This window comes from Paraburkholderia sp. (assembly GCF_028283785.1).
Classification (GTDB): domain Bacteria; phylum Pseudomonadota; class Gammaproteobacteria; order Burkholderiales; family Burkholderiaceae; genus Paraburkholderia.
Window position 1 is genome coordinate 57672 of sequence record NZ_JAPWKB010000002.1, and the last position, 57671, is coordinate 115342.

General features: G+C 62.1%; 51 protein-coding genes and 1 pseudogene (1 of these 52 only partly in view). 25 read left to right on the forward strand and 27 right to left on the reverse strand.

Annotated elements, in window-relative coordinates; translation table 11 throughout:
* Positions 1-41: 41 nt before the first annotated feature.
* The 7 genes from PW947_RS00750 to PW947_RS00780 are packed head-to-tail and all read right to left on the reverse strand — an operon-like array spanning position 42 to position 5682.
* Complete coding sequence (locus PW947_RS00750; RefSeq protein ID WP_299628756.1) at positions 42-326, reverse strand: MSMEG_0570 family nitrogen starvation response protein; 285 nt, start codon at positions 324-326, stop codon at positions 42-44.
* A complete protein-coding gene (locus tag PW947_RS00755) occupies positions 327-1541 on the reverse strand; it encodes an MSMEG_0565 family glycosyltransferase (RefSeq protein WP_299628758.1) in 1215 nt (404 codons plus the stop codon).
* The gene (locus tag PW947_RS00760) at positions 1538-2533 is read right to left on the reverse strand and encodes a sll0787 family AIR synthase-like protein (protein ID WP_299628760.1); all 996 of its coding nucleotides are present in this window, start codon (positions 2531-2533) and stop codon (positions 1538-1540) included. The genes PW947_RS00755 and PW947_RS00760 overlap by 4 nt, the downstream gene beginning before the upstream one ends.
* Positions 2530-3090 (reverse strand): MSMEG_0567/Sll0786 family nitrogen starvation N-acetyltransferase, encoded by a 561-nt coding sequence (locus PW947_RS00765; RefSeq protein WP_299628762.1) that lies wholly within the window; start codon positions 3088-3090, stop codon positions 2530-2532. The genes PW947_RS00760 and PW947_RS00765 overlap by 4 nt, the downstream gene beginning before the upstream one ends.
* A 3-nt stretch (positions 3091-3093) precedes the next feature.
* Positions 3094-4206, reverse strand: coding sequence for an MSMEG_0568 family radical SAM protein (locus PW947_RS00770; RefSeq protein WP_299628764.1), 1113 nt, complete (start codon positions 4204-4206; stop codon positions 3094-3096).
* Entirely contained in the window at positions 4157-5179 is a 1023-nt protein-coding gene (locus PW947_RS00775; RefSeq protein WP_299628766.1) for a Nit6803 family nitrilase, read from the reverse strand. Before PW947_RS00775 ends, PW947_RS00770 begins: the two co-directional genes overlap by 50 nt.
* A gap of 20 nt (positions 5180-5199) precedes the next feature.
* A complete protein-coding gene (locus tag PW947_RS00780) occupies positions 5200-5682 on the reverse strand; it encodes an MSMEG_0572/Sll0783 family nitrogen starvation response protein (RefSeq protein WP_299628768.1) in 483 nt (160 codons plus the stop codon).
* A 384-nt stretch (positions 5683-6066) separates the two neighbouring features.
* Between PW947_RS00780 and PW947_RS00785 the strand changes: the two genes are divergently transcribed.
* Together PW947_RS00785 and PW947_RS00790 are read left to right on the forward strand one after the other, a co-directional pair.
* Positions 6067-7458, forward strand: a complete 1392-nt coding sequence (locus PW947_RS00785) for a PLP-dependent aminotransferase family protein (protein WP_299628770.1) — start codon at positions 6067-6069, stop codon at positions 7456-7458.
* A 139-nt stretch (positions 7459-7597) separates the two neighbouring features.
* Positions 7598-8842 (forward strand): Zn-dependent hydrolase, encoded by a 1245-nt coding sequence (locus PW947_RS00790; RefSeq protein ID WP_299629282.1) that lies wholly within the window; start codon positions 7598-7600, stop codon positions 8840-8842.
* Positions 8843-8902: 60 nt separating this feature from the next.
* Here PW947_RS00790 and PW947_RS00795 read toward each other — a convergent pair whose 3' ends face one another.
* Together PW947_RS00795 and PW947_RS00800 are read right to left on the reverse strand one after the other, a co-directional pair.
* A complete protein-coding gene (locus tag PW947_RS00795) occupies positions 8903-9361 on the reverse strand; it encodes a type II 3-dehydroquinate dehydratase (protein WP_299628772.1) in 459 nt (152 codons plus the stop codon).
* A 26-nt stretch (positions 9362-9387) separates the two neighbouring features.
* Positions 9388-10761, reverse strand: a complete 1374-nt coding sequence (locus tag PW947_RS00800) for an MFS transporter (protein ID WP_299628774.1) — start codon at positions 10759-10761, stop codon at positions 9388-9390.
* A 265-nt stretch (positions 10762-11026) separates the two neighbouring features.
* Between PW947_RS00800 and PW947_RS00805 the strand changes: the two genes are divergently transcribed.
* Positions 11027-11809 carry an IclR family transcriptional regulator gene (locus PW947_RS00805; protein ID WP_299628776.1) on the forward strand — a complete coding sequence of 261 codons (783 nt, stop codon included), beginning with the start codon at positions 11027-11029 and terminating at the stop codon, positions 11807-11809.
* Between the two features lie 3 nt (positions 11810-11812).
* Here the strand turns inward: PW947_RS00805 and PW947_RS00810 are convergent, their stop codons facing one another.
* From PW947_RS00810 to PW947_RS00835, 6 genes and pseudogenes are all read right to left on the reverse strand, one after another.
* The gene (locus tag PW947_RS00810; RefSeq protein WP_299628777.1) at positions 11813-13159 is read right to left on the reverse strand and encodes a sorbosone dehydrogenase family protein; all 1347 of its coding nucleotides are present in this window, start codon (positions 13157-13159) and stop codon (positions 11813-11815) included.
* 146 nt (positions 13160-13305) lie between these two features.
* A pseudogene (locus tag PW947_RS00815) lies at positions 13306-14101 on the reverse strand (transporter substrate-binding domain-containing protein).
* A gap of 58 nt (positions 14102-14159) precedes the next feature.
* Positions 14160-14888, reverse strand: coding sequence for an amino acid ABC transporter ATP-binding protein (locus PW947_RS00820; RefSeq protein WP_299628779.1), 729 nt, complete (start codon positions 14886-14888; stop codon positions 14160-14162).
* Positions 14872-15525 carry an amino acid ABC transporter permease gene (locus tag PW947_RS00825; protein ID WP_299628781.1) on the reverse strand — a complete coding sequence of 218 codons (654 nt, stop codon included), beginning with the start codon at positions 15523-15525 and terminating at the stop codon, positions 14872-14874. The genes PW947_RS00820 and PW947_RS00825 overlap by 17 nt, the downstream gene beginning before the upstream one ends.
* Positions 15522-16271 carry an amino acid ABC transporter permease gene (locus PW947_RS00830; RefSeq protein ID WP_299628783.1) on the reverse strand — a complete coding sequence of 250 codons (750 nt, stop codon included), beginning with the start codon at positions 16269-16271 and terminating at the stop codon, positions 15522-15524. The genes PW947_RS00825 and PW947_RS00830 overlap by 4 nt, the downstream gene beginning before the upstream one ends.
* A 141-nt stretch (positions 16272-16412) precedes the next feature.
* The gene (locus tag PW947_RS00835; protein WP_299628785.1) at positions 16413-17240 is read right to left on the reverse strand and encodes an NAD(P)-dependent oxidoreductase; all 828 of its coding nucleotides are present in this window, start codon (positions 17238-17240) and stop codon (positions 16413-16415) included.
* A gap of 280 nt (positions 17241-17520) precedes the next feature.
* Here PW947_RS00835 and PW947_RS00840 point away from each other — a divergent pair, with 280 nt between their 5' ends.
* Positions 17521-18249 carry a FadR/GntR family transcriptional regulator gene (locus PW947_RS00840; protein ID WP_299628787.1) on the forward strand — a complete coding sequence of 243 codons (729 nt, stop codon included), beginning with the start codon at positions 17521-17523 and terminating at the stop codon, positions 18247-18249.
* A gap of 21 nt (positions 18250-18270) precedes the next feature.
* On the opposite strand, the gene PW947_RS00845 is transcribed toward PW947_RS00840, so the two are convergent.
* Positions 18271-19185 carry a LysR family transcriptional regulator gene (locus PW947_RS00845; RefSeq protein WP_299628789.1) on the reverse strand — a complete coding sequence of 305 codons (915 nt, stop codon included), beginning with the start codon at positions 19183-19185 and terminating at the stop codon, positions 18271-18273.
* A gap of 180 nt (positions 19186-19365) precedes the next feature.
* Here PW947_RS00845 and PW947_RS00850 point away from each other — a divergent pair, with 180 nt between their 5' ends.
* The 5 genes from PW947_RS00850 to PW947_RS00870 all read left to right on the forward strand — a co-directional run bounded on the left by PW947_RS00850 (position 19366) and on the right by PW947_RS00870 (position 24013).
* Positions 19366-20718 carry an MFS transporter gene (locus PW947_RS00850; RefSeq protein ID WP_299628791.1) on the forward strand — a complete coding sequence of 451 codons (1353 nt, stop codon included), beginning with the start codon at positions 19366-19368 and terminating at the stop codon, positions 20716-20718.
* A gap of 38 nt (positions 20719-20756) precedes the next feature.
* A complete protein-coding gene (locus PW947_RS00855; RefSeq protein WP_299628793.1) occupies positions 20757-21497 on the forward strand; it encodes an SDR family NAD(P)-dependent oxidoreductase in 741 nt (246 codons plus the stop codon).
* On the forward strand, positions 21494-22297 hold the full coding sequence (locus PW947_RS00860) for a TIM barrel protein (RefSeq protein WP_299628795.1): 804 nt from the start codon (positions 21494-21496) through the stop codon (positions 22295-22297). Before PW947_RS00855 ends, PW947_RS00860 begins: the two co-directional genes overlap by 4 nt.
* A 392-nt stretch (positions 22298-22689) precedes the next feature.
* Positions 22690-23379, forward strand: coding sequence for a glycine zipper 2TM domain-containing protein (locus PW947_RS00865; protein ID WP_299628797.1), 690 nt, complete (start codon positions 22690-22692; stop codon positions 23377-23379).
* A 118-nt stretch (positions 23380-23497) separates the two neighbouring features.
* On the forward strand, positions 23498-24013 hold the full coding sequence (locus PW947_RS00870) for a response regulator (RefSeq protein WP_299628799.1): 516 nt from the start codon (positions 23498-23500) through the stop codon (positions 24011-24013).
* An 8-nt stretch (positions 24014-24021) separates the two neighbouring features.
* On the opposite strand, the gene PW947_RS00875 is transcribed toward PW947_RS00870, so the two are convergent.
* Both PW947_RS00875 and treF read right to left on the reverse strand, forming a co-directional pair.
* On the reverse strand, positions 24022-26079 hold the full coding sequence (locus tag PW947_RS00875) for an NAD(+) synthase (RefSeq protein WP_299628801.1): 2058 nt from the start codon (positions 26077-26079) through the stop codon (positions 24022-24024).
* 347 nt (positions 26080-26426) lie between these two features.
* Entirely contained in the window at positions 26427-28220 is a 1794-nt protein-coding gene (treF, locus tag PW947_RS00880; RefSeq protein WP_299628803.1) for an alpha,alpha-trehalase TreF, read from the reverse strand.
* Positions 28221-28489: 269 nt separating this feature from the next.
* Here treF and PW947_RS00885 point away from each other — a divergent pair, with 269 nt between their 5' ends.
* Positions 28490-28837 (forward strand): hypothetical protein, encoded by a 348-nt coding sequence (locus PW947_RS00885; RefSeq protein WP_299628805.1) that lies wholly within the window; start codon positions 28490-28492, stop codon positions 28835-28837.
* Between the two features lie 5 nt (positions 28838-28842).
* Here PW947_RS00885 and PW947_RS00890 read toward each other — a convergent pair whose 3' ends face one another.
* Positions 28843-29712: a glycosyltransferase family 9 protein gene (locus PW947_RS00890; RefSeq protein WP_299628807.1), complete on the reverse strand. Its 870-nt coding sequence runs from the start codon at positions 29710-29712 to the stop codon at positions 28843-28845.
* A 366-nt stretch (positions 29713-30078) separates the two neighbouring features.
* Between PW947_RS00890 and PW947_RS00895 the strand changes: the two genes are divergently transcribed.
* The gene (locus PW947_RS00895; protein ID WP_299628809.1) at positions 30079-31356 is read left to right on the forward strand and encodes a hypothetical protein; all 1278 of its coding nucleotides are present in this window, start codon (positions 30079-30081) and stop codon (positions 31354-31356) included.
* A 103-nt stretch (positions 31357-31459) separates the two neighbouring features.
* Here the strand turns inward: PW947_RS00895 and PW947_RS00900 are convergent, their stop codons facing one another.
* From PW947_RS00900 to PW947_RS00915, 4 genes are all read right to left on the reverse strand, one after another.
* On the reverse strand, positions 31460-32590 hold the full coding sequence (locus PW947_RS00900; protein WP_299628810.1) for a glycosyltransferase family 4 protein: 1131 nt from the start codon (positions 32588-32590) through the stop codon (positions 31460-31462).
* Positions 32591-32659: 69 nt separating this feature from the next.
* Positions 32660-33556: a glycosyltransferase family 9 protein gene (locus tag PW947_RS00905; RefSeq protein WP_299628812.1), complete on the reverse strand. Its 897-nt coding sequence runs from the start codon at positions 33554-33556 to the stop codon at positions 32660-32662.
* A 426-nt stretch (positions 33557-33982) separates the two neighbouring features.
* Positions 33983-34738 carry a DUF2182 domain-containing protein gene (locus PW947_RS00910; RefSeq protein ID WP_299628814.1) on the reverse strand — a complete coding sequence of 252 codons (756 nt, stop codon included), beginning with the start codon at positions 34736-34738 and terminating at the stop codon, positions 33983-33985.
* A 38-nt stretch (positions 34739-34776) separates the two neighbouring features.
* Positions 34777-35544, reverse strand: coding sequence for a DUF899 domain-containing protein (locus PW947_RS00915; protein ID WP_299628816.1), 768 nt, complete (start codon positions 35542-35544; stop codon positions 34777-34779).
* A 122-nt stretch (positions 35545-35666) separates the two neighbouring features.
* Between PW947_RS00915 and PW947_RS00920 the strand changes: the two genes are divergently transcribed.
* Both PW947_RS00920 and PW947_RS00925 read left to right on the forward strand, forming a co-directional pair.
* The gene (locus tag PW947_RS00920; protein WP_299628818.1) at positions 35667-36887 is read left to right on the forward strand and encodes a helix-turn-helix domain-containing protein; all 1221 of its coding nucleotides are present in this window, start codon (positions 35667-35669) and stop codon (positions 36885-36887) included.
* 9 nt (positions 36888-36896) lie between these two features.
* Positions 36897-37583, forward strand: a complete 687-nt coding sequence (locus tag PW947_RS00925) for a DUF5074 domain-containing protein (protein ID WP_299628820.1) — start codon at positions 36897-36899, stop codon at positions 37581-37583.
* A gap of 42 nt (positions 37584-37625) precedes the next feature.
* Here PW947_RS00925 and PW947_RS00930 read toward each other — a convergent pair whose 3' ends face one another.
* From PW947_RS00930 to PW947_RS00940, 3 genes are all read right to left on the reverse strand, one after another.
* Positions 37626-38390, reverse strand: coding sequence for a hypothetical protein (locus PW947_RS00930; protein ID WP_299628822.1), 765 nt, complete (start codon positions 38388-38390; stop codon positions 37626-37628).
* A 69-nt stretch (positions 38391-38459) separates the two neighbouring features.
* Positions 38460-40670, reverse strand: coding sequence for a TonB-dependent siderophore receptor (locus PW947_RS00935; RefSeq protein ID WP_299628823.1), 2211 nt, complete (start codon positions 40668-40670; stop codon positions 38460-38462).
* Between the two features lie 321 nt (positions 40671-40991).
* Complete coding sequence (locus PW947_RS00940; RefSeq protein WP_299628827.1) at positions 40992-41999, reverse strand: LysR substrate-binding domain-containing protein; 1008 nt, start codon at positions 41997-41999, stop codon at positions 40992-40994.
* Positions 42000-42115: 116 nt separating this feature from the next.
* On the opposite strand from PW947_RS00940, the gene PW947_RS00945 reads away from it, so the two are divergent.
* The 6 genes from PW947_RS00945 (at position 42116) to PW947_RS00970 (ending at position 48690) form a co-directional block, all read left to right on the forward strand.
* Entirely contained in the window at positions 42116-43546 is a 1431-nt protein-coding gene (locus PW947_RS00945) for a sulfatase-like hydrolase/transferase (RefSeq protein WP_299628828.1), read from the forward strand.
* A gap of 104 nt (positions 43547-43650) precedes the next feature.
* Positions 43651-44958 carry an MFS transporter gene (locus tag PW947_RS00950; RefSeq protein WP_299628830.1) on the forward strand — a complete coding sequence of 436 codons (1308 nt, stop codon included), beginning with the start codon at positions 43651-43653 and terminating at the stop codon, positions 44956-44958.
* Between the two features lie 106 nt (positions 44959-45064).
* Complete coding sequence (locus PW947_RS00955; RefSeq protein ID WP_299628832.1) at positions 45065-46387, forward strand: FAD-binding oxidoreductase; 1323 nt, start codon at positions 45065-45067, stop codon at positions 46385-46387.
* A 280-nt stretch (positions 46388-46667) separates the two neighbouring features.
* Positions 46668-47312: a nitroreductase gene (locus tag PW947_RS00960; protein WP_299628833.1), complete on the forward strand. Its 645-nt coding sequence runs from the start codon at positions 46668-46670 to the stop codon at positions 47310-47312.
* An 83-nt stretch (positions 47313-47395) separates the two neighbouring features.
* Positions 47396-47875 carry a hypothetical protein gene (locus PW947_RS00965; protein WP_299628835.1) on the forward strand — a complete coding sequence of 160 codons (480 nt, stop codon included), beginning with the start codon at positions 47396-47398 and terminating at the stop codon, positions 47873-47875.
* Positions 47876-47895: 20 nt separating this feature from the next.
* Entirely contained in the window at positions 47896-48690 is a 795-nt protein-coding gene (locus PW947_RS00970; RefSeq protein ID WP_299628837.1) for a hypothetical protein, read from the forward strand.
* Between the two features lie 55 nt (positions 48691-48745).
* Here PW947_RS00970 and PW947_RS00975 read toward each other — a convergent pair whose 3' ends face one another.
* On the reverse strand, positions 48746-49549 hold the full coding sequence (locus PW947_RS00975; RefSeq protein ID WP_299628839.1) for a helix-turn-helix transcriptional regulator: 804 nt from the start codon (positions 49547-49549) through the stop codon (positions 48746-48748).
* 257 nt (positions 49550-49806) lie between these two features.
* Here PW947_RS00975 and PW947_RS00980 point away from each other — a divergent pair, with 257 nt between their 5' ends.
* The 6 genes from PW947_RS00980 to PW947_RS01005 all read left to right on the forward strand — a co-directional run.
* A complete protein-coding gene (locus PW947_RS00980) occupies positions 49807-52002 on the forward strand; it encodes a TonB-dependent siderophore receptor (RefSeq protein WP_299628841.1) in 2196 nt (731 codons plus the stop codon).
* Positions 52003-52036: 34 nt separating this feature from the next.
* Complete coding sequence (locus PW947_RS00985; protein ID WP_299628843.1) at positions 52037-52987, forward strand: ABC transporter substrate-binding protein; 951 nt, start codon at positions 52037-52039, stop codon at positions 52985-52987.
* Complete coding sequence (gene fhuB, locus PW947_RS00990; RefSeq protein ID WP_299628845.1) at positions 52984-55005, forward strand: Fe(3+)-hydroxamate ABC transporter permease FhuB; 2022 nt, start codon at positions 52984-52986, stop codon at positions 55003-55005. Before PW947_RS00985 ends, fhuB begins: the two co-directional genes overlap by 4 nt.
* A 616-nt stretch (positions 55006-55621) precedes the next feature.
* The gene (locus PW947_RS00995; protein ID WP_299628847.1) at positions 55622-56767 is read left to right on the forward strand and encodes a polyamine ABC transporter substrate-binding protein; all 1146 of its coding nucleotides are present in this window, start codon (positions 55622-55624) and stop codon (positions 56765-56767) included.
* Between the two features lie 126 nt (positions 56768-56893).
* Positions 56894-57268: a cupin domain-containing protein gene (locus tag PW947_RS01000; protein ID WP_299628848.1), complete on the forward strand. Its 375-nt coding sequence runs from the start codon at positions 56894-56896 to the stop codon at positions 57266-57268.
* A 328-nt stretch (positions 57269-57596) separates the two neighbouring features.
* Positions 57597-57671, forward strand: the beginning of a protein-coding gene (locus PW947_RS01005) for a TAXI family TRAP transporter solute-binding subunit (protein WP_299628850.1). Its footprint extends 1293 nt past the window's final position; the window shows 75 of its 1368 coding nt (coding positions 1-75); its start codon is at positions 57597-57599; its stop codon lies beyond the right edge, outside the window.

The window sequence follows — 57671 nt, forward strand, 5'->3', positions numbered from 1 at the left end:
GGGCGTGAATCCGTGACGCTGTGAACCTTTGAATTTGTAAATCAACCGAGTTCGATAACCGTCACCATTGCGTCCGGTTGTTCGCTATAGCGCTTCGCGTCGAGTTCGATCTGTGCCAGTTGATCCATCGCGGCGGAGCACGCAAAGCCAAATTTTTCGCGCACGCGTTCGGAGCCGATATGCAACGCTTCGCGAGAGCGTTCGAGAAAGTCATCGACGGGATAGCGCGTACCGGGCGTAAAGAAATCGCTGACCACCGTGGACGGCGAATAGCAGTTCGCCTCGGTGCCGTCGGGCCATTGGATCCGGAAGTGCATGACAGGCATTTAAAGTTCCTCGATAACATTGCTATGGCAGCCGACGTTGCTTGTCAGCCATTCCCGATAAAGATCGACATGCCGCGTTGCGCTTGCGGACCAGCTAAAGCGGCCCAGCAAAGCCGGAACCGCATGATCGAAGTCGATTCGGCCGTCGGACAACGCCGACGTCAGCGCATCGGTAATCGATCCCGCGTCGTGCGGATCGGCCCAATAGCACAGATCGTCGTCCAGATACTCTGTGAAAGGCTCGATACGCGACGCCACCACGGGCTTTCCTGCCGCAAGCGCTTCCAGCACGACGAGTCCGAAGCCTTCGCGTAACGACACCATTGCAACCACGTCCGCGCACTGGAAAAGCGACGGCATTACTGCGTCGTCGAGCGAGCCGGTAACGAGCACCGGTTGATTCGCGCCGATGGATAAGCCCAACGTGGCGGCTCGCGCGACGAACTGTCGTGCGTATTCGTTGTGATCGAGCAGGCTCGCTCCGCCCGCAATCACCAGTTGCGCATCGCCATACTCGCGACGGAGTTCCGCGAAAGCGTCGAGCAGCACGATCGTATTCTTACGCGCTTCGACACCGCCTACTGCAAGCACCAAAGGCTTACCGTTCAGGCCGAGGGTGTCGAGCGTGTCGATGCCATCGCCCGACGCGATCGCACCGTAGCGTGCCGCATCGACGCCATTCGATACCGTCTGCGCAGAAACGCCATGTACGTCATGCATTTTTCGCGTCCACGTTTCGCTGACGCATAACACCCGATCCGCATCGCGCCACGCACGTCGTTGCCAATGCGCGAGTTGCGGATTATCGAAGTGATCGAGATGGTGAACCGTTCGTATGAAGCCACGGATCGCACCGTCGTGTTTTAGCTCGGCTAACGCATTGCCGCTAATGCTGTCCTGCGCGTGAACGATATCGAACGCATCGCCGTTAGCTTCGCCGATCGCATCGAACATTGCCCGCTTCAGCGCTTCGATTCGCGCGCTGACCATCTCGACGGTATTGCGTTCGGGCGCCGTGACTCGCGCCAGCACGACGTGACAAGGCGATTCCCGAAACATCACATCGTCGGTCGAGGCGGGGGCGAAAATCGTCACGCGATGACCCTGCTCGTGCAACGCTTTGCCGAGTTCCAAGGTGTGCACGACGCCGCCACGCGGATTGATCGAATGCGTGAATAGCGCGATACGAAGCGGCGTTTCGCTCGACGCACTCATGTCGCCCGCCCCACCGGCGCCCCGATAAAAGGCGCGTCACGAAAGTCCCACAGCAATGCGGCTTCATTGCGTTGCCGAACCACGACTTCCCGCGATGCGTCGACGGTGCCGATCTCCGCACATGACAACGACCGCGCGGCGAATCGCGCGATTACCTCATCGACATGCTTCTCACGTACCGACAATAGAAAGCCGAAACTCGGAAACGCACTCAACCAGCGCTGGAAATCAACGCCGTCAGGACGCGGAATCGCGTCGAGGTCAATGCGTGCGCCCACGTTCGAACATTCGAGCAGCATCAGTGCAGTGCCGAGCGTGCCGGCCATGCTAATGTCTTTTGCCGCATCGCATAACCCGCTTTCCGCGAGTAACGGCAACATCTCCAGATCGTCGCGCAAGCGTTCCGCAGGCGCGCCCACCGACGCATTCCAGAACGGATGCGGATCTTCGAAACGCCCGCGCACATCCACCGCCATCAGCAGCCGGTCACCGGGTTTTGCGGCGAAACTCGACAACAGCGCGTTCGCCCGTCCGACGATCGCCACCGCGAGTTGCGAGCTCGTGCTGCGCGTGTTGCTGTGTCCGCCGACCACCGGCACACGATACGCAACCGACGCCGCCGCCATGCCCGCTAGCACCTGATCCGCCGCGGCGATGCCGTCGCTCCACAGTGCATCGACGACAGCGATCGGACGGCCGCCCATTGCATAGATATCGCTGACATTGACCATCACGCTGCTGTAGCCCGCGAACCACGGCATCGCCGACACAAAATCCGCAACCATGCCTTCGATAGCGAACAGCAGATATCCGTCACCGTCCGGTATCGCCGCACAATCGTCGCCCACACCGACAGCCTGCGCGAGATCGTCGGCGCCGCGCGGCATGCGACTCGCGAGCGACGCCACGACACCGGCAATATCGTTCTTGTGCTGGAACCCGCGGCTTTCGCGGAGCGTCTGCACCAGCGCGTCGAGTTCGGACCCACTCATGCGGGCCTCCGCGCGGGCGTCACGAAACCGCTTAGCGGAGTCGTGCAAGGTGGATACGCATCCAGTTGCGCGCGCATCAGATGATGCGGACGCCCGAACAGCACTTCCTGTTCGAGCGTATCCCAGCGAAGACGCTTGAAAAGCGGCACATTCTGACTTTGCACATGCGCGAGAAAGGTCTCGCAACCAAGCGCGTGCGCGCTGCTGACAGCGAGACGAATCAAGGTCGAACCGATCTTTCCGTAAGAGCGGAACGCCGCATGCACCGCGAGTCGCGAGCCGACCCATACGCGCGGCGCCGTTTCGTGAATTCGCACGGTGCCGACCACCTGCTCCGGCATACCCGCGACACAACTCAGTGCGACGAGCAGATGCGCATGCGGATCGATATCGTCGTAATCGTCGCCGACGAAAATGCCCTGCTCGACGCAAAACACCGCACGGCGCAGCTTGTACGCTTCATTCGCTTCCCACGGCAGCGTCGTCCATTTGACGCGGAATTCGCTGGGACTGTAGACGGCATCCAGCGTCAACGTATCGATTGCGTCGCAAAACATGGCTTATTCCTCGTAAGACGACAGCGACGAACACGCACCGCATTTGCCGCAACCGGCCTTGATATCCGCCGAGCGCATTGCGGCGACGCCGAGCATCGAACCGATCGGCGCGAGTACCGAGCGCATGAATTCAGGCGACGGTGCCGGATGATCTTCGAGCGGCGTGCCGCTGATCGGCACGAACGGCACGACGAACGGATAGACGCCGATATCGATCAGCTCGCGCGCCATATCGACAATCGCCTCTGCGGAGTCGCCTAAACCCGCGAGAATGTAGGTGCTGACCTGCCCCCTGCCGAACACCGCCACGGCCGCCTTGAAGGCCTCCATATAGCGGCTGAGCGGCACGCTTGCCTTGCCCGGCATCACCCGTTCCCGGACTTCCGGCGTTACCACTTCGAGATGCATGCCGAGCGTGTCGATACCGCTTGCTTTCATCCGCTCGAACCAGCGGTCGTCGTCGGGCGGTTCGCATTGTGCCTGGATCGGCAGATCGACCGCCGCCTTGATCGCGAACGCGCTATCACACAGAATCTGCGCGCCGCGATCGGGCGTGGCGGGCGTACCGGTGGTCAGGACCATATGCTTGACACCGTCGAGCAACACGGCGGCACGCGCCACTTCCGCGAGCTGTTCGGGCGTCTTGCGCGCAATCGTGCGCCCCGCTGCGAGCGACTGCCCGATCGCGCAAAACTTGCATGACTTGCGACGGCTTTCGTAACGGATGCAGGTTTGCAGCACGGTCGTCGCCAGTACGTCCTTGCTATGCAAGGTGGCGATATGCGAGTAAGGCACGCCGTCGAATGTTTGCAATGCATAGAAGCGTGGTGGCTTCGGAAAGCTGATGTTCGCGATCGGAATCGTGCCGCGCATCAGTGCGCTCGTGCCGGTGTTGTCCGGTTGCGCGGCGACGAACGGCGAGCTCCATGCAGTGCTCGTATGCACGGGTACCATGATCGTCACACCGTCCACAGTGACGGCTTTATGATCCGATGGCCCCGCGCCGCCGCGACGGCTCGCGGCACCCGCGTGCGGATCGACGAGACGCAGTCCCGTCGATTGCAACTCAGTCATCAATTGCCGGCTCGACGCCGACAGGTTCTCGAGTGCGTTCATGGAAAGCTCCTGAATTGGCGTGGAAAGCATCGTCGGCGGGAACCATCGACGTAACGGGCAACGCGGGTGCGTCGTTGATGGCGAGGCGCAGCAATTCGGGCCGCGCGTAGTGACCGACCGAGTCCATCATGCGTTTGCGTTTGGTGATCAACGACATGTCGAGGTCGGCGATCACCATGCCCTCGCCTTCGCGCAACGGCTCGGCGAGATGCTGACCTTCCGGCGACACGATTGCAGTAAAACACCCTCCACGAAGGGCTTTTTGCAATTTCGGGTCTGGCGTCACCGATTCGATCTGCGCGTCCGTCAACCAGCCCGTCGAGTTCACCACGAAGCAACCCGACTCCAGCGCGTGATGCCGGATCGTCACTTCCATCTGCTCCGCGAAGATCGGCCCGACCATCGATCCCGGGAATTGCGCACAATGAATTTCCTCGTGCTGCGTCATCAATGCGTAGCGCGCGAGCGGGTTGTAGTGTTCCCAGCACGCCAGCGCGCCAACCCGTCCGACGCCCGTTTGCGCGACCTTCAGTCCGGCGGCATCGCCTTGCCCCCAGATCATCCGCTCATGGAAAGTGGGCGTGATCTTGCGGCGCTTCAGCACCATGCGACCATCGACGTCAAAGATCAACTGCGTGTTGTACAGGCTGCCGTGGTCGCGCTCGTTGATGCCGAGCACGACCACCATCGCGTGCATTCGCGCGCGCTCTGCCACCGCATGCGTGACCGGGCCCGGTACGACGACGGCTTCGTCGTAGAGCCGCATATGGTCCGCACCGGACGCAACCGGCGGCCGCACGAACGAAAAGTACGGGTAATACGGCACGAAGGTCTCGGGAAAGACGATCAGCTGCACACCCTTGCCGGCCGCTTCGTCGATCGCGGCACAGACTTTGTCGAGCGTGCCGCCCGAACGTTCGAGGTCGGGCGCGATCTGAACCGCTGCGGCGCGAATGACGCGTTTATCGGACATGATGGCTTTCCGTACTCGGTTTAAACAGTCCAGGTGTGAATCACCAGCGCGTTGTCCTTGCGATGGAGAAGCTGGATATCCAGTACGTCGAGCGGACTGATCGGACGAATGCCTTCGATCAGCGACGCCTCGCCGTGACCGTACAACGCCTGCAATGCAAAGCGGCATGCATACACCTTGCCGCCTTCTTCCATAAACTTGATCAGTTGCTTGTTGAAGTTCAGGTGACCCGGAAATGCTTCGTCGCCGAGCGTCGGAAAGCCGCGCTGCAAACCGAGCGTGACGCCCGGGCCGTAAAGCAGTACCGATGTGTCGAAGCCTTTGCGCTTCAGACGCGTTGCCTGAAGCAGGTTGACGAAGCCGATCGAGCCTTCGAACGCGACCGTGTGGAACGTGACCAGTGCTTTCTCGCCCGGTTCGGCCTTCACGTCTTCGAAGACTTTCTCTTCGTAGTCAACCAGATAATCGCCGCTCTTATGAAGGGGTTGATTCACTGCAGGCATGGCACTCTCCGGTTTATCGCATCAGTTGATTGAGTTGCCGATCAATCAGGTGATCGGTGATGGCATTAACGCAACGGCTATGCCATTCACCGGTCCGGAAAATGCAATCAAGTTGCAATCAAGCAAAGCGAATTTGTCCGCGACGCCCGAAAATTTTTCGTAAAGCCGTACCAGGTGGCCGTTTTGACGAAATTCGATTGATCGCTAACGCGTGGATTGCGCACGCAATTTGGGCACGACGCGCGTCCGTGCGGTGCGCGCACACAGAAAGAGTGCATTGATTCGATCAATGCAATCAAGTCACACATTTGAATGCGATCGTGATTACTTTTGGCGTATCGCGCGTGGTACTGTCAAATGAAGTTCTGCAACGGATCCGTCATCATGGACATGCTCACGCACCACTGGCTCAAGCGGCTCGAAGAGAGCCGCAAGCCGGCGTACCTCGTTATCCCCGATCTGATCGAAGAAGATGTCGCAAGCGGCCGCTTGCGTCCGCGCGATCGCTTGCCGGGCTTACGCGATCTCGCCGGCGCATTGCAACTGAACTACACGACCGTGGCGCGTGCCTATGCGGAAGCGCGCAAACGCGGACTGCTCGATGCGCGTGCGGGCAGCGGCACCTTCGTGCGCGGCCGCACGCCGACCTTGCCGCTAACGGCGGGCAGCAGCGTCGAAATGTCGATGAACATGCCGCCCGAACCACCGGAACTTGCCGCGCGTTTGCGCGAGTCGTCGGCCACCATGCTGCTCAACGCCGACCCGTATCGCCTGCTGCGCTATCAGGATTTCGGCGGTGGGCCAGCGGATCGCGCAGCGGGTCGCAACTGGTTGCGTCAGCGTGTGCCCGACTGCGAAGACGATCGCACGCTCGTGTGTCCCGGCATTCATAGCGTACTGGTGGCACTCGTGTCGCAACTCGCGCGTCCTGGCGAAACGATCTGCCTCGATGGTCTGGCATATCCCGGCATCAAGGCAATTGCATCGCAACTTGGCGTGCGACTTCAGGCGCTCCCACGCGACGATGAAGGCCCATTGCCACATGCACTCGAAGCACTCTGCAAAGCCGAACCGCCGCGTGCGTTCTATTGCAATCCGACGCTGCAGAATCCAAGCACACTGACACTCTCCGTGCAGCGACGTGAAGCACTCGCCGATATCGCGTTGCGTTATAGCGTGCCGATCATCGAAGACGATGCGTATGCGATGTTGCCGCAAGATGCACCCATGTCTTTAGCGGCACTCGCCCCCGAATTGACTTACTACGTAACGGGCCTGTCGAAGAGTTTCGGTGCGGGCTTGCGCGTCGCCTATCTTTGCGCGCCAACCGTGCGGCAAACGCAGCGCATCGCGGGTGCGTTACGGGCCACGACCGTAATGCCGAATCCGTACACGATGCTGCTCGCCACGCAATGGATCAACGACGGCACCGCTACCGACATGCTGCGTGCCATTCGCGCGGAAGCGAATGCGCGTCAGGATATCGCCACGCAAGTGCTGTCCGGCTGGCAGTACGACGCGCATCGCGACGGCTTTCATTTGTGGCTGCCGATCCCGCAACAATGCGACTGGAGCGCGTCGGAACTCGCGCTGCAATTGCGCAATCAGGGCATCGCCGCTGTCGCAGGCGCAGCGTTTTCCACCGACGGTAATCCGCCGAACGCGATCCGCGTGTGCCTTGGTGGGCCACAAAGCCGGGACGATTGCCGCGATGCGCTGCAACGTGTCGCCGACACGCTCGACGATCCGCATCATCTGCATATGCCGATGATGTAAGCGCGGTCGCATCGCTCACTATCCACCAGATTTATACTCGGGATAAGGATTAGAAATTGGACTAATCGTTTTGAATCTCGGATAAAGGCATCACGACGAACCATCGTGGCGATAACGAAAGCCGGCCACGAACACTGGAATCTGCGCGATGCTGAAAATTGATGGACAACGGTTGTGGGCAAGTTTGATGGAGATGGCGAAAGTGGGCGGCACGCCGGCGGGCGGTTGCCGTCGGCTTGCGCTCACCAAAGAAGACGCGGCGGGTCGCGCGCTTTTCTCGCAGTGGTGCGTGGCGGCGGGGATGACCGTGTCGGTCGATCGGATCGGCAATCTGTTCGCCCGGCGCGCGGGTCTGGATGACGACGCGCCGGCTGTCGCAAGCGGCAGTCACCTCGATACCCAACCCGAAGGCGGACGCTTCGATGGCGTATATGGTGTACTGGCCGCGCTCGAAGTGGTCCGCACGCTAAACGATGCGAACATCCGCACGCGCAAGCCGATCGAGATCGTGGTGTGGACCAACGAGGAAGGTGCGCGCTTTACGCCCGCCATGCTCGGCTCGGCCACTTTCACCGGCGCGATACCGCTTGAAACAGCACTGCAAACCCGCGACGCCGCGAACGTCACCGTTGCCGACGCGCTCTCCGCGACCGGATACGACGGCGCACGCGCGGTGCCGGGCATCGCTTTCGACGCTTATTTCGAGGCACATATCGAACAAGGTCCGGTACTCGAAGAAAGCGGCATTCCAATCGGTGTGGTGACCGGCGGCCAGGCGATCCGCTGGCTCGACGTACGGGTGCGTGGTCAGGCTGCGCATGCGGGCACGACCCCGATGAAGTATCGGCGTGACGCGCTCTTTGCGAGTGCCGATATGGCATCGGCACTCGAACACCTCGCTAAAGATTTTGCGCCGCGCGGACTCGTCACGATTGGCGAGTGGCACATCAGGAACGCATCGCGCAATACGATTGCAGCAGACTTGACGTTCACGGTTGATCTGCGTCATCCCGACGACGCGCAGATCGCGTCGATGCACGCATTGCTGTGCGAGCGTTTTGAAGCGATTGCCGCGAAACGCGGCTTGAGTGTCGAGATTTCGCCGCACTGGATCAGCCCGTCCACGCCGTTCGATCCTGCGTGCATTACCGCAGTCGCCGAGGCGGTTCAGGCGTTGGGCTATCCCAATCAACGCATCGTCAGCGGTGCCGGACACGACGCGATCAACCTCGCGAAGTACTGCCCTACGGCGATGATCTTCATTCCATGCGTCGACGGCTTGAGCCATAACGAAGCCGAAGACGCACTCCCGGAAGACGTGTCGCGTGGCGCGGACGTGTTACTGCACGCGATGCTGTCCCGCGCAGGTCAGGTCAAACACTAAGCCGGATTGAATGGAGAGCCGCATGCGTCGCGCGGCACACGCTACGCATGCGGTCGTTCGTCAAGCGCCGAACGGTGAATTGCCGCGCAATGCCATCGCCATCGCCTGCATCGCGACCAGATAGCCGTTCACACCGAGTCCGCAGATCACACCCATCGCGGCACGCGACACCAGTGAATGCCGGTACGTTTCATCGCGTTTGTGGATGTTGGTGATATGCAATTCGATCAGCGGACGCTGGATCAGCTTGACCGCATCGAACACCGGCACCGACGCGAACGAAAAACCCGCCGGGTTGATGATCACGGCCGCGTCGCGTTCGAATGCTTCCTGCAACCAGTCCACCATCGTCGCTTCGCTGTTGGTCTGCCGGAATTCACAGCCGAGCTCCAGCTTCACCGCCAACGCCTCGACATGCTCGCGCACCTGCGCGAGCGTCGTCGTGCCATACAGGTGCGGTTCACGCTTGCCTAACATGTTCAGATTCGAACCGTTCAATACATACACAAGATCAGTCATTGTCATTCGCCTGGTTACAGAGTCCGTCACATGCGATGGCCGTTATTCATGGCCGGTGTAAAGCCGTCGTCGCCGGCGAGTGCAGCCGCCGAATCCGTACGATTCATATCGATACCGCGCGTTTCGCGCGCCGTCAGGATCATGATCAGCGAGATCAGGTTGAATCCGACGCACACTGCCACGACACCCCACGGCGAACCGTTGCACACCGCGAACAGCCACACTGCGAGCACCGGCATCGGACCGCCTGCGATCAGATTGGCGCCGGTATAAGCGAGTGCGGAGCCGGAGTATCGAACGTTGGTGGGAAATGCTTCGGCGAATGCGACCGGCTGAATTCCACTCTGGAATTGCGTAAAGCCGAGGAACAGCCCCATTGCTGCCAGCATCGGAATAAAGGCTTTAGTGTCGAGAATCTGGAAGTAGACGAACAACATCAGCAACGTGGCGATCGAACCGATGGCAAGGGCTTTCTTGCGCCCGATCTTGTCGCTCAACATGCCGCCCGCCAATGCCCCGACGATTGCACAGACATTCGCGCCCATCAGCAGCAGGTATCCGGTCTGTTTTGGAACCGCCAGCGTCTTGGTGATGTAGCTCAGCGAAAACACCACGATCAGATAGAAAATCGCCGCCGGGCCGCAGAAAAACAGCATCCAGCGCAATACCGTGCGCCAGTGCAGGCGCAGTGCATCGCGCAGCGGACTGCCGACATGCACCACTTCCGTCTTGCGCATCTCCACGAACGACGGCGTCTCGCTAACCTTGAGCCGGATATACACGCCGACAATCACCAGCACGAAACTCAACACGAACGGAATACGCCAGCCGTATTCGTCGAACGCACTCGCCGACATCGTCGATGACAGCAATAGCAGTACACCGTTCGCCATGATCTGGCTCAGCGGCGAGCACAGACCCAACAGACCCGAGTACTTGCCGCGCCGGTCGGCACTCGCGTGTTCGATGGCCATCAGTTGCGCGCCCGTCGATTCTCCGCCAAGCGCGAAGCCTTGCAGAATGCGCAGCATTACCAGCAACATCGGCGCCCATACGCCGATGCTCGCGTAAGTAGGCAGCAAACCCATCAGCATCGACGACATTCCCATCACCGTCACCGTGCCGAGCATCAGATTACGGCGACCGAGTTTGTCTCCGAGATGGCCGCAAATAACAGCGCCGAGCGGACGCGCGGCGAGGCCCACGCCGAAGGTCGCAAGCGAAGCCAGCAACGCGGACGTCGGGTCCATCTTTGGAAAAAAGAGCTTCGGCAAAACCGTCGCGGCCAATGCGCCGTATAGCGTGAAATCGAACCATTCGAGCGCCGTGCCGATTGCCGCGGCGGTCACGGCGCGCATGCGCATCGCCGCGCCGCTCCCCTGCAATGCATCCTGAGTCATGTCGTCTCCTTAACCTTTCAAAGCTGTTTGCAATGTCAGGGAAGTCCCTAAGAGCCTTAGCAACTCATTGATTTCCACCTGGCTTGCTTTTTTAGTCGTCTCATCGATTTTTCGGGCTTCGCGGCAGTGCCACTCACCGTGGAAAGGAATTTATCACCGGTGCATGGGACACCGTTCCAGGGTGGAATTTCATCCCGCAATGTGCAATGATCGGCGCTCGTGACGCGCGAAACCGGCGTCACGCAACGATAAAACGGAGACCCCAATGCCTGGCGTGACCGAACGCACCTTAGCCGTTCTCGAGTTTCTCGCAACGCAAATGGAAGGCACGCCGCTCGCGCAGATCGCCGACGAACTCGATATACCGCGTAGCGCGTGTCATCGTCTGCTGGTCGATCTCAAGCAATGCGGCTATGTTCGGCAGTTGCGCGAGCACGGCGATTACGTGCTCACCACCAAACTCGTCGGACTCGGTCTGGGCTTTCTCGCGACGTCCGGTATCGTCGATATCGCGCAGACTGTTCTCGACCGGCTCGCGGAAACATCGGGAGAACTGGTGCGTCTGGCCATCGTCGATGGCGACCGGCTAACGTGGGTCGCTAAAGCGCAAGGCGCGCTTAAAGGGCTGCGTTACGACCCGGACATGGGGATGGATACGATCCTGTCATGCAGCGCTACCGGCCACGCGTGGATGATGACGATGACCGACGAACGCGCATTGGAACTGGTGTCGCGCCAGGGTTTCGGACAACCGAAGCAATACGGACCGAACGCGCCCACTACCATCGGTGGCCTGCTTGCATTCGTGCATGCGGCGCGCACGCGCGGTTATGCCACCATCAACGAAGTCTTCGCGCCGGGCATGACGGCAATGGCCGCGCCGGTGCAACGTCGCGGCTATCCGGCAATGGGCGTGATCAGCATTGCCGGACCCGCTGTTCGACTCGACGAGAAGCGCATCGCGAACCTTGGTTCGACATTGCTTGCGGCAGCACTCGAACTCGCCGCTGCGAGTCACGCATCGCCGCTGTTTAATCGCGGTCGTTGAGGCTCACGGTCCGGCACCGTTGTAGACCACTTTCCAGACCGTATTGCCGACATCGTCGGCCACATACAGCGCGCCTGCGTTGTCCATCACGACACCGACGGGTCTACCGACCGCGTGACCGTCGGATGTCAGAAAGCCGGTCAGAAAATCTTCGGGTGGACCGGACGGTTTTCCATCCGCAAACGGCACGAAAATCACCTTGTAGCCGCTGTGCGGCTTGCGATTCCATGAACCATGCTGTCCGACGAAAGCACCGCCGTGGTAGTGCTTGGGAAACGTCTGCGCCGAATAGAACGCGAGTCCGAGCGACGCAGTGTGATTGCCAAGTGCGTAATCCGGCGCAATGGCTTTTGCGACCCTATCCGGACGTTGCTCCTTGACGCGAGTGTCCACGTGTTGTCCGTAATAGCTATACGGAAAGCCGTAGAACGCGCCGTCTTTAACGGCCGTCATGTAATCGGGCACGAGATTGTTGCCCAGCTCGTCGCGCTCGTTCACTGCCGTCCACAGCGCGCCAGTATCGGGTTGCCACGCCATGCCGTTCGGATTTCGCAGACCGGATGCGAACACGCGTTTTTCGCCGGTCGCCAGCGTGATTTCAATGATTTGCGCGCGGCCCGTTTCCGCGTCCAGGCCGTTCTCTCCGACATTGCTATTCGATCCGACCGTCACGTAAAGCCGCTTGCCGTCACGGCTCGCAATGACGTTCTTTGTCCAGTGGTGATTGATCAGACCAGCGGGCAAATCGGTCACTTTCTCGCCTTGCGCGGTAATCTGCGTATCGCCGGTTTTGTACGGAAAGCGCAGCAAAGCGTCGGTGTCGGCAACATACAACTGGTCGCCCACCAAGGCCATGCCGAACGGCGAATGCAATCCCGACAGCAACACCGTTTTCGTTTGCGCAAAGCCGCTACGCTCCGGACTCGCATTCGTGCCGTCGCTACGCAGAAGGACAATGCGGTCGGCACTCGGCACGCCCGCACCCGCGCGCTTCATCACCTGACCGGTGATCCATCCGGCAATGCCTTTATTCTCGTCGTGCTGTGCCGGTGCATTGCTCTCCGCGACCAGCAGGCTGCCATCGGGCAACGGATACAGCCAGCGAGGATGCGACAGTCCCGTCGCGAATGCGGTGACGGTGAAACCGGGCGGTGCGTTCGGCACGCTTTGCGCGGTGCGCGACTCGACCGGCGCGATGTTGACGTTGGGCATCATCGACGTGCGCGGCGCGGGCAACTCCGGATTCGGACCGTAGCCGTTGTCGCCCGTCGCGGTTGGTCCGAAAGAGCAAGCGGCGACACACGCTGTCAGCGCCGGCAACGAGACCAGCAGGATGCGATTGATAGGCACGGCCGCTCCTTGTCGGGCAGTTATGGCCCACTGGCGAGCAAGGGTCATTCCTGCACCGGCCGTTCATGACGACCACGGAGAAACGACGCGTGGCGCACAGCACGTGCATCGCCGCGCGCCATGCCACGCCACGTCGTGCGCAGACCTCAGCCTTTAGTGACGGTCGCAGGCAGATCGCGTCCGTGATACTTCTTGTAGATCGTGTTCAGATTGCCATTCTTCTGATTCGTGCTGACCCAGTTGTTGACCCACGCTTTCAGCTTCGGCTCGCCCTGGTTCATCGCGATGCCCAGGTCGAAATTCTTCTGTTCGAACTTCAGTTCGATATGACGATCGGGCGCGCGCTTGATCATCTCGGCCATGTTCGACGGCGTGCTGGAGAACAGGTCGATCTGCCCCGTCACCATCGACGTGATCAATGTCGCATCGTCCTCATAACGCTGGATCTGCGCGCCCTTCGCGAGCGGTGTGGTCAGCGAATCGTTGACCGTCGCGCGCGTGAGACCGATGGTCTTGCCGTCGAGGTCGGCGTAGTCCTTGACCTTGATCGTATTCACACCGCCCACGATGATCGTGATCACAGCATACGGTATCGAGAAATCCACGACCTTCGCACGTTCCGGCGTAATCGACAGGTCGGCGATCACCAGATCGGCGCGCTTGCGCCTGCAAGGTCGGCACGCGGGCAGCATTGGTGATCTGCACGAGTTCGAGTTTGACGCCCAGGTCTTTGGCGAGCGCCGCGGCCGTATCCACGTCGGATCCGGCGGGCTTGAGATTGCTGTCCGCATAGCTGAACAGCGGCGTGCCCATCGCAATCGCCACGCGCACGACACCGGCCTTCTTGATGTCGTCGAGTTGATCGGCCATCGCATTGTGCACCACACCAGCGAGCAACATCGCGCCCAGGCAACTGCGTGCAATGAATCGGTTTGCTTTCATGTTTGTCTCCGTTTTTTATGGGCGATCCAACGTTTAAATCTTCCGGACTCAAGCCGGCCTAAAGACCGTTATCGAGAAAAGCCTTTAATTCAGGGGTTCGCGGCGCATCGAGCATGCTGCCGTCGCCGACTTCCCACACTTTTCCCTGATGCATATAAATGATGCGATCCGCGACGCGCTTGGCGAATGCCATTTCGTGCGTGACGAGCAACATCGTCATGCCGTCGGCGGCGAGATCTTCCATGACGCGCAGCACTTCGCCCGTCAATTGCGGATCGAGCGCGGACGTCACTTCGTCGAACAGCATCACTTTCGGCGACATCGCCAGAGAGCGTGCAATCGCCACACGCTGTTGCTGGCCGCCCGACAATTGCTCGGGATACGCATCCGCTTTCGGCGCGAGTCCGACCTGCTCCAGCACCTTCAACGCAATGCGCCGCGCTTCGACGCGTGAGCACTTCTTGACGTGCCGCAGCGCGAGCATGATGTTCTCTTCCACGGTGAGATGCGGAAACAGGTTGTAGCTCTGAAACACGATGCCCACTTCGCGACGCAGTTTGTGCAGATCCACTTTCGGGTCGTCGACGCGAATGCCGCACACTTCGATCTCGCCCTGATCGATGGTTTCGAGCCGGTCGATGCAGCGCAATGCCGTGCTCTTGCCCGACCCGCTCGCGCCGATCACCGCGATCATTTCGCCTTTCATCACGTCGAACGACACGCCTTTGAGCACCTGATTCGAGCCGAAGCGCTTGTAGATCTCGCCTACCTTAACGATTGCCGACATTGAGCTTGTTCTCCATCGATTGGCTCCAGCGCGAGAGCGGATAACACAACACGAAATAGAAAGCGCCAACCAGTCCGAACACGAGGAACGGTTGAAAAATCGAGTTATTGATAATTTGCCCGGCGCGCGTCAATTCGATAAATCCGATCACCGACGCCAGCGACGTCATCTTGATCACCTGCACCAGAAAGCCGACGGTGGGCGGCAACGCCAGCCGCATCGCCTGCGGGATGATCACGAGGCGCAAGCTCTGCCAGCGCGTCAGAGACAGGCACTCGGCCGCTTCCCATTGCGGTTTGGGCATGGCTTCGACACAACCGCGCCAGATGTCGCCGAGATACGCGCTCGAATAGACCATCAGCGCAAGGCCCGCCGCGACCAGCGCGGGCACCTGAAAACCGTACACCGACAAGCCGAAGTAGACGATAAACAGCAGGATCAGCAGCGGAATGCCTTGAATCGCTTCGATATAGACCATCGCGATTCGCGCGAGCCAGCGACGCGGCGAAATCCGCGCGAGCATCACACCGAAACCGCCGATGCCGCCCAGCACGAAGGCCAGCGCCGACAGCACCAGCGTCCACCAGATCGACTGCACCAGATACAGCAGATGCGCCACCGTAAAGCCGCCGCTCATGCTGCACCTCCGGGAATCACGGTGTCGATGCGGGTCTGCTCGGGCGGCTCTTTTCCCGCACGTCGCGCCGCCAGCCGGATCGCCCGACGCCGCTTGAACACATGCTCGCCAACCGCCCACGCAATCAGCTTGATCAGCAGCGACAGCGCGAGGTACAGCGCGGCGACGACGATATAGGTTTCCAGCGAACGGAACGTGTCGGACTGCACGGTATTGGCCACGGCCGTGAGTTCTTCTGCCGAGATTTGCGAGGCGATCGCGGATGCCTGCATCATCAGCAGAAACTGGCTCGTCAGCGCCGGATAGACCTTTTCGATCGACGGTTGCAGCATCACGTGCCAGCCGATTCGCCAACGCGATAGCCCAAGGCACTCCGCCGCTTCGATCTGCCCACGCGGCACCGATTCGAGTCCGGCGCGAATGATTTCCGCTGCATACGCGCCGATATTGATCGTCATCGCAAGCGTCGCTGCGGCGAAAGTCGGCATTCGCAGACCGATGCTCGCAAGGCCGAAATACAGCAGGAAAATCTGCACGAGAAACGGCGTATTGCGCACCGACTCGATATAAATGATGCACGCGCGCGACAACACCGGCACCTTCGCGCGCTTCGCGAATGCGACCAGCATGCCGACGATTAAACCGAAAAATACCGCCACGGTCGTCATCTTCAGCGTGAGCCACGCGCCCTTCAGAAACGTGGGCCAGTACGGAAGGAGCGGACCGAAATCAGGAGAGAAACTCATCGCAGCCATGTCTCCGATGCTTCGGCAGTCGTTTCTCGCTTGCGGTGTTTACCGTCGCAATGAGGTACGACAACCGATGTAGTTATGACGTCCGCGCGGCGTCACAGCGGCTTGCGCTGCGCGTCGCCGCTACCGTTTCGCTCACAGCGGATCGAACGGGCCAGCCTTCGTGAATGCGCCGCCCTGCAACACCGCGACGGGATCGTCCGGTGCAGGCGCGGGCGTCGTTTCGATCTTCGCTCGGAAGGGTTCGGACGAGTCGCGCGGCACGAAGCCGAGCTTCGCGGCGTAACGGTTGTCCCACCACGTGACCGCGTTGGCCGACGCGCCGAATACGATCGTATGACCGACTTCCGGTGTGAAGAGCCCGCGACGCAGCAGGTCGAGCAGGTCGTCGTAGCTGAACCAGCTGGCCATCATCCGGCGATCTTTCGGTTCCGGAAAAACCGAGCCGATGCGAATGCTGACGGTCTCGATGCCGTAGCGGTCGAAGTAAAACTGCGCAGTATCTTCACCGAACGATTTCGACAATCCGTAGTACCCGTCTGGCCGTTTTGGCGCATGCGCGTCGATTTTTTCGTCCTGACGATAGAAGCCGGTCACGTGATTCGAACTCGCAAAGATCACGCGCTTCACGTCGTGACGGCGAGCGGCTTCGTACAGGTTGAACACGCCCTTGATGTTGGCTTCGAGAATCTCTTCGAATGGACGTTCGACCGATACGCCGCCGAGATGAATGATTGCATCGCAACCGTCGACGAGCGCATCGACTGCAATTCGATCGGCGAGATCGCACGCGACGACTTCTTCGTTGGGCGCCGCAGTCTGATCGAGTGCGCCATGCAGATCGGATACGCGCACGCATTCCGCGAACCCCGCGACCCGCGAACGGATCGCGCGGCCAATGCCACCCGCCGCACCCGTCAGCAACAGACGGCGAAACGACGATCGGTTCAACTGATTTTCCATGAATGCTGTCTCCGGCAATTTGCGGCGGCTAAGGGAATACCCCGGCCGCAAATGCGTTCTTGTACGTTGTCATATAACGCTGAGGTGCATAAAATCATTTACCGATCGGTTTGTCAATGTGCGTCAACATATTTCAATCGAGAACAACGTGCCCACATCGCCCGACACACCTCGTGATCCGTCCAGACCCGACAGCACCGCTGCAACGTCTGCCGATTCTCGTGATGCTTCAAGTGCTTCATCGTCAGCGGCATCGTCCGTTTTGTCGTCTTTACCCACGTTGTCTGGTTCAAGCGCGCTGCCGGGCGCACGTCGCAGCCTCACCGCGCAACTTGTGGACACCTTGCGGCATCAGATCGAGTCGAAAGCCATGGAGACTGGCAGCCGGCTCTCGACTGAAGCCGAGATGGTTCAGCGCTTCGGCGTGAGCCGAACGGTCGTGCGTGAAGCACTATCGCGATTGCAGGCGGCCGGTCTGGTCGAGACGCGGCATGGCATCGGCACGTTCGTCTGCGAAGCGCCGGCGAATTCGCTATTGCAACTCGATCCCGCCGATGTAGCCGGCTCGATCGACGCGCTTGCGGTGCTCGAATTGCGCATCAGCCTCGAAACGGAAAGTGCCGGACTCGCCGCGACGCGATGCGATGCCGCGCGACTCGCGTCGATGCGTCGTGCGCTGAACGACTTCGCATCGCATATGACCGCGCCCGCCGGAACCGTATCGCCCGACTTCCGTTTTCACCTGGAAATCGCGCACGCAACCGGGAATCGTTATTTCGTCGAGATCATGGAACACCTTGGTTTAAGAATGATTCCGCGCACGCGGCTCACCGCGACGCCGATTGCCGTCGACGACTACGCGGACTATCTGACGCGCGTGAATCGCGAACACGAACAGATTGCCGATGCGATAGAACGCGGCGACGCCGACTCGGCACGTACCGCCATGCGACTGCACCTGATCAACAGTCGCGAACGGTTGAGGCGCGCACAGGGATTGCCGCTTTGATGGATTCGGGCGAGTGGCCGCCTATGCCGGGATCTGCGCGTCCGGTATATGACGTCCCATCTTTTGCGCTTGCGCGTAGACGGCTTGCATAAAGATCGATGCATTGCGCGAAGGCGGCGCGAATTTCGAATAGACGAAGCTGGCCGTCAACTCGATCACTTCCGTCAAAGGACGCAGCGTGACGCCTGCGCCTTCGGTGGCGAAGTCGTCGAGAATCGCGACGCCCAGCCCGCCCTTGACCAGCGCGATGGCCTGATCCGCGCGCGTGATCTCGACGGTAGAGGTGAGTTCGACATCGACCTGCTGGCATGCACGCGCGATCATCGTGCCGAATGGGATGTCGCGTTTGAAGAGAATGGTCGGCTCGCCGACGAGATCGATGATCGACACCTGCTCCTGCTGCGCAAGACGATGTCCGTCGGGCAATGCGCAGACCATCCGGCCACGCATGAACGGCACGAGTTCGAGATGCTCGTGCTTGATCGGCATCGCGGCGACGGCGACCTCGACGGTTTTACTCAACACGTCCATCGGCATGTCGGCCATCAGTGCCGTGCGCCAATCTACGTTCAACGCGGGTAAACGCGACTTCACGTCGATCAGTGCGGGCGCAATCACGGACATCGCCAGCGACGCGCTGCACGACACGCGCAACAGACTCGACGGCCCGAGCGCCAGCGCGCGCGCGAATTCATCGACCCGCACTGCCGCCTGATACACCTGCTCGACTTCCCTGAACAGCGCATGCGCTTCCGCCGATGGAATCAGCCGGTTGCTGGCCCGCTCGAACAATCGCAAGCCCAGCGTGGTCTCCATATGCGACACGAGCTTGCTTACCGCAGGCTGCGACACGTATAGCATTTTCGCGGCCGCATTGATCGAACCGGTCAGCATCACGGCGCGAAATACTTCCATCTGACGGAGCTTGAAGCGCATGGCTGAACGGACGCGGCGTGGCGCGATTAACCAAAAGTTATAGCGTACCCGAATCCCGGCATACGACAAAACCGGCGAGAGTCCCTACCATCCGAATGACCGTCGCGACCCTACACAGACAAGGCGCCCGTCCCCTCGCGCAGCACGCTCGCGCCAGGCCCGATTACATCTGGAGACACGATGAATCACGCACACTTCCCGGCGGCCGCTCAGGCCGCTCAAGCGGATCAAGCCGCCTCATCCAGCGCAACCGCGCACCGCACCCGCGCACGCTTCGGCATTCTCGCGCTGCTCGCGGGCGGCACGATGATCAACTATCTGGACCGTAGCGTCGCGGGGATCGCCGCGCCCAGCATGAGTCACGAACTCGGCCTGACGCCGGCGTTGATGGGCGTGATTTTCTCGGCGTTCTCGTGGACCTACACGGCATCGCAAATACCGGGCGGCATCCTGCTCGACCGCGTCGGTACGCGCTGGACGTACTTTTTTGCGCTGACGCTGTGGTCGTTGTTCACCGGTTTGCAGGGACTCGCACTCGGCTTCGTCTCGTTGCTGATCATGCGGCTTCTGATCGGGATCGCGGAAGCGCCGTGCTTTCCAACGAATAGCCGCGTCGTCGCCATGTGGTTTCCGCAAAGCGAGCGCGCGCGTGCCACCGGCATCTATACCTTCGCCGAATACGTCGGACTCGCGTTTCTGAGTCCGCTGCTGTTCTGGCTTGAGCACCGTTATGGATGGCGCGCGCTGTTCGGCATCGTCGGCGCGGTGGGTGTGGTGTTCGGCGGTGTATGGCTCACGCGCTTTCGCGAGCCGCACCAGGCGAAGCGCGCAAATCAGGCTGAACTCGATTACATCAAGGCAGGCGGCGGCGTCGTGGACGGCAGCAAGGACGCGACGCAATTCGCGTGGTCGCAGATCGGCGCGCTGCTGAAAAAGCGCAGCATGCTCGGCATCTGTTTCGGCCAGTTCGCCTGCAACTCCACCAACGTGTTCTTCTTGACGTGGTTCCCGACTTACCTCGTCACCGAGCGCCATATGCCGTGGCTGAAAGTCGGTCTGATCGCGGTACTGCCGTTTATCGCAGCGTCGGTCGGCACGCTCGCGGGTGGCTGGATTTCGGATGCGATGCTGCGTCGTGGCATCTCGCTGAACTGGTCGCGCAAACTGCCGGTGATCACCGGTCTGCTCGCCGCGTCGAGCATCGTGCTGGCGAACTACGTCGATTCGACGGCCGCCGTGATCGCGATCCTGTGCGTTGCGTATTTCTCGCAAGGCATGTCGGCGCTGGCATGGATGATCGTGTCGGATATCGCGCCCAAGGGCTTGCTCGGACTGAGCGGCGGTCTCTTCAATCTGTTCGCGAATGCGGCGGGCATCGTCACGCCGCTGGTCATCGGATTGATCGTGAATGCAACCGGATCGTTCGTCTACGCACTCGCGTTTATCTCGGCGGTCACGCTGGTCGGCGCGCTCTGCTACCTGTTCGTGGTCGGCGATATTCGCCGGATCGAACTGTCGGACCTCACTGCCTGACATCACTGCCTGACATCACAACACGAAGGAATGTAGCCATGAATCTGCCTCTTGCCGGACAAGTCGCCATCGTCACGGGCGGCGCACGCGGAATCGGTCTGGGCATCGCGCAGGCGTTGCAACGCGACGGCGCACGCGTCGCGATCTGGGACCTCGACGTCAACGCGACGAGTCTGCGCGACGCCGGGTTTTCTCCGGATCACGTCGAACGCGTGGACGTCGCCTCGCTCGAATCGGTGGAGCACGGTTTTGCGCGCACCGTCGAAGCACTCGGCCACGTCGATATTCTCGTCAACAACGCCGGCATCAACGGCCCCGTTGCGCCATGCTGGGAGTATCCGGTGGACGCGTGGCACACAGTACTCGCGGTGGATCTGAATAGCGTGTTCTACGGCTGCCGCGTCGCGATTCCGCACATGCGCGCGCGTGGCGGCGGACGCATCGTCAATGTCGCATCGATCGCGGGCAAGGAAGGCGTGCAGTTTATCTCCGGCTATTCCGCGGCCAAGGCGGGCGTGATTGCATTCACCAAGTCCGCAGCCAAGGAGTTGGCCAAAGACAAGGTACTGATCAACTGCGTTGCGCCTGCAATGGTGGAAACGGAACTGTTCGCCGAAATGTCCGACGCGCATATCGACGCGAGCAAGGCCAAAATCCCGATGGGACGTTTCCTGCAAATCGAAGAAGTCGGTGCAATGGTGAGCTGGATTGCGAGCCCTGCGTGCAGCTTCACGACCGGCTTCACATTCGATCTGACCGGCGGGAGGGCAACGTATTGAACTCCGTCACTGGCGTCGCGCACCTCACTGCGCTCGAACTCGATAGCGTGTCGCTGGTCAAGGCCGCGCGTCGTGCAGGATTCGGCGCAGTGGGTTTGCGCGTGAATCCGGTCGCGCGAGGCGCGCTCGCGTATCCGGACAGAACCGGCACGCACGCGCATCGCGAATTGCGCACTGTCTTGCGCGACGAAGGTGTGATCGTGCGCGACGTCGAGTTCATCCCGATCGTCGCGGAGATCGATGTACCGTCGTATGCGGCGATGTTCGATTCGGCGTCGGAGCTGGGTGCGAAATCCGTCACCGTCTCCGGCGACGATCCCGACTTCGGACGACTGTGCGCACACTACGCTGCGTTGTGCGATCTCGGCGCGCAATACGGCTTGCGCATCGATATCGAATTCATGCGCTGGCGCGAAGTGGGAAATCTGCAGCAGGCGTGCGCGGTGGTCGCGCAAGCGGACCGCAGCAATGGCGCGATACTCGTCGATGCGCTGCATCTGGCACGCTCGGGATCGCAACCGGACGCGATTGCCGCACTCCCGCCACACTGGATTCGCGCGATGCAGTTATGCGATGCACCCGCGCTTGCACCCGTCGGCGATGCGGCGACGATTGCCGAAGCACGCGAAGGACGTCTGCCACCCGGCACTGGAAGCTTGCCGCTGCGTGCGTTATTGCTGCATGCGCCGCCGGAATGCGAGGTGAGTGTCGAAATGCCCTATCCCGCATTGCCGGCCGATCGGCGTCTCGCACTCGCATTTCAGTCCACGCAAACGCTTATGACGGAAAAAGTCGGGTAAGCGGGCATGGGGCCGCTATTTTTTTCGTTGCCTTCAAAAGGGCATGCTAGACCGGATCACACCGTGTGCAGAAAATCCGTAATTCGCATTTAAAACGGGCTCGATTGACGCAATGATCGACTAGCTTCCTACAGTACGCCGAGCGGCTTTCCTGAGGGCCGGTTCGCGCGGTTTCCGGCAATGAACGGAAGGCAAAGATCGCATCCTGAACTGCATCGGATTTCGACTCACGTATCCTCGAAAAATCGAGTCGCGGCGGCAATTGGAAGATCCATAGCGCGAGCTAAACGTCGTATCAAAGCGCGCTACAACTGCTTACAAAACTTGCGATTGGTGTGTCGTCCGGTCGATGGTCTGCGGCGTTTTTGCAGTCACATCCACCGGAGCGCGACATGAGCACGAACCTGACTTCTCCTTCCCAGCAGCGCGGACGCATTCACCCGTTGATCGCTGGGGCGTCGGTGGCGGTGATTCTCGCCAGCGTCACCGCGGTCGCCGCAATGACCGGCCTGCTGCCGAGTTCGCGCGCGCTCACCGCGCCGGTTGCTGCACCGGTCGCGGTCGCGCCGGTTGCGACACAGGCCGTCGTAGCTGCTCCAACCACTCAAGCGCCGACGGTCGCGCAACAGGCTCCGGCGCAACCGCGCGTTTATCATCGCCGCAGCGCGCCGGTCGCGCCGCCGTCCAGCTATGCCGGCGACAACGGTTACCAGAGCGTCGCCCAACCGGCCACGCGTCCGGTCGCGATCGACCCGGGCGCCGGCGAAGTCGTCGCGATCAACACAGTTCAGACGCCTGAGCCGACCAGCGGAATTGGCGCGGTCGGCGGTGCGGTGGCGGGCGGCCTGCTCGGCAACCAGTTCGGCGCCGGACGCGGCCGCGTACTGACGACCATCGTCGGCGCGGTCGGCGGCGGACTCGCTGGCAACGGCATCGAACATGCGGTGCGCAAAACCACCAACTATCAGGTGCAGGTGAAGATGCAGGACGGCAGCTATCGCAACTTCAACTACACGACGCAACCGCAAATGCAAATCGGCGAGCGCGTGCACGTCTCCGGCGATTCGCTGAGCGCGTCCTGACGCGCGGCGCGGCAACGTCGACAGACAGCCGCTGCATCGGCAGGAACGCCGCTTGCGAAGCAGCGTGATGGCGACGCGAATCCATCGCGTCGGCACGACCGCCACTTCCGGGACACTCATGGCCGCCTTTTCCAGCAACGCCCAGACGCGCTATCAGATTTGGGCAAACCGGGGCGCGCCGACGCGACCGGTGGCGGTGCCGCGCGTGCTGGTCGTCGACGATCACACCGAATCCGCCGACGCGCTGTCGGCCTATCTTCAGGCATCCGGACTCTCGGTGCGGACCGTTTATCACGGCTCGGACGCGCTGAAGGCAGCGAAGGAATGGGAACCGGATTGCATCGTGCTCGATGTCGCGATGCCCGGTTTGTCGGGGATTGGTGTGGCGGCGATGCTGCGTCAACACGATATGACCGCGAGAATCCCGCTGCTCGCCTACACCGCTTACGACACCGCCGACCAGTTGCGAGAACTGAAGCTGGCGGGTTTCGACGCCGTCTGTCTCAAACCCGCCGATCCGAGTCAGCTCGAACGGCTGATTGGCCAGATGATCGGCCTCGACGATGCCGCCGGAACCGACCCAGCCACCACCGCCACCATCACTGCGGCACTGAAACCGGATACCGGCTGCTGACGGGCGCGTCAGCTTTGCGCGTCGTCCGGCACGGTGTCGAGATCCTCGAGCCACACCGTCGCTTCGCTGTCGCTCGGCGCGCGCCAGTCGCCGCGTGGCGACAGCGAACCGCCCGTGCCCACCTTCGGCGCGTTCGGAATGCACGAGCGCTTGAACTGGCTGGTCCGAAAAAAACGATCGACGAAAATCCGCAGATTGCGTTTGATATCGGACAACGCGTATTGATTGCGCGCCGCATCGCCGCCGGCCGGCCATATGCCATGCTCGCGATCGCCCCACGCCGACAGCGCGAGAAACGCGACTTTCGACGGCGTAAAGCCGAATCGCAAGATGTGATACAGGTTGAAATCCTGTAACTCGTACGGACCGATAAAGTGCTCGGTCTTCTGTTCGACCGCGCCGCTCTTGCCCGGCACCAGTTCGGGACTGATATCGGTTGCGAGCACTTGCAACAGCACGTCGGCGCCTTCGCGCGTGATCTCGCCCGACGCCGCGACCCAACGCACCAGATGCGCGATCAGCGTCTTTGGCACGCTCGCATTCACGTTGTAATGCGACATGTGATCGCCGACGCCATACGTGCACCAGCCTAGCGCCAGTTCGCTCAGATCGCCGGTGCCGATCACGATGGCGTTGTTGAAGTTCGCGAGCCGGAACAGATGATTGGTGCGCTCGCCCGCCTGCACGTTTTCGAAGGTGATGTCGTATTGCTCGACACCCGACGCATACGGATGGCCGAGATCCTTCAGCATCTGCACGCAGCTCGGGCGAATATCGATTTCCTGCATCGAGCAACCCACCGCTTTCGCGAGATCCTTGGCCTGCTGCAAGGTGCGGTTGCTGGTCGCGAAACCAGGCATCGTATAGCCGAGAATATTCGAGCGCGGCAAGCCGAGGCGGTCCATCGCCTTCGCGCAGACGAGCAGCGCATGCGTAGAATCCAGACCGCCGGAAATGCCGATCACCACCTTCGAAATCTTCGACGAACCGAGCCGTTGCAACAGCCCTTGCACCTGGATGTTGTAGACCTCCGCGCATCGTTCGTCGCGGCTTGCAGCGGTGGACGGCACGTACGGGAAGCGGCTGACCGCGCGGTCGAGCGGCAGATGCGCGGCATCCGGAACATCCAGCGAAACCGGGATCACGTCGAACTTCGCGACTTCGTCGGCATGTCGGCGGGTCGATTGGCCGAAGGTGGTCTGACGCATCCGTTCGCGCGACAGACGCTCGACGTCGACATCCGCGTAAATCACATGCGACGTATCGAGGAACCGCCCTGATTCGGATAGCAGCTCGCCGTTTTCATAGATCAGCGCCTGACCGTCCCACGCGAGATCCGTGGTCGATTCGCCGCGTCCGGCCGACGTATAGAGATACGCCGCGACGCAACGCGCCGATTGCTGGCCGACCAGTTGATGACGATAACCGGACTTGCCGACCACGATATTCGATGCCGACAGATTCACCAGAACCGTCGCACCGGCAAGCGCCGCGAACGACGACGGGGGAATCGGCACCCACACGTCCTCGCAGATTTCGACATGAAAACGCAGGTTCGGCACGGCGGGAATATCGAACAGCAGCGATGCGCCGAACGGCACGTCCTGTCCGCACAGCGCGACCTGACCGACCGACGCGTTCTCCGCCGCGCTGAACTGGCGCGCCTCGTAGAACTCCCCGTAATTCGGCAGATAGCTCTTCGGTACGATCCCGCAGATCTTGCCGCGCGAGATCACGATCGCGCAGTTGAACAGCTTGTGGTCGATCTGCAGCGGCGCGCCGATCACCAGCGCAGCCGGAATGTCCACCGAAGCCGCGACGATCTGCGCGACCGCGTTTTCGCAGGCGTCGAGTAACGCGCGCTGATGGAACAGGTCGTCGCAGGTGTACGCCGAGATGCCCAGTTCGGGAAACGCGATCAGGATCGCCCCGTTCTGCGCGGACTCGCGAGCCAGCGCGAGCGTCTGCTCCGCGTTGAACGCCGGATCGGCGACGCGGCACACCGGCACCGCGACGGCGACCCGCGCGAAGCCGTGACTGTAGAGGTTGAAAAACGATTGGGTCATGGTCGGAATCGTCGTGATGGCGCGCTTCCGGCGCGGATGCGCAGGTGTCGCCAGTCCTTTTTTACAGGCCGCCCGCCGTTCTGCCGCACTCCGGAAACCCGAAGCGGCTGCGTCCGACGGTGGCGCCTGCCCGGAATACTGCTGTAATCGCGACGATGCGTAAAGCGCCGTGGTTCGCGCAACGGTGGCGCATGCCGCTAAACCGTTGATGCTAAACCTTATCATCGCGCGCGATTTGGCTCAGCGAGGCGGGCGGATTCGCGACCTTGCACTGACTTTTCCGGGGAATCGACGGCGAATGGCGCACCGCTCCGCGCGCGCGGAGCGGCTATCCGACCGTGATGGGGCTAGTTGCCCGAAGGCGTCGCCTGCAGGCGATGGGTGTTTTTCGACGCCGCAGCCGCCGATGCAGCCGCTTCCGATACGCCGCGCGCACCCGCCGGCACATCGGTCGGACGAGTCGATGTGCCGGCTGCGTCCGGGTACATCGTCATCAACGTGCGCAGTACGCCGTTGGTCCAGCCGAAGCCGTCCTGCAGCGGATATTCGCCGCCGCCCGCTGCGGTCGAACCCGCCTTCGCATCGACGTCGTACTTTTCGACGAGCTTGCCGGTGTGCTGGTAATAGCTGACGTTGGTCTGGATCCAGCGGGTCGCGATCTGCTGCGCAAGCGCCGGTTCGCTATAGCGCCGCAAGCCGACTACCGCGAGATATTGCAGCGGCGCCCAACCGTTCGGCTCGTCCCATTGCTGACCGCTTTGCACCGTGGTCGTCGCGATGCCGCCAGGCCGCAGCAGCTTCGCGCGCACGGTCGCGGCGACCGCTTTGGCTTGCGCCCGGGTTGCGATGCCGCTGTACAGCGGATACACCGTCGCCGCGCTGAGGCGATGCGTGAGCCGATGCGTACGCATATCGTAGTCGCCGAACGCATGCAGTTGCGGATCCCACAGCACACGACGGATCGCGTCGGCACGCACTGTCGCACGCTGCTCGAAGTTTTCCGCTTGCGCCGCATCGCCCTGCACCCGATACGCTTTCGCCAGCGTCCGTTCGAGATCGACCATCAGGCTGTTCAGATCGACCGGCGCGAGCGACGTCACCTCGACCGTTGCTAGCGTCTTGCCGTCGCCGAACCAGCGCGAACTGAAGTCCCAACCGGTTTCACCCGCCGCGCGCAGATTGCGCCACAGGTCCTGCTGATTGCGTTGCGGCGTCTGCTGCGCGGTCGCGACATCTTCGCGGTACGACTCGTCGCGCGGCGTGTCGCGCGCATCCCAATAGCGGTTGAGCAACGTGCCGTCACGCAGACGCACCAGATGACGATACGACTCGCCCGCCTTGATACGGTCTTCACCGTCCATCCAGTACGCGTACTCCTTACGTAACTCGGGCAAGTAGTGCGCGTAGACCTGATCGCCATCCTGATCTGCCGCGAGCCTGACCATCTGCGCGAAGAACGGCGGTTGCGAACGGCTCAGGTAATAAGTGCGATTGCCATTCGGGATATGACCATAGCGATCGATCAAGGTCGCGAAGTTATTCAGTTCGTCTTTAAGCAGATCGTCGCGCCCGCTCTGCTTGAGACCGAGCATGATGAAATACGAGTCCCAATAGTAGATTTCATCGAAGCGATCGCCCGGCACGATGTACGGATTCGGCAAAGGCAGTAACGACGACCACGCGTTCGGCGCGCTGTCCGGATCGCGTCGCAGCACTGTCCACAACGTGTCGATGTGCGAGGTCACGCTCTGGTTCGGATCGGACACGTAGTCCTTCGTCTGACGCGCGGGCAACGTGAAGTGCGACCCGACGAACTGCTTGAGATCGAATTGCGCGTCACCCTTCCGTTTCTGGTAATCCGCGACGATCTGCGAAGGCGCGGCATTCGGCACCATGTCCGCGAAGGTCTTGCTATCCGGATACAGATGCGCAAGCTCGACATCGCGATAGAGCGCGCCGAACTGTTCGGACGGCGGCACCGGAACGACGGGCGATGCCGCCGAAGCCGCAGCGGGTGCGTCGGCGGGGGCATGGTCTGCTGTGGATTGGGCGGCGCAGGTGAGCGACTGAAAAGACAACAAGGCCGCCGCTATGACAGCGGCCCAGCTTCGACGGACAGTGATGGCGTGGTGAATCGGCATAACGCTCCAGTAAGTCAACGACAGGGCAAACAACTACGCCGCGGTTGCAAGAAGCGTTCCTCACCTCGTGGATCTACGGTGTCGTCATGCGTGCGCGTACCGTGCAATTTAAACAGGCGTCTTAAGACAGTACTGTTTTCTTTAGCGTTTAAAAGCGTGTGGGCGCATCCAGTTTGTCGCCCGGTCGCTTCCCTTACACGCAGGTAATTCAGTTTCGCTGCGCGCGGTCGTAAACCCAGGAGTAGGCCCTGTTACACGGAGAGCAAACCATGCGAATAGCCGATGTCCTACTCGTTGCCGCCGCGTTGGCGGGCACGGGTTCGCTCATTGCCCAGGCGGCACCGTCACCGTCGAACGATACGACGGATAGCGGCGCAACTGCCCCAACTGGCCCAACGGCCGGCAGCCCGCGCAGTGTTCACGCAATGATCTGGGCGCAAGCCGGGTTACCGTTCGCGCGCCTCGGCGATCCTTGCCCTGCGAATGGAACGCCCGCGAAATGGGCGCTCGATACCGACTACCGTCTATTGCGTTGCCTGACGCCCGACGACGTGTGGACGGTTGACGACTCGCAGCAGCGGATCGAAGAAAGCGCGACGCAATACGGTTGGAATTGAGGGGTCTAGCGCCGCGATGGCGCGTTTGAACGCAACGCTTCAAACGATGCGAAAACGCGGCGTACCGTAATCGATTCGCGCCAGAATCGCTCCTTGAGCTTCGCCGTCGGCAACCACCACGGCGGCAGTACAACCGACCCGGCAGCAAAGCCGGGACGCCAGCGCTCGGCTATCCGGCGACGGCGAAACACCGTGAGTGTCGGCACGCCGAGTGACGACGCCAGATGACCCACGCCCGAATCGTTGCCGATAAACCATCCCGATTCGTATAGCCACTCCGCCAATGCCGCCGTGGAGGTGAACGAGCATAGCGGCGGCGTTTCGCGCCGCAAGCCGTCCCACCGTCCGCGCTCGCCCGGCGCAATCGCGAACTCTGCCGACATGCCTTTCGACGTCAACCGGCGCGAGAGCTGGATAAAGCGATTCGCAAGCCAACGCTTGTCGTCGGTACTCGCTTCCGGGTGCATCGCGACACGGGCGTGATGACGACGAAACCGCAAGTGCGTCGGCGCCTTGATACCGTTCGACACCACCACGTCGCGCAAACCGAAATGCGATCCGACGAAATCCGCGCAGCGCTGCGCCATGCACTGCGTGCTGTTCGCATACTCGACATCGTGAAGATCGATAAAGCCCGAGTGCTTTTCCGCGAGATTTGCCAGCGGCCTGTCGCGATGCAACTGCAAGACGACCGCATACGGCGCGAGTGCGGCTTCCGCTTCTTCGGCCTTGAGCGCAGGTGAAATTTCCAGATGCGCGAACCACTCGGCAAGCGACCATGCGTGGTCGCCAAACACGTGCACCTTCCAGCCCGCGCGCCGGAGATTGTGTGCGACCACCAGCAGAATCAACGTGTCGCCCAATGCCGGCGACATCACACATGCCACGGTCCGCGCGTTCCGCCCTGCGTTCAATGACTGACCGGAGAGATTCTGTTGTGGCGCGACAGCGTGTTGCATACGGTTCTGAAAGGCGAATGGCGGTGTCTCATCGTGACACACGCCTGTCCGACGACGGTTACCGTAATCTTGCATTTCATTTCCAGCGCAACATCGCGCAAGAGGCCGTGCGCACTAGCGTCACACGTGATGCGAGGCGTTCGATAAGCCCGTCGTAATCGCACGTAACGGCTTTTGTAACCCGGCATCTTTAAGAGCGGCCTAGACTCCAGCCGCATCAACGGACGATTAACGCATATCGCGCCGTCACCGCCTTATTCAAATACCGATTACCGAGGTCACATGAAATCCCAACCGAAAGCCGTGTTCCTGCATACGGGATACCGAACTGCGGGCACCTGGTTATGGTCGTGTTTTCGCTCACTGGATCAGGTCACCGGCTATTACGAGCCTTTGCATGAAATGCTCGCAAAGATCGATCCGACGGCACTGGCAAAGAGTACGGCCGACAGTTGGCGCTCAGGTCATCCGACGCTGGAAGCGCCGTATTTCGCCGAGTTTGCGCATCTGTTGCGGGACGACGCGCCCGGTATTGACGGTTTCGACGAACGGTTTTCGATCGACAGCCTGAACGGTAAAACGCCCGAATCCGCCGACCGGCTCGCGGCCTACGTCAACCATCTCACGCGGACGGCCAACGAAGCGGGTCGCGTGCCGGTATTCAAGTTCTGCCGCTCGTTGGGACGGCTTCACTGGTTTCACAGTACCTTTCCCGACGCAGTGCATATCGTCGTGATGAAAAATCCAATCTCGCAGTGGCAGTCATGCTGGGAGTTGCTGGCGAAGCACGACAATGCGCACTTTGTCGCGATTCCATTTGCCGTGCTTGATATGAATCGCAATGCGCCGATGGTGAAGCGGGTACTCGAAGCACTGCACGTGGAATTGCCGGACGCTTCGCGTACGTTTAAAGACACCACGCTCGACCAGTGTGTCGACTTTTACAAGCAGCACGTCAAAACGATTGCACCCGAGACCGCGTATCGCGCGTTTCTGGCGCACTGGCTTCTCACGTTGCAGCATGCCACTGCCCACAGCGACGCAATTTTCGATTGCGATCTCGCTGCGCGGTCATCCGCGTATGCCGAAGCGGCCGAGCACTGGATCGCGAAGATGTCGGGACTTGAACCGTCGTTCGGCAGCATGCGCCAAACCAGTTCGAAGCAACGCGATTGCGGGTTCAACGCCGCACAGGGTCTGGATATTCACCTCCAGGCCTTCGATCTCGCCAAGGCGCTTACCGCCGACGGTGCGATCGATAACGGCACCCTGTCGCTATGGGCAAGCAAACTCGCTCAGGCAACCCAGGTGCTGGCGTTTGGGCCGGACGTCAACTGGCCGCAAGCGAATGCGCCGATGCATCGCGCGACACGTGTGGTGGATATTGCGCTTATCGATGGAATCGGTATGGACGGTGCAATGATCAGCGAGTTGGCCGCGACGCGCACTGCACTAAACGACGCGCGCAGTCAGCTGGCGAAGTTCAAGCGCGCGCCGTTGTCGCGTCTTAAGAAGAAAGTGCGCAAGCTATTTACCGCTAAAGAAAATCGCGCAGCTTGAGTTGAGTGGCGTTTGAAAGGCTATCGGAATCTGTCGTGTCAGACGTCCCGATAGCCAGCCTGCCTTGATGAGATGACGCTTGAGGCTTGTCCCGATCGGGGCTTCACGCGTTTCCGGCATTCCGCTTCATATAGGCGGGCGTCGCGGAGATCGCCGAAATCAGACGGCACAGCGCTTCCATATGCGTTTCGACACTTGGGTCGTAAGCGAGATGCGACAGTGGGTCGGTAATCTGACAGCCGTTCTGCGCGCGCGCGACAGCGGTATGAATCGCCTGCTCGAAGCTGGCTTCGGAGCGCCGCGAAAACGCGATCTTCGCGTCGCCCGTTACGGTTTCGGCTGAGCCCACGTTATCGGCAATCACGAGCGGCGTGCCACACATCACCGACTCCACACCGACCAGTCCGAAAGGTTCATACGTCGACGCAACGATCGTATAGTCGGCGGCGCCGAATAGCGATTCGATTTCGCGGCAGTAGCCGATATAGCGGATCGTGTCGCCCGTGCGCGGCACCGGCCGACCGGCCACCGCCAGACATACCGGCAAGTTCGTCTTCGAAAAGAACTTCTCGATCAGTTCGTAACCCTTGCGCTCATGGTTCATCGACGCAAACGCGAACACCACGCGGTCCTCCGGCAAGCCCAATTGACGTCGCACGCGCTTGCGCTCTTCCGGCGACAGTACCTTGAAGCGTTTCGTGTCCACCGGCGGATAGATCACGTCGATGCGTGCCGCAGGAATATCGTAGAAGCGCTGCAACTCCTGCTTCATCAGCATCGAATGCGCGATGATCGCGGTCGCGTTCGTGTAGCTGCGGCGCTCCAGTTCGATCTGCCACGCGTCGCTGCGACGCGGCGGCCGTCCCAGCGCCTCCAGCGAACCGGGATGCGTTCCGCCGCACAGCACGAGATCCGCCTGCGTCAGATGGTTGATCGAGAAGACGCATGCGGGTCGATGTTTATGCAACTGCCGGCTGACTCGCCAGTTAAACGCGAGATTGCGCAGTTTGCGTGGCACCCACCAGACATCCATGCGTTGCGGATCGATCCATGCGGCTTCAGGCAACGTTCGGTCGATCTCGCGCGCAAACAAGGTCGGACGCAAACCGATCCGGTGAAAACCGGCAATCACATCGCGCGCATAGCGTTCCGCACCGCCGCTATTCTTGAGCGTCTGGGCGGTCAGCACAATATTGCCCGGAATCGCGGGCTGAACATAAGTCGGATTGGACACTGGACACTTCTATCTGGTGAGAGTCTGGGAGAACGCGAGGGTCTCGACGACGCAAATACGCGGCTATGATCAACTCGCCTTACTTGCCGCCTTGTCGGTTTTGAGACGCTCGAACGACTGCACGACCCGTTGCACGGAGAGGCCCAGTTTCCAGAACCGCTCCTTGAGATAGGCCGAAACAAAGACGTTGCGCGGCAACACGACCGCGCCACGTCCCCACGCGGGTCGCCATGTTCGAGCGAGTCCGCGACGCATGAAAAGCGAAACAGTCGGCACGTCGAGTGCCGATGCGAGATGACCGAGTCCCGAGTCGTTGCCGATAAACCAGCCGGACTCCGCGATCCACTGCGCGACGTCACCTAGCTTTGCAAACGATTGCACCGACGAAGCGACTGCGTCGTCGGCCAGCCACTCGGACTTCTCTGCTGGCGCCACCAGAAACGATGCGTTCAGCCCTTGTTGCAAGAGCTTTTCCGCCAGTCCTGCAAATTTTTTGCGTGGCCAGATTTTCTCGGCATGACTGCCGGTGGGATGAATCGCGACGCGATGTTCGAAGAGCCGGAAGCGGATATGCGGCGGCAACGCAATGCCGTTATGACGCGTGAGATATGACAGACCGAATGCGTGTTGCGCGACGCCGACGAGCTTGTCGATCATATGTTCGGGCTCATTGAACGACGGCAATTGCACCAGTTCGCAAACCGTGCCGTCGATCGACAGTGCGCGCCCGGCATCCGTTGCGCGTAACTGGATTACCAGATCGAACTGGGCGGCGCATTCGTGACCGGCATGGACAACGACGCCGGGAAACCACGCGGCGAGATCCGCAACGACCCAGCTCACGACAACCGGCCGATAACCATTGCGAATCAGGTTATTCACCAGCACCATCATCAGCAACGAATCGCCGATTGCAGTGGGCGTGACGACCGCGACCGATCGGGCGCGTTGCAGCGTCGATTTCATTCTTGCACCTTTGAATATCGGACACATCGGGCAGCCGAACGTACAGGCGTGCGTCGACACCTGACATCGCGCATTCACGCTGTCAGTGATCCGAACCATTTACTTCCGTGAGAAGAATATCGCAGCACGCATGCCGGATTCCGGCGAACTACGGCGCGGGTGATACCAGGAACCGCGCAAACTCGCAGTCAGCGTCCATCTGGTTTTATGCGGTGACGACCTGAATAACAGTGAGCGCATGATGCCAGCCGAGGGATTTCTTGAGGTTTCGGCTGTCTTGCCGCTCCTTTCATCCATTACTGGCGGTGATATTGCGTGCGCGAGAACCGCGCTGCGTGGTGATGTGCGGTGATAGGTAAATCACAGTCGTAATAATTGTCTTGCAGACTGTTAAACGATGATTCGCATTTTGGGTTTTCTAGTTTTCTAGGCGACGTTCAATATGACAGCTCGCGCGATCAATACGCCGCCCGCTGCCATGACGATCACACCCGCCGCTTTCGCAACACGCGAACCGCTCGGCGCGAGACGCTCGGCGGTAATCAGTATCGTCACGCCGATCATTGCACGCACATTCATCACGCCGAGCATCAGCAGAACCGCCGTCAGCGGCGCGCAGCACGCACAACACCGCACGCCGAACCGCCATCCGTCGCGCCACGCACTCGCTGCGCGACGTTCATCCGAAGCCGCTGCGCAGCAGCGCGTCGCCACGGTCCGACAGCACGCGAGGCGCCGCGTTTTCCATAGAGTCAATTGCAGCGCACCCGCGATCGCGACCACACTCCCAGTCGCAAACGGCACGGCGCAGGCAAGCGAAGAAAACTGCATCGTCAGTGCCGAGACTATTGCGCCGAGCGGAAACACTACGATGCCCAACGCGATCCACACGCAGCAGTAAGCGACGCCCGCGCATGCCACGCGCGCATCCGTATGCGCCATGTCCCGTTGCGCCCGCCGATAGCGCCACAGCGCGGGTCCGAGCGAAGGCGTCATCATCGCGACCATCATCGATGCCCACATCGCGATGAACGATACAGCGACGCCCAACCAGGTCTGTCCGCACGTGCGCATCCACGCCATCGACATACCCCAGCCGCCGGGCATCGGCATGTCGCCCATCGACGACATCGACGCGCACCATCGCAGCGTCAGCCCGGCGCTCGCTGCGAATATCAGCACGAACGCGCCGGTATACATCGATCGCGACACGGCGCGCCTCAACGCGGCCCGTATTCGTCATGACGACGCCACCACGGGCCGTCGCTCTCGTTGCGCCCCTTCGGCGCACGATCGAGCCACTGATACATGCCCCACAGTGCGTCCAGTCCGCGCGCATACGTCGAATAGGTGTGATAGATCATGCCGTCTTCCCGCACGAACGCGCTCATGCCTGGGCGGTCGAGCGTGTAGGTTGCCGCATCGGTGCCGCAGGTGGCGGCGAACTGGCGAACGGGTTCGGGCACGGTAGCCTCATCCATCGCGTGACCACCGCGCTGATAGTTGTAGGCGACTTCGCCGCCACGTTGCTGTGCATCGGTGAAGGCCACGTCGAAGTCGAAATTGAAGTCGCCTTCCGATGACGACGCCCACGGAAACGTCCAGCCCATCCGTTGCCGGTAAGCCTGCAACTTCGCGAACGGCGCACGCGATACGGCCGACAAGGTTACGTCGTGATTCGCCAGATGGATCGCGAAGCCGTCGAAACTATCCGCAATCGACGAGCACGACGGGCATCCCGCCTTGTAGTCGGGTCCGAACATAAAGTGGTAGACCAGCAGTTGCGAGCGCCCGCGAAACAGATCGGCGAGCGTCGCGCTGCCCGCTTCCGTTTCGAAGCGATACGTCTTGTCGATCCGTACCCACGGCAGCGCCTGCCGCTGCCGCGCGAGTACATCGCTGCGCTGCGTCAATTCTTTTTCCGCTGCGAGCAGATCGATCCGCGCGGCGAGCCAGTCTTCACGGGTTCCGGTTGTGTGCGTCGTCATCTATGCCTCCATCGGGCGTGTCAGACGTCGAATCCGGCGCGACGTCTGGGTTGATCGTCGTGATAGATTAGTACCGGGTTTAAGCCTGCGGGAGTGACAAGTGTGGCGGGATTGGATACACGATGGACACGCTGATCGCAGCCGCCGCGCGTGCACTCGCGGCGGGTGATCCGCTCGGCGCGCTCGACCGCGTCGCATTGCGCGACGACGCGTCCGCGCTCGCGCTGCGCGGTATCGCGATGGCGCAACTCGGCGATCTCGCGCGCGCCAAAACGCTAGTGCGCAGCGCCGCGCGCGCGTTCGGCCCGAAGCACGCCGCAGCCCGCGCCCGATGCGTGGTCGCGGAAGCGGAGATTGCGCTCGCATCGCGCGACCTGAACTGGCCGGCGCACCACCTCGAAGCCGCGCGCGTCACGCTGGAAGCCCACGGCGACTTCGCAAACGCGGCGCACGCGCGCTATCTGGAGATTCGCCGGTTGCTGCTGACCGGCCGCCTCGACGACGCCGAAACCCGGCTCGCCCACCTCGATCCGGCGTCATTGCCGCCTGCATCGCGAACCGCGCATCAACTGGCCGTGGCCGGGATCGCAATGCGCCGCGTGCAGGCGCATGCCGCGCGCGCCGCGCTCGAACACGCCCGGCGTGCGGCGCAACAGGCGCGCATTCCGGCGCTGTCGGCGGAGGTCGAGCAGGCCTTCACGCTGCTCGATATGCCTGCGGCTCGCCTGATCGCGCGTGGCGAGGCGCGTCCGCTTCTGCTCGATGAAGTGGAGGCCTTGCTGGCGTCGAAGGCGCTGGTGGTCGATGCATGCCGTCACGTGGTCCGCGATCCGCGCGCGACGGTGTCGCTGGCGCGGCGTCCGGTGCTGTTCACGCTCGCGCGTGTGTTGGGCGAAGCGTGGCCCGCCGATGTGTCGCGCGGCGCGCTGGTCGAGCGCGCGTTCGGCATCCGGCAGATCGACGAATCGCATCGCGTGCGGTTGCGTGTCGAAATAGGACGGCTGCGCACGGCCCTCGCGTCGATCTGCGGCGTCGTCGCAACCCGCCACGGCTTTGCGCTCGACCCGCATGATGCACGCGAGGTCGTCGTGCTCGCGCGGCCGGTCGATGAAAAACACGCGGCCTTGCTCGCGTTTCTCGCCGACGGCGAATCGTGGTCGAGTTCCGGCCTCGCGCTCGCGCTCGGCGCAAGCCAGCGCAGCGTGCAGCGCGCGCTCGACGCGCTGGCCACGGCCGGCAAGGTGCAATCGTTCGGCGGCGGACGCGCGCGCCGCTGGACCAGTCCGCCATTGCCCGGATTCGCGACGACGTTGTTACTCCCCGCATCTCTTCAGGATGATTAGGATGGCATCATGAAACGATCAAAAGCCGAAATCGTCCGTGAATATGGACCCTTTCCGGGTATCGACAGTGTGCATGGGCTCACCTTCGACGGCGAGCGCGTGTGGTTCGCGTCCGGCGACAAGCTGAACGCGGTCGATCCGGAAAGCGGTGCCCAATTGCGCTCATTCGACGCGATCGCGCAAGCGGGCACCGCGTTCGACGGCCGACACCTCTTCCAGATTTCAGACGGCCGCATCCAGAAACTCGATCCGCAAACGGGCGACGTGCTCGCAACGATTCCCGCCCCAGGCGGCGGCAACGATTCGGGACTGACGTGGGCCGAAGGCACGCTGTGGGTCGGGCAGAATCGCGAACGGAAGATTTATCAGATCGATCCCGAGACCGGTGAAATTCTCCGCAGCATTACGTCGGACCGTTTCGTGACGGGCGTCACGTGGGTCGATGGTGAACTGTGGCACGGCACATGGGAAGACGAGGCGAGCGAATTGCGCCGCATCGATGCGCAGACGGGCAAGGTGCTGGAGAGCGTGGCAATGCCCGACGGTGTGGCCGTTTCGGGACTTGAATCGGATGGTGGCGAGCGCTTCTTTTGCGGCGGTGGCACCAGTGGCAGATTCAGAGCGGTACGTCGCCCGAAACGCGACACCCCGGATGCGCGCGATGCAAACGAACCCGTAGACTCGACGAGCGAGTGACGCCCGCGCATGCGCGTGCATGCGCGGGACGAAACCGTTCGGTTACTTCTGCGGCGGCGTCACGGCCCAGTCGAGCGCGGCGTCGAACATCGCGGCGCCGTCCGGACTCAGCTTTTCGAATGAGCGGTTGCCCAGAAACACCGCGACGCGTCGTGCGGGCGCAATAAAGTCGTAATCCATCGTTGCGCCTTTTTCGTAGCCGAACAGCACGGCATGCGTCGGCTCGCCGCAAATCGTCGCGATCACGGTTGCGCCCGGCGCGGGTCGGCCCCAACCCATTTCGTCGTCACGCGGATAGACCCAGCGCTTGCCTGCCGCGACGCCGCCCGCGAGCGGACTCGGTGCATTGACGACATTCACGTAGTGCTCTTTCGACACTTCGCCGAAATCCTCGCCCTTCTTCTGGCCGGTAAAACGTAGCGAATCGAACAGATCCGATTCCCACGTCAGCAGCGGCACGGGCACGTCGCGAAAGGCCGTGCCGACCATATCGCGGGCGCTGACCACCGACGAGATAATCACCAGATCCTCGCCCTCGGAAGCGCTGACGGGCGCACTTTGATCGACCATCGTGACAGTCATCCCGCGCTGTTCGAGATGGGCGCGCACCTTGTCGTCTTCTTCGCGGTCGCGATGCGTGAGACGCGTCACGTACAGCACATTCTTGTGATTCGTCACCTGCTGCGTGCTCGCATCGGGCGGCGCGGCGGCGGCACCCGAACTCGCCATCGCGACCGCAGTTGCCAGCAACGTGAGCGCAGCGCGCGCGCCGACGGATTGAACGGATTTCGACATCTTGCTGAACATACGGATTGTGTTCCTGTTGCAGTTACAGTTTACGGACGCGTGCAAACCATCGCCGGTGCGTGCGCTTCGTCAGAAGTCGAACGTCGAGGTCAGCGACACGGTCCGCTCCAGGCCAATCCCCAACTGGCTCGAACCCGCCGACGCCCAGTAATGCTTGTTGAACGCGTTCTCGACGTTCAGCTGGAACGTGGCGTTGCGGCCGAGAATGCGGGTCGCGTAACGCGCGCCTGCGGAGAACAACGTGTAGCCGGGAATCGTCGCCTGATTCGCATCGTTGATCGGACGCGCGCCGATGAAATACGCACCGCCATTCACCGAAAGCCCCGTGACGTGCGGCACACGGTAGTTCAGGAACACACTGCCGGTATAACTCGGCGTGTTTTCCGGACGCTTGCCGAGCGTGGTCGCGTCGGTGCTGTCGACGATTTCCGCGTTCAGCCACATGCCGGTCGTCACGATCGACAGATCGCGCGTGATGTCGCCCTGATACGAGAACTCGATGCCGCGATACCGTCCGACACCGTTGAGCGCGTAGACGTTGTCCGCGTCGGTGCCAGCCGAAGGCTGACGGATCTGGAACACCGCAATCGATGCCAGCGAGTCGTTATTGAAACGATGCCGGATACCGATTTCTTCCTGCTTGCTGACCGCGGCCGGCAACACCTGATACGCGTTCGATGCCGTGGCGGGCGCGCTGCCGCCCGATTCCAGACCTTCGATATAACTCGCGTAAATGCTGGTTTGCGGCGTCAGTTTGTACAACAGGCTCGCCGACGGCGACGTGCGATTCACGTCCTGCGTAACGGTATTGGCCTGGGTCGCGTGGTAGTCCGAGTAGCGCACGCCTGCGGTGAATTGCAGATCCCGGGTCAGCCCGATCCGGTCGAAAACGTACGCGCCGCGGTTACTGATGTGCTGCGCGTAGAACGCCTTCGAACCCGCCGCCGTCAGGTTCGTGATGCTGACCGGCGAATACAGGTTTTGCGTTGCGGTGTAGTAGTACGTCGTGAAATCAGGCTGGTACAGCCAGTTCTCGACCACGCCGAACGTCACGTCGTGCGAAATGCGGCCGGTGTCGAACGCGCCGTTGATTTCCGCGCGCACGTTCTTGTTCTCGTAGAACTGGCCGTTCTGCTTGCTGCCTTGCAAGGTGCCGACGCCCGTATTGACGTTGTACTTTTGCAGAATCCACAGCCACCGGTTGCGTTGCGTGATCGACTGCCCGATCGACACGTTCGCGCTCCAGTTGTCACTGATCAGGTAATCCGCGCGTAACACCTGGCTGGTCGCCGTCGACGTGGTTTTCTTGTCGTTCGGCGACAGCAGCGTCGACGCGTCCGGCAGATGCGGCAACGTGATCACGCCGTTCACCGCAGCCAGCGGCGTAATGCCCGCCTGCTCGACCACGCGTTGATCGATATGTTCGAGGTCGTACTTGAAGCTCAGCTTGCGGGTCGGTTTCCAGTCGAGCGCGACGCTTTCGAACTTGCGATAACCGCGATCGCCGTCGATCGGCGTTTCGACGTGTTCGTCCATCGCGTTGACGCGAATGCCGAACTGGTTGTCCGCGCCGAAGCGGCGCGCGAGATCCGCGTGCACGCCCACGGAGCCGTGTGAATCGACCAGCAGCGACGCCGACGTCACCGGCGTATCGCCCGCCCGCTTCATCACCATGTTGACGATCCCGGCTGGCACCGTGAAGCCGTAATACAGCGCCGACGCGCCCTTCAATACTTCGACGCGCTCCTTGTCCTCCATCGGCATCCAGATATTGTTGTCGATGGGCAGCACGCCGTCGAGGTAATAGCTTTGACGGTTATCGAGCGCAATCCCGCGAATCGACAACTGGTCGTACGAGATGCCGCTCAACTGCTGACGCGTGACCCCCGCGACATTGCGCAACGCGTCGAACAGACCGGTGGCGGCCTGCGCCTGCAACACCTCGCTCGTGACGACGTTGACCGTCGCGGGCACGTCGAGCGCGTCGAGGCCGCGATACTGGCCGGTCTGCACGGTTTTCGCTGCGTACGGACTGGCGGCTTGCGCGTTGGCGCCCTTCACCGTCACCGGTGCGAGCGTGCCGCCGTCGTGCGCGGAATTCGCCGGCACGGACGACGCACCGTCCGCGACCGCCGCGCTTGCGGCAGCGTCGCTGGCGGCATACGCGAAGGCGGGCGAAATCATCGCCAGCAATGCGCTGACGGTCAGTCGGCATCGAACGGCGCGATAGCGCGGTTGGCGTTTCGTGGTGCGGCGCTGGCGGCTTGAAGCCTTATTCATAGGACATCGGTACAGGTAGACAAAGGACGGCCCGGACGGCGAACGACCGGTCAAAAGCAAACGCGAATCATTCCTATCTAGGCGAAAGATTGGTGTTTATACCTATGAAAATTTAACAAAGCAAGGAAATGGGAAGGCATCGTCAGCGCTTGGAAAGATATTTCCGGGCGCAGAAAATCAGGCAGAACGACTCCTGATACGAAGATTTGACAGATATTTAGCCGATCTTGGACGACGAACGGGATCGATAGATGGATCTGTCACCCGTTTTACCGAACGCGCGGTCATGTCCCAACAGATGGAATTGAAAGCCGATGTGTGTCACGCGTGCAACGCACTCGCAAGCCGTTCCTGCACGCTCGCGACGCATCCCAACGCAGCCGGCACCACCCGGTTCGCCGACGCGCCGTTATAAAACAGCTGGACGGTTTCGAGAAAACGCGCGCCCGGCAGCGGCAGGATGGTCAGTGCCGCGCGATTCGCGCCACGTCGCGCGACGGTCAACGGCATCAGCGCCAGAAACGGATAGCTGGCGAGCATTGCTTCGTTGGCTTGCAGCGAGATCGATTGAACGCAGCCGTCGGGAAAAGCGAGCCCGGCCTCGCGCAGCCAGCTTTCGAGCGCGAGGCAGGTCGGCGCCTCGCGCGGCGGCAGTATCCACGGCAAGCCGGCGAGATCGGTGGCGACGACATGGCGCCGGGTCGCCAGCGGATGATCGCGCCCGCACACGATCACGATCGGATCGTCGACGATCACTTGCGACGCAAATCCGGCCGCATCCGGGTTCGACGGCCCGGTCCGGCTCAACACGAAATCCAGCGCACCCGTAGCCAGCATGGGAAACAGCCGGTCGCTGGTGGCCTCGAAAAACGACACGTTCACATGCGGCGCGCGCTTTTTCAGTTCCACCACCAGTTCGGGCGCAAACACCGGCATCACGGTCGCCACCGCCCCGACCGCAATCTTTCCGGAGATTCCGCTGCTAAGCGAATCGACCTCGTAGCGCGCCTGTTCGAGCTGGTGAAACACCTCGCGGGCGCGCTTCATCAGCGTCTCGCCGACCGCAGTGAAATACAGCCGGTTGCCGCTGCGCGCCAGCACCGGCACGCCGAGCCCGGCTTCTAGTTCGGCCAGTTGCTTCGACACGGCCGGCTGCGTCACGTTGAGTCGCTCGGCGACCAGACGGATCTGTCCGAGGCTGTCGAACAGCGTCAACAGACGCAGATGGCTGAGCTTCAGCCCGGCCTGGAAGAATCGCTCGACGGGGTCCATGAATGCGGTCCAGAAGCGGTTGCGGGAAAGCGGAACGTGCAGCGTGGCGCGCGACACGCACATAACTCATGGTTATGCGCACAGCAAAAAATGTCAATTGCTTCTCATGCGTTCAGCTACCACTATGACTTCAGGAGACGCGGCGCATTGCAGATGCCGCCCACGATACAGACATGAAAACCACCAACGTCCTCTTCATTCTGTCCGACGAACATCAGCACGACCTGATGCGATGCGCGGGCCATCCGTTTATCCAGACACCGAATCTCGACGCGCTCGCGGCGCGCGGCACGCGTTTTCGCAACGCGTATACGCCTTCGCCGATCTGCGTGCCGGCGCGCGCGAGTCTCGCGACCGGCCGCTACGTGCACGATATCCGCTGTTGGGACAATGCGATTGCGTACGACGGCGCGTCGCCCGGTTGGGCGCAATATCTGACGCAAAGCGGCTTGCTGACGGAATCGATCGGCAAGCTGCATTACCAGTCGGAAGCGGCGCCGGTCGGGTTTCGGCGGCAACAACACGTGGTGCATATTCTCGACGGCATCGGCCAGGTCTGGGGTTCGGTGCGCAATCCGATGCCCGAGACGATGGGCCGCTCGCCGCTGTACGACAAGATCGGTGCGGGCACGTCCGACTACAACCGCTTCGATGCACGCGTCGCCGATACCGCCGTGGACTGGCTCGGCCAGCACACCGACGACAGCACACCGTGGACGCTGTTCGTCGGCCTGGTCGCGCCGCACTTTCCGCTGGTCGTGCCGCAGCAGTATCTGGATCTGTACGACCCGCGCGATATTCCGATGCCGCTGCTGCATCCGTCGAGCGGCTATGTGCGTCATCCGTGGGTCGAACGGCAGGCGCGTCACATGGATCACGACGCGGCGATCGGCAGCGACGAACGGCGGCGTCTCGCGGTGGCGTGCTACTTCGCGCTGGTCACGTTCATGGACGCGCAGGTCGGCAAGATGCTCGCCGCGCTCGAACGCCACGGCCTCGCGGACACCACCACCGTGATCTACGGCAGCGATCACGGCGACAACCTCGGCAAGCGCGGCATGTGGAACAAATGCCTGATGTATCGCGAATCGACCGGCGTGCCGATGATCGTCGCGGGACCGGGCATTCCTGTCGGCAAGGTGAGCGACACGCCGGTCTCGCTGATCGACATCCAGAACACGATTCTCGATCTCACCGGCTGCGACGCCGCGCTGCAATCCGGACCGGGCGAATCGCTGGCGAAACTCGCCAATCTGCCCGACCAGCCCGAACGTCTCGCGTTCAGCGAATACCATGCGGTCGGTTCGGACGCGGCGGCGTACATGCTTGCGAGCCGCGATTTCAAGTACCACTATTACGTCGGCATGCGGCCGGAACTGTTCGACCTGCGAGTCGATCCGGAAGAACTGAACGATGTCGCCGCCGATCCGGACTATGCGGAGATTCTGGCGTGGTTCGATGCGAAACTGCACGCGCTGCTCGATCCCGAAGCCACCGACGCCGCCGCGAAAGCCGATCAGGACGCGTTGATCGAAGCGTTCGGCGGACGCGAGGCGGCGCTGAAAACCGGCACGCCCGCGGCGACGCCGGTGCCGGTCGAATAGCCGGCGAACGTGACAGCGAAGCAGGCTCAAAGCAGGCTCAACGCGCAACAGAAGCGGCATCGTGAAGTAACACCGACACATAAAAAATATTGACGGAGACAGACATGGCCTCAGCCGACATCGCGGCGGTCTCTCAGCGGCCCGCACTCAGAAACAAGTGGAAAACGGTGATTCTCGCGAGCCTGGGCGGCTCGCTGGAAATCTACGATTTCATTATCTACGGCGTGTTCGCGCGTGAAATCGCCCGGCAGTTTTTCCCTGCGTCCGATCCGGTTGCGTCGCTGATCAGCACCTTCAGCGTGTTCGCGATCGGCTACGTGTCGCGGCCGCTCGGCGGGATCGTGTTGAGCAGTCTCGGCGACCGCTACGGGCGTCGCGTGATCTTTCTGGTCTCCGTGCTGGCCATGTCCGCATCGACGATCGGCATCGGGCTGATTCCGTCGTACGCGAGCATCGGCGTATTCGCGCCGGTTCTGCTGATCCTGCTGCGGCTCGCGCAGGGCTTCTTTCTCGCGGGCGAATTGCCCTGCTCGATCACCTACGTGGTCGAGGAAATTCCGGCGCGCGCGAGTCTCGTCAGCGGTCTGGTGATCTTTTGCCTGAACTCCGGCGTGCTGACCGCGACGCTGATCAGTCTGGTGCTGCACGCAAGCCTGAGCCCCGTCGACGTCGTCACCTACGGCTGGCGCATCGCGTTCATGTTCGGCGGCGTGATCGGCCTGCTGTCGTACTGGTTGCGCACGTCGCTCGAAGAATCCACCGAATTCCAGCGGCTGCGCAGTCACAAAGTGAAGCGGCCGTTCCGCACGGTGTTGACCGGGTTTCCGAAACAGATTGCGATCGGCGTCGGCGTGGCGGGCATCGTCAACGCGTCGAACAGCCTGCTGTTCGTCGTGATGCCGTCGTATATGACGACGGTGCTGCACTACGCGCCCGGCGCGACCAGCGCGGGGCAAAACCTCGGCATCGCGACGATGTCGGCGTCGCTGCTGTTTTTCGCGTGGCTCGGCGATCATGTGCCCGCGCGTCACTGGCATCGCGTCGGCGCACTGGTGATGGTGTTCGGCAGCTATCCGTTCTACCGGCTGGTCGCCACGCACGGCATCGATCCGCTCGCCGCGTTTGCGATCATGGGCGCGGTCGGCGGCTTCGTGAACGGCGCGTACGCGTTCCTGCTCGCCGACCTGTTCCCGACCCAGGTGCGCTTCAGCGGTATCGCGCTGTCGCTGAATCTGGCGACCGTCCTGTTCACCGGCATCACGCCGCTGCTCGTCACGCAACTGCTGCACCGGACCGGCTCGCTCGCCGCGCCCGGCCTCTTTCTGACCGGCGTGGCGTTGATCGCGCTGATCGCGGGCGCGGGCGTCCGGCGCGTCAGCGGACACGTCAATCGCGCGCTGTCGCAAGCTTAAGCATATGAACGATCACGCACCTGGTTTCGTCGCAACGGCAACGCCGGTTTCGTCGGCGGATCTGCATCGCGCTCTGGTCGAGCGACTCGGCGCGGACTGTGTCTCCATGGATCCATCCGTGTTCGATGCGCACGCGGGCGACTGGAGCGACGCGCCGCGCGTGCGCCCTGGCATGGTCGTGATGCCGCGCACGCCCGCCGACGTCGCGCGCGCACTCGGCATCCTCGCGAGCTTTGGACAAAGCGTCGTGGTGCAAGGCGGACTGACCGGCCTCGCGGGCGGCGCGACGCCGCAGCCCGGCGAAGTCGCGCTGTCGCTGTCGCGGCTGACCGCGATCGAAGCGTTCGACCGGCTCGGCGGCACGATCAGCGTGCAAGCCGGACTGGCGCTCGAACAGTTGCAGAACGCAGTCGAAGCGGAAGGCTGGTTTTTTCCGCTCGACCTCGGCGCGCGCGGCACCTGCCAGATCGGCGGCAACGCCGCGACCAACGCGGGCGGCAATCGCGTCGTACGTTTCGGCACGATGCGCGAGTTGATCCTCGGCATGGAAGTCGCGCTGCCCGACGGCACCGTGCTGTCGATGATGAACAAGGTCACGAAAAACACCACCGGCATCGACCTGAAACAGATGTTTATCGGCTCCGAAGGCGTGCTCGGTGTCATCACGCGGCTGGTGCTGAAGCTCGAACCGAAACCCGCCGCAGCCAATACGGCGCTGTGCGCGCTCGGATCGTTCGACGACGCGACGCATCTGCTGAAAGCGTTGCGCGTGCAGTTGCCGGGTTTGTCGTCGTTCGAACTGATGTGGGACGGCTTCATGCGCGCGGCGATGGATATCGCCGCGTTGAAAGCGCCGTTCGGCGACGCGTATCCGGTCTACGTGCTGGTCGAAACGCTCGGCGACTCGGCCGAAGACGACCGGCTCGCACTCGAACGCGCGCTCGAACGTGCGCTCGATGCAGGCCTCGTTCAGGACGTGATCGTCGCGCAATCGATCGATCATTCGCGGCAGTTGTGGGCGTATCGCGAGACCGTCGGCGAGTTGCTGTCGAAGCTCAAGCCGCACGCCGCGTTCGACGTCGGCGTGCCGATGGACGCGATGGATGCGCTCGTCAATCGCGTCCACGACACGCTCGGCGCGCGCTTTCCTGCGCAGACGCATCTGTTTTTCGGCCATCTCGGCGACGGCAACCTGCATCTGCTGTCGGGTCCGTATGCGGACGCCGACGCGCTGCTGCACGTCGAGGAAGTCGTGTATCAGGCTGTCAGCGAGGCCGGCGGCTGCATTTCCGCCGAGCACGGCATCGGCGTGATCAAGCAGTCGTTCCTGCCGCTGAGCCGTTCGGACGCGGAGTTGACGTTGATGAAGCAACTCAAGTCCCTGCTCGATCCACAAGGCATTCTCAACGCGAATCGTGTGCTGATCTAACCAGCTTCGCGCAGTCTCCTGCCCAACGGCGTGACGCGGATTTCCGCGGACACGCCGTTTTTGCGTCAGCGCCCGCTGATCCGCTGGGGAAACGCATTCCCATTCGGCAAGAAAAACCGCCACGACCTCCGAATCTTTCAAAACCCTTATGCAACAAGGCGTTGCGGCCTCCGTCGCATCCCTGTAAACCCTAAATTTCATAATCCTCAAATGCGAATGATTTGCATTCGCAGAAAAAGTCTCGCATCATACGAATATTGATCATCGACCGCAGGTCACCATGAACTCCTCGATTCCGACCGCCGCCCTGCTGCAAACCCGCCACGCCGCAACGCCCGAGTCCGCGCAAACCGTCCTCGACGCGCTGCTGTCGCGGCAGTCGCACTGGCCGCTGAACGAGCCCGCGCCGAATCCCGACGAACTCGCGCAGATTTTCGACACCGCGATGCGCGCGCCGGATCACGGCAAGCTGCGCCCGTGGCGTTTCGTGACGATTCGCGGCGATGCGCGTCTCGCGCTCGGCGAAGTGCTGGTCGACACGGCCAGCGCGCGCTCGCCGGAGGATCCGCGTACGGCCCACGCGCACCGAAGCCAGCGCGCGCTGGCCGCGCCGCTGATCATCGCGCTGGCGGCCGCTGTCGAGCGTCGCTCGAACGTGCCGGAGATCGAACAGTTGATGGCGGTCGGCGCCGCCACGATGAATCTACTGAACGCGATCCACGCGCTCGGTTACGGCGGATTCTGGGCGACCGGCGCGGACTCGTACGAACCCGCGATGCACGCCGCGCTCGGTTTCGCGGACAACGAACAGCTGCTCGGCTTTCTGTTCGTCGGGACGCCGCAAGCGCAATCGGCAGCGCGTCCCGTCGCACGACCGGACCACGCCGCGTATGTACGCGAATGGCTCGGACCGGCGAATCGCTAGTCGCGCCGGCCCCCGATCCGCGTGCCGCCCGTTGCGCGCGCACCGATCCCACCGATAGCAATCCATCGTCAGCCGGAGGCTGCATGAATATCGACAACCCTTCCCCGCGCGAACACTCGCTGTACGAGGAATCGTTTGCGCATTATCCCCACGTCGCGGAACAGATGGTTCTGACGGCGGTGCGGACGTGGTTACGCCCGACCTGCGGCGCAGTGCGTCGCGGCGAAGACTGGCGCGACATCCTGACCGAAGCCGGCATCAGTTCGCTCGGCATCAATTGCTTCGACATGCTGATGTGTTCGCTTAGCCATGCATCCGGCAAACCGCTCGATATGCGCTGCCGCTGCGCGACCGATCTCGCGAAAGACGAAGCATCGCTGTTGCAGACCGTCGCGCTGCTGCAAATCACCTGCGACGCCGAAGCGACGCAATTGCTCGACGCGTGGTTGCCGCATCCGACCGTCAGCACGGTCATCAAGAATCTGCGCTGGGTGGCGCTCGCGCTACTCGACGCCGGTCTCGTGATTCGCGTGCGCGCGCGTCGGGTGACCTATCTGCACTAAAAAAGGACCATCGAATGCCGATGAAATCCGCCGTTTCGATCTCGACCGGCAGCGTCCCGCGCGTGGAGAACCGCATCGCGATGAAGCCGCTCGCCCCGCGCACACTGCTTGATTCGCCGGAACTCGAATTCGTGTCGCGACGTTTCCAGACACGTATTCCGAGCGGCCTCGCGCGTCCCGCGCCAACCGAATTGCAACTGTGGCGGTTCCGGCCGGAGTGGCGCGCGATGTCGCGCGAAGCCGGTTACGACTGTTTGTCGAAAGCGGAACTCGCACGGATCCGCAACACGCCGAATCCGGTTTTAGGCAAACGTTTCGCAGTCGGCCGCGCGGTGTTGCGCGAGATTCTGGCGGGCATCGAAGGCTGTCCCGCGAGTGATATTGCGTTGAGCGAAGGCGTGGGTGGACGGCTGAAACTGACGGGCGATCATGCGCCGCTGTCGATATCGATTGCGTATGCGGGCATCTGGATCCTCGCCGGCATCAGCACGCGTCCGCTCGGACTCGCCGCGTCGATGCCGGGCGTCAATCCGCCAACTGTCGACGAGATCGACAGTATCGAGCGGCATGTCGAACTGCGTAGTCAGGTGCGCCACGCGAGCCTCGTCGATGCAGCAGGTACACCGGGTGGCCTCGCGATCGTCGCCGCCGACAGCCACACCCTGAGCATCGACGACCCGATCGTGCGGATCGACACGCCGCACGCTGGACACTGGCAAGTGCTCGATCTGCCGATGCCCGGCGCGATCTACGCGGCCGCCGCCGTGACGTATCCGGTGCGGCGCGTGACCGCGTTCGGCTGGGGCGACAGATAACGCGAAGCGACGCCTACCCGCTTCGCGCCGCCTTCTTTTCAGCGTCCGTCCGGGCTCACCGAAACCGCTGCCGGAACTGCTGCGGTGTGCTGCCGAATGCACGCCGGAACATCACCGTGAACGTGCGGACATCCGCATAGCCGAGATCCTGCGCAACCTGCGCGACGGCATGCCCCACCGACAACTTCGACATCGCTTCGGCCAGCCGCAACTGTTCGCGCCACTGCCCGAAGGTCATTCCGGTTTCGTCGCGAAACATCCGCGCGAGCGTACGCGAACTCGCGCCGACACGCTCCGCCCAACGCTCGAGCGTATCGCTGCTCGACGGCTGCGCGACGAGGCTATCGCAGATGCTGCGCAAACGCGGACTGACCGGCAACGGCAAGCGCGCATCGTGCGTGTCCTGCGCGGCTTCGTCGCGATTGTCCGCGTCCTGCAGCAGCCGCAAGATCAGCGGCACGATCAGCGCATTGCGACTGTCGGCGGGATCGTCGAGACCAGGATCGAACATGCCGAGAATCGTCGCGCGCAACAGTTCGCCGACCGCGATCACACGGCAATCGTGTGTCTGCTGCGGCAACGAATCCGGCTCGATATAGAGCGTGCGCATCGACACTTCGCCGACCATATGCAACTCGTGCTCGACCTGCGAGCCGATCAGCAACGCGTGACCCGGCGTCAGCATCCACAGCCCAAGCGGCGTCACCACTCGCACGATGCCGGTGGTGGCGTAGATCAGTTGCATCCGGTGATGAAGATGGGCGATTTCGTGCGCGCCGTCGCTGTACTCGATTTCCTGCGCAATCACTTTCCGGGCGGCCATCGTGTCGCCGTAAGTCTGCAATTTCGGTTTATGCATGACCGCTTTAGAACGTTATTTTTGTTAAATACATGGATTGAGACACGCATGTCCTGTTTTATGCCAAAGTTGTCCTGACTGTGCACAAGGCCAACCATTATAGTGTCGCCAGTTCGGCACAGACCGACTCTCTCCTCTGCGGTCCCCAATCGCTCAAACACTTTATCGATGGCCATCAAGAGCCCGTCGTAACCGCTTTTTCTTCGTCCGCCGCGAGCACTTCGCGACGACGTTTACTGTCGATTGGGGATATCCACATGAATACCGGGGTGCGCGGCTCGACCGCGCTGAGCTTGCTGTTGTGTCTATTGGGCGGAACGTCGGCGGTCTATGCACAGACATCGACCACGCAGTCCGCCGCGACAGCCGACGGCGCGCAGTTGCCGACCGTCAAAGTCAACGCCGCCGACGCCGACTCGCATACCGGCGTCGCTGACGGTTATGTGCCGGTTACGGCTACCACCGCCACCAAAACCGACACGCCGCTGATCGAGACGCCGCAATCGGTTTCCGTCGTCACGCAGGCGCAAATGACGGCTCAAGCGGCGACCAGCGTGGCCGCAGCGCTGCGTTACACGTCGAGCGTGCTGCCCGAATTGCGCGGCGCATCGACCGACGGCGCACCGTATCTGTATAGCCGCGGCTTCGTGCTCGAACAGTTCATGGACGGCACGCGGATGCCGAGCGACACCAGCTTCGGCTACGCCGTGCCGAACTTCGACCCTTACGGACTCGAACGGATCGACGTGCTGCATGGCCCGTCGTCGGTGCTGTATGGACAGGCGAATCCCGGCGGGGTCGCGAACCTGGTCAGCAAGCGCCCGACCACCACGCCGATCCACGAAGTGTTCGTGACCACCGGCAGCCACAATCGCGCCGAATTCGGTTTCGATCTGGGCGGCGCGCTGACCGCCGACGGCAAACTGTCGTACCGGTTGACCGGTCTTGGGCTCGATACCGGCACGCAGGTCGACGGCGTGAAGCAGAAACGCATCTATATCGCACCCGCCGTTACGTGGAAGCCCGACGACAACACCACGCTGACCGTGATGGCCAAATATCAGCGCGATCCGGATGTCGGTTACTACAACTATGTGCCCGCGATCGGCAGCATTCTGGACAACCCGAACGGTCAGATTTCGAGTCATACGAACGTCGGCGACGAGAATTACGATCACCACACGCGGACCCAGTATTCGGTCGGCTACGAGTTCGAACATCGCTTCAATCCGGTCTGGACCGTGCGTCAGAACCTGCGCTATACGGTCGTCAGCGACGATCTCGCCAACGTGTTCCCATATCCGAACGGCTATGCGACCGGCTCCACGACCACCATCAACCGCTACGCGTTCACCAACGACGAAACCGCGAAATTCTTCACCGTCGACAACCAGGCGCAAGCGAAATTCACGACCGGTCCGCTCGCTCATACGGCGCTGTTCGGTTTCGATTTTCAGCGCGTCTGGTTCAAGCAGACAGTCGGATCGAACTTCGTCGAGCCGACGCTGAACCTGTTCAATCCGGTCTATCTGCCGATCACCGGCACCACCGCCACGTCCAACGACATGGTGCGGATGAAGCAGTTCGGCGCGTACGCGCAAGATCAGATCGCCTATGGAAAATGGCGCTTCCTGATGGGCGTGCGGGAAGACTGGGCCGCCGCCGACGACACCAATCCGCTACAAGGCTATGCGTTGACGCAATCGCAACGCGCGTTCACGTGGCGCACCGGCCTCGTCTATCTATTCGACAACGGACTCGCGCCGTACGCGAGCTATTCGAAGTCGTTCGACCCGCAGATCGGCTCGACCTACACCGGCGCGCCGCTGAAACCGACCACCGCCGAACAGTATGAAATCGGCATCAAGTATCAGCCGCGCGGCTACAACAGCTTTATCACCGCGTCGCTGTTCGACCTGCGCGAACGCAATGTGGCGAGCAGCGATGCGGACCACTCCGGATACAGCGTACAGATCGGCCAGGTGCGCGCGCGCGGACTCGAACTGGAAGGACATGCGAGCCTGAGCGACAATCTCGACCTCGTCGCGTCGTACACGTATCTGAACAACGTGACGACACAGAGCAACCTCACCGGCACCACGATCGACGGCGCGACGGTATCGCTGCAAGGCCTGCAACCGTGGGGTATTCCGCGTCACTCCGCATCCGCGTGGCTCGATTACACGCTGCACGCAGGCACATTCCGCGGCCTCGGATTCGGCGGCGGCGTGCGCTATGTCGGCGCGAGCTACGATCAGACCAACACGATCCATGTCGGCTCGCGCACGCTGATCGACGCGGCCGTGCATTACGACACCGGCAAGCACTGGTTGTTCTCGGTGAACGGCACCAACCTGTTCAACCGGCAATACGTGGCCGCGTGCCAGAGCGGCGGCATCTGCAATTTCGGCGACGGCGTCGAAGTGCTGGCATCGGCGCGGTATCGGTGGTGATGGGCAATCTCGACAGGACGCATCGCGGAGTGACATGCTGAGACGACAGTTTTTGCAGGCCGCCGCACTCGCGCCGTGTTTCGGCGCGAGTGCGGCCGTGTCACGCGCGGCGCAACCGGCTCGCGCGCCGGTTGTGCCGCGCGTCGTCGTGCTCGACTGGGGCGTGCTCGAAACCTTGCTGGCGATGGGCGTCGTGCCCGTGGGCGCAGCGGAAATCGACAGTTATCGTGACAGCGTGGTGTCGCCCGACGTGCCGTCCAGCGTGGCGGACGTCGGCTTGCGTCTTGCGCCGAGTCTCGAACTGCTGCAACAGATCGCGCCCGATCGCATCCTGATCAACTCCAGCCAGGAATCGCAACGCGCGATGCTCGAACGCATCGCGCCCGTCGATGCATTCGCGATCTACACCGATGCCGGTGCGCCGTATCAGCGCTCGCAGGCGGTCACGCTACAGCTCGGTCGCCTGTGCGCATGCGAAGCTGCCGCGCGCGACCTGATCGCTTCGACACAACAGCGGCTGACGACGGCGCGTGCGCATATCGCCACCCAACGCGCAACACAACGCGGCACGGCTCACGCCACCCGGCCGCTGTATCTGATCCGCTTTTTCGATGCGCGGCATATCGGCGTCTACGGCGCGCACAGCCTGTTTCAGGACGTGCTCGATGCGCTCGACGCATCGAATGCATGGCGCGGCCAGACCGATTACTGGGGCATCGGCGTGACCGGAATCGAAGCGCTGGCGGCCGCGCCCGACGCCGACGTGCTGTACTTCGACCCGCTGCCCGGCGGCGTCGCGCGCACACTCGCGACCAACCGCCTCTGGCACGCATTGCCCGCAGTCGCGGCAGGCCGCGTCGCGGCGATGCCGCCGTTCTGGGGCTTCGGCATGTTGCCGTCGGCGGCGCGTTTCGCCGACGCGTTGTCCGCGGTGTTAGCGGATGGCTCGTCCGCCCAAGCCGCCGTCGCGCGAGCGCCGTTATGACCGTGATGCGCATTCACGCTCTCCAGGCCGGCGCGCGTGCATGGCTGCCCGCCGCGCTGACCCTGCTCGCTTTCGCCACCGCGAGCGCGCTGAGTATCGCGAGTCTGTCCGCGATCCTGCCGCCGTCGCTGTGGTGGCACGCGCTACATTCGCCCGATCCGCACGACATCCAGCAGATCATCGCGCACGACAGCTGGTTGCCGCGTCTCGTCGTCAGCTGGCTGTGCGGCGCGCTGCTCGGTCTGGCGGGGACCGTCTTCCAGCAAGTGTTGCGCAATCCGCTCGCCGAACCGATGACGCTCGGCGTGTCCGCCGGCGCGCAACTCGCGCTGACGCTCGCCACGTTGTGGGCGCCTGCATTGCTCGGCGACATGCAGCCGTGGGTCGCGCTCGCCGGCGCGACGATCAGCGCGGCGCTCGTGTTCGCGCTGTCGTGGCGCAGCCAGCTTGCGCCCGTCACCGTGGCCGTTGCAGGGCTGGTCGTGACGCTGTATTGCGGCTCGATCGGCGTGGCGCTGCAACTGTTCTACGCGCCGTATCTGCGCGGGCTGTTTATCTGGGGCGGCGGCTCATTGGTCCAGCAGGACTGGCACACGGTGACGATGCTCGGCGCGCGCCTCGCGATCGGCGGCGCGCTTGCGTTCGCGCTGCTCAAGCCCATGACGCTGTTCGGCCTCGACGACGCGAACGCGCACAGCCTCGGCCTGTCGTTGCGACGGATGCGGCTCGCTGCGCTCGCGCTCGCCGTCGTGCTGAGCGCGGCCGTGGTGAGTGCAGTCGGCGTGATCGGCTTTGTCGGACTGGCTGCGCCCGCGCTCGCCAGCATGGCCGGCGCGCGACGTCTGTCGCAACGGCTGTGGGCCGCGCCCTTATGCGGCGCGCTACTGTTGTGGCTCACCGATCAGGCCGTCCAGCAGATGTCCGGCCTCATGGGCGACCTGATTCCGACCGGCGCGGCCACCGCGCTGGCCGGCGCGCCGTTGATGCTGATGCTGCTCGCGCGAATGCGTCGCGCGTCGCCACTGCCCGTCACGCGCGACGACGGTTTTCCCGCGCATCCGGTGTCGCGCGTCACGATGCGCTGGCGCTTCGTCGCGATTGCGCTGCTGTGCGTCGCGACGCTCGCGATTGCGCTCGACTTCGGTCGCGGCGCGCACGGCTGGCACTTCAGCGGCCTCGAAGAATGGTCGCGCGTCGCGATCTGGCGCGCGCCGCGCGCAGTCGCCGCGCTCGCGGCCGGCGCGATGCTCGCGGTCGCGGGCGCGTTGATGCAGCGCGTGACCGGCAATCCGCTGGCGAGTCCCGAAGTGCTCGGCGTCAGCGCAGGCGCGGCGTTGGGGCTGATCGTCGTGGTGGTCGGCATGGGCGACGCAGGACCGGCCACACGGCTTGCCGCGACCACGCTCGGCGCGTTGAGCGCACTGCTTGCGATCCTGTGGTTTTCGAGCCGTTCGCGCTTCGCGCCGGACCGCGTCCTGCTGGCCGGCATTGCGATCGGCGCGTTGTTTCAGGCAGTGGTTGCCGTGGCGATCGCAAGCGGCGGCGAACATGCGACGACCTTACTGCAATGGCTGGCCGGTTCGACCTACACGATCACGCCACGCGACGCCGCGCTTACGCTCGGCATCGGTGTGCTCCTCTGTGCGCTGACGCCGTTGTGCAATCGCTGGCTGCAAATCCTGCCGCTCGGCGATGCGTCCGCGCAGGCTATCGGCGTCCAGACGGGACGGGCGCGGCTCGTGTTGCTCGGGCTGATCGCGCTGCTCACCGCGGCCGCCACGTTGAGCGTTGGACCGTTGTCGTTCGTCGGGCTGACCGCGCCGCATTTCGCGCGGCTTGCCGGCGCGCGACGCCCGTTGCATCAGGCGATGCTGGCCGCACCGATTGGCGCATTGACGATCCTCGTCGCCGACTGGCTGGGCCGTGTGCTGTTGATGCCGCGCGAATTGCCCGCCGGACTGGTCGCGACGCTGATCGGCGCGCCGTATCTGCTGTGGCTGCTTGCGAAGCGGCGTTGAGTCGGGCGCGACACTCATCACCGCCTTGGCGCGCGCGACTAAAAATCCTTTGACGGCAATATTGACTCGGCTATGCTTGGTTTGCATTCCGGCGGCGCCTTACTCACTCGCTAGCATCGGTTAGCGTGACATCGAAGGCGCTTCTTCAAACGTCGTTTCGGGTTCAATCGTGAAAGTCCGTGGTCCATTGGTGAGATACCAGCGCGGTCGGGAAAGAACGATCCTGTTCGGCTATCCGATCGCTCGACAGGGCGCGGGCCACGCCGCGCCGTCGCGTCCCCTGTCAATCGATACCGTCCTGTCGCGCCGCTCGGTGCGACGACACAATGCCGTTTGCGCACCCGACATGCTCGCCGTGCGCACCGACGAAATCGCGTCGCTTCTGCCCTAGCCCGCCTCTCTCCGTTTCCGCCAACGCACCGGTTGCATAGCGTCGTTCGCGTTCGACTGCACGACAGTCGCGCGTCGCCGCCTGCTGTCCGGCGCCTTGCATTCCTTCGCTTCCCTTGACTTGCCGTTCGCATCCGCGCCGGCAAACGACGCGTCACGTCTGCACGAATCGCAGCGCGGCCGTTGCATCGATACGTTGAAAACGCAAACCCCAGGAGATCGTTCAATGAAGACCCGTCAGGCATCCCAACGTTTTTCATTCAAGCGCACCAGCGCTTTGATCCGGTCGATCTGTGCACTCGGCGCCACCGCCGCACTGACCGCCACGCATCCGGCGCACGCAGCCGACACCGCGCTGAACGTGTACAACTGGTCGGATTACATCGCGAAAGACACCGTGTCCGACTTCGAGAAGCAAACCGGTATTGAAGTGAAGTACGACAGTTACGATAGCGACGACACGCTTCAGGCGAAATTGCTGGCAGGCAGTTCGGGTTATGACATCGTGGTGCCGACATCGAGCTATATGGCGCGGCAGATCGAAGCCGGCGTGTATCAGAAGATCGATAAATCGAAGATGCCGAACCTCGCCAACCTCGACCCCGCGCTGATGAAACTGATCGCCGATGCCGACCCCGGCAACCAGTACGGCGTACCGTGGGCGTGGGGCACCGACGGTATCGGTTTCAACGTGCAAGCCGTGCAAAAAGCACTCGGTGCCGACGCGCCCGTCGATAACTGGTCGCTGCTGTTCGACCCGACCTATATGGCGAAGGAAAAGAGTTGCGGCGTCTCGTTTCTCGACTCGGCCGCCGACGTGTTTCCCGCAGTGCTGCAATACATGCACAAAGACCCGAACAGCATCAATCCCGGCGACTATCAGGCCGCTTACGACGTGTTGAAAAAAGTACGTCCGTACATCACGCAGTTCAACTCGTCCGGCTATATCAACGACCTCGCGAACAACGATATCTGCGTCGCATTCGGTTTTTCCGGCGACGTCGGGATTGCGCGCCGCCGTGCATCGGAAGCGAAGCGCTCGTATGAAGTGCGCTTCTCGAACATCAAGGATGCCGGGCTATTGTGGATGGACGTGATGGTGATTCCGAAAGACGCGCCGCATCCGGAAGCCGCGATGAAGTGGATGAACTATATCGAAGACCCGAAGGTCAGCGCCGCCATCACCAACGAAGTGTTCTATCCGACCGTCAACCGCACTGCGCGCAAGTTCGTTACGCCCGCGATCGAGCAGGATGTGAATGTCTATCCGCCGGAACCGGTGTTGAGCAAGATGACGTTGATGCGTCCGCAACCGACCGCGATCATGCGCCTTGAAAACCGTCTGTGGGCGCAGTTGAAGGCAGGCGGCTGAGCGTCGTCGCAACTTGCCTGGATGTTCGCTGACGCGCACGGCGTGACGTAATCGTCATGCCGTGCGCGCTGTCGCCGGTTTCACGTTGTTTCTTTGTCACTGTGTCATTCAACTAGAAGTCACGTCATGCGCATATCGAATCTTGTCGATCTCAATCAGCCCGCCGAAGAAATTGCCGCTTATCGCCCGCAGCCCGACGCGATCGTCGCGGGCGACCCGCAGCAAATCGTTCATACGCACTTTACGAGCCCGTGCGGCCAGTTGCAGTCCGGCGTCTGGGAAGGCGCGCCCGGCACATGGCGAGTGAATTTCACGGAGAACGAATACTGCGAGATTCTCGCGGGCGTGTCGGTGTTACGGGACGAAGACGGCGCGGCACGCACGGTTCGCACCGGCGACCGCTTCCTGATTCCGGCCGGGTTCAAAGGCACCTGGGAAGTCGTCGAATCGTGCCGGAAGGTGTTTGTGTCGGTGCAATTCGACGACAGCGGCCGCGCGTGACGCCATACGTCCGTGGTGCGATCGGCTAGCAGAGCACGACATTGACGGCGAGTCCGCCGGCAGGCAGCAGGACAGCACCGTGATTGAAGCCCAAAGCGGATTCTTCGTGGACACGGCTCTGTATGGGCAAGTGGGTTGGAGTCACCGCGTGCTGACGCGCATCGGACAGGGGGCATCGCACGCGCAGACCGCTGCCGGAATCGACGCCCGGCGGGAACGGACGTGGCGCCGGTCGCGACATGCCGGTTGATCTCGGACCCGGCTTAGGTTATTGACGAGATAATCGACGCGCTCAACCGCCTGCTTTTGCGACCCCGCCGGAGTCACGATGAAACGTCAGCGCCCGCAGTCATCGCATCTGCTTCATCCTCATGGCGATCATCACGGCCCGGCCGAATGGCGC

Bases quoted from the DNA above. Each gene is read 5' to 3' on its own strand.
- PW947_RS01000 (WP_299628848.1), top strand. From the start codon at position 56,894: ATGCGCATATCGAATCTTGTCGATCTCAATCAGCCCGCCGAAGAAATT.
- PW947_RS00945 (WP_299628828.1), top strand. From the start codon at position 42,116: ATGAAAACCACCAACGTCCTCTTCATTCTGTCCGACGAACATCAGCAC.
- PW947_RS00785 (WP_299628770.1), top strand. From the start codon at position 6,067: ATGGACATGCTCACGCACCACTGGCTCAAGCGGCTCGAAGAGAGCCGC.
- PW947_RS00830 (WP_299628783.1), bottom strand. From the start codon at position 16,271: ATGAGTTTCTCTCCTGATTTCGGTCCGCTCCTTCCGTACTGGCCCACG.
- PW947_RS00825 (WP_299628781.1), bottom strand. From the start codon at position 15,525: ATGAGCGGCGGCTTTACGGTGGCGCATCTGCTGTATCTGGTGCAGTCG.
- PW947_RS00795 (WP_299628772.1), bottom strand. From the start codon at position 9,361: ATGACTGATCTTGTGTATGTATTGAACGGTTCGAATCTGAACATGTTA.
- PW947_RS00800 (WP_299628774.1), bottom strand. From the start codon at position 10,761: ATGACTCAGGATGCATTGCAGGGGAGCGGCGCGGCGATGCGCATGCGC.
- PW947_RS00750 (WP_299628756.1), bottom strand. From the start codon at position 326: ATGCCTGTCATGCACTTCCGGATCCAATGGCCCGACGGCACCGAGGCG.
- PW947_RS00925 (WP_299628820.1), top strand. From the start codon at position 36,897: ATGAAACGATCAAAAGCCGAAATCGTCCGTGAATATGGACCCTTTCCG.
- PW947_RS00965 (WP_299628835.1), top strand. From the start codon at position 47,396: ATGAATATCGACAACCCTTCCCCGCGCGAACACTCGCTGTACGAGGAA.
- treF (WP_299628803.1), bottom strand. From the start codon at position 28,220: ATGCCGATTCACCACGCCATCACTGTCCGTCGAAGCTGGGCCGCTGTC.
- PW947_RS00850 (WP_299628791.1), top strand. From the start codon at position 19,366: ATGAATCACGCACACTTCCCGGCGGCCGCTCAGGCCGCTCAAGCGGAT.
- PW947_RS00755 (WP_299628758.1), bottom strand. From the start codon at position 1,541: ATGAGTGCGTCGAGCGAAACGCCGCTTCGTATCGCGCTATTCACGCAT.
- PW947_RS00875 (WP_299628801.1), bottom strand. From the start codon at position 26,079: ATGACCCAATCGTTTTTCAACCTCTACAGTCACGGCTTCGCGCGGGTC.
- PW947_RS00855 (WP_299628793.1), top strand. From the start codon at position 20,757: ATGAATCTGCCTCTTGCCGGACAAGTCGCCATCGTCACGGGCGGCGCA.
- fhuB (WP_299628845.1), top strand. From the start codon at position 52,984: ATGACCGTGATGCGCATTCACGCTCTCCAGGCCGGCGCGCGTGCATGG.
- PW947_RS00780 (WP_299628768.1), bottom strand. From the start codon at position 5,682: ATGCCTGCAGTGAATCAACCCCTTCATAAGAGCGGCGATTATCTGGTT.
- PW947_RS00870 (WP_299628799.1), top strand. From the start codon at position 23,498: ATGGCCGCCTTTTCCAGCAACGCCCAGACGCGCTATCAGATTTGGGCA.
- PW947_RS00890 (WP_299628807.1), bottom strand. From the start codon at position 29,712: ATGTCGCCGGCATTGGGCGACACGTTGATTCTGCTGGTGGTCGCACAC.
- PW947_RS00885 (WP_299628805.1), top strand. From the start codon at position 28,490: ATGCGAATAGCCGATGTCCTACTCGTTGCCGCCGCGTTGGCGGGCACG.
- PW947_RS00975 (WP_299628839.1), bottom strand. From the start codon at position 49,549: ATGCATAAACCGAAATTGCAGACTTACGGCGACACGATGGCCGCCCGG.
- PW947_RS00955 (WP_299628832.1), top strand. From the start codon at position 45,065: ATGGATCCATCCGTGTTCGATGCGCACGCGGGCGACTGGAGCGACGCG.
- PW947_RS00905 (WP_299628812.1), bottom strand. From the start codon at position 33,556: ATGAAATCGACGCTGCAACGCGCCCGATCGGTCGCGGTCGTCACGCCC.
- PW947_RS00915 (WP_299628816.1), bottom strand. From the start codon at position 35,544: ATGACGACGCACACAACCGGAACCCGTGAAGACTGGCTCGCCGCGCGG.
- PW947_RS00845 (WP_299628789.1), bottom strand. From the start codon at position 19,185: ATGCGCTTCAAGCTCCGTCAGATGGAAGTATTTCGCGCCGTGATGCTG.
- PW947_RS00995 (WP_299628847.1), top strand. From the start codon at position 55,622: ATGAAGACCCGTCAGGCATCCCAACGTTTTTCATTCAAGCGCACCAGC.
- PW947_RS00770 (WP_299628764.1), bottom strand. From the start codon at position 4,206: ATGAACGCACTCGAGAACCTGTCGGCGTCGAGCCGGCAATTGATGACT.
- PW947_RS00765 (WP_299628762.1), bottom strand. From the start codon at position 3,090: ATGTTTTGCGACGCAATCGATACGTTGACGCTGGATGCCGTCTACAGT.
- PW947_RS00985 (WP_299628843.1), top strand. From the start codon at position 52,037: ATGCTGAGACGACAGTTTTTGCAGGCCGCCGCACTCGCGCCGTGTTTC.
- PW947_RS00960 (WP_299628833.1), top strand. From the start codon at position 46,668: ATGAACTCCTCGATTCCGACCGCCGCCCTGCTGCAAACCCGCCACGCC.
- PW947_RS00835 (WP_299628785.1), bottom strand. From the start codon at position 17,240: ATGGAAAATCAGTTGAACCGATCGTCGTTTCGCCGTCTGTTGCTGACG.
- PW947_RS00760 (WP_299628760.1), bottom strand. From the start codon at position 2,533: ATGAGTGGGTCCGAACTCGACGCGCTGGTGCAGACGCTCCGCGAAAGC.
- PW947_RS00950 (WP_299628830.1), top strand. From the start codon at position 43,651: ATGGCCTCAGCCGACATCGCGGCGGTCTCTCAGCGGCCCGCACTCAGA.
- PW947_RS00935 (WP_299628823.1), bottom strand. From the start codon at position 40,670: ATGAATAAGGCTTCAAGCCGCCAGCGCCGCACCACGAAACGCCAACCG.
- PW947_RS00920 (WP_299628818.1), top strand. From the start codon at position 35,667: ATGGACACGCTGATCGCAGCCGCCGCGCGTGCACTCGCGGCGGGTGAT.
- PW947_RS00775 (WP_299628766.1), bottom strand. From the start codon at position 5,179: ATGTCCGATAAACGCGTCATTCGCGCCGCAGCGGTTCAGATCGCGCCC.
- PW947_RS00895 (WP_299628809.1), top strand. From the start codon at position 30,079: ATGAAATCCCAACCGAAAGCCGTGTTCCTGCATACGGGATACCGAACT.
- PW947_RS00970 (WP_299628837.1), top strand. From the start codon at position 47,896: ATGAAATCCGCCGTTTCGATCTCGACCGGCAGCGTCCCGCGCGTGGAG.
- PW947_RS00980 (WP_299628841.1), top strand. From the start codon at position 49,807: ATGAATACCGGGGTGCGCGGCTCGACCGCGCTGAGCTTGCTGTTGTGT.
- PW947_RS00930 (WP_299628822.1), bottom strand. From the start codon at position 38,390: ATGTTCAGCAAGATGTCGAAATCCGTTCAATCCGTCGGCGCGCGCGCT.
- PW947_RS00865 (WP_299628797.1), top strand. From the start codon at position 22,690: ATGAGCACGAACCTGACTTCTCCTTCCCAGCAGCGCGGACGCATTCAC.
- PW947_RS00805 (WP_299628776.1), top strand. From the start codon at position 11,027: ATGCCTGGCGTGACCGAACGCACCTTAGCCGTTCTCGAGTTTCTCGCA.
- PW947_RS00820 (WP_299628779.1), bottom strand. From the start codon at position 14,888: ATGTCGGCAATCGTTAAGGTAGGCGAGATCTACAAGCGCTTCGGCTCG.